52 protein-coding genes and 12 pseudogenes (1 of these 64 running past the window's edge) are annotated in these 57200 nt (G+C 47.9%); 26 read left to right on the top strand and 38 right to left on the bottom strand.

The annotated features are described in order from the left end of the window. Window positions 1–30, top strand: the 3' portion of a protein-coding gene (locus ACWKX3_RS21725; protein WP_454542453.1) for a hypothetical protein. It extends 237 nt beyond the left edge of the window; only the last 30 of its 267 coding nucleotides appear in the window; its start codon lies beyond the left edge, outside the window; the stop codon is at window positions 28–30. Between the two features lie 941 nt (window positions 31–971). On the opposite strand, the gene ACWKX3_RS21720 is transcribed toward ACWKX3_RS21725, so the two are convergent. The 5 genes and pseudogenes from ACWKX3_RS21720 to ACWKX3_RS21700 all read right to left on the bottom strand — a co-directional run bounded on the left by ACWKX3_RS21720 (window position 972) and on the right by ACWKX3_RS21700 (window position 6356). Then, on the bottom strand, window positions 972–1700 hold the full coding sequence (locus ACWKX3_RS21720; protein ID WP_454542452.1) for a glycosyltransferase family 25 protein: 729 nt from the start codon (window positions 1698–1700) through the stop codon (window positions 972–974). Between the two features lie 151 nt (window positions 1701–1851). Next, complete coding sequence (locus tag ACWKX3_RS21715) at window positions 1852–2523, bottom strand: glycosyl hydrolase family 25 (RefSeq protein WP_454542451.1); 672 nt, start codon at window positions 2521–2523, stop codon at window positions 1852–1854. A 703-nt stretch (window positions 2524–3226) separates the two neighbouring features. After that, a pseudogene (locus ACWKX3_RS21710) lies at window positions 3227–4050 on the bottom strand (PRD domain-containing protein). Between the two features lie 177 nt (window positions 4051–4227). After that, the gene (locus ACWKX3_RS21705; protein WP_454542450.1) at window positions 4228–5535 is read right to left on the bottom strand and encodes an OprD family outer membrane porin; all 1308 of its coding nucleotides are present in this window, start codon (window positions 5533–5535) and stop codon (window positions 4228–4230) included. An 83-nt stretch (window positions 5536–5618) separates the two neighbouring features. Continuing rightward, window positions 5619–6356: a histidine phosphatase family protein gene (locus ACWKX3_RS21700; RefSeq protein ID WP_454542479.1), complete on the bottom strand. Its 738-nt coding sequence runs from the start codon at window positions 6354–6356 to the stop codon at window positions 5619–5621. Between the two features lie 505 nt (window positions 6357–6861). Here ACWKX3_RS21700 and surE point away from each other — a divergent pair. Together surE and ACWKX3_RS21690 are read left to right on the top strand one after the other, a co-directional pair. Next, window positions 6862–7731, top strand: coding sequence for a 5'/3'-nucleotidase SurE (gene surE, locus ACWKX3_RS21695; RefSeq protein WP_454542478.1), 870 nt, complete (start codon window positions 6862–6864; stop codon window positions 7729–7731). Between the two features lie 155 nt (window positions 7732–7886). Beyond that, a pseudogene (locus tag ACWKX3_RS21690) lies at window positions 7887–8042 on the top strand (PTS transporter subunit EIIB); the annotation flags it as partial. A gap of 104 nt (window positions 8043–8146) precedes the next feature. Here ACWKX3_RS21690 and ACWKX3_RS21685 read toward each other — a convergent pair. Further along, complete coding sequence (locus ACWKX3_RS21685) at window positions 8147–8365, bottom strand: DUF1902 domain-containing protein (protein ID WP_454542477.1); 219 nt, start codon at window positions 8363–8365, stop codon at window positions 8147–8149. Window positions 8366–8807: 442 nt separating this feature from the next. On the opposite strand from ACWKX3_RS21685, the gene ACWKX3_RS21680 reads away from it, so the two are divergent. The 5 genes from ACWKX3_RS21680 (at window position 8808) to ACWKX3_RS21660 (ending at window position 11983) form a co-directional block, all read left to right on the top strand. Continuing rightward, window positions 8808–9122, top strand: coding sequence for a hypothetical protein (locus tag ACWKX3_RS21680; RefSeq protein ID WP_454542449.1), 315 nt, complete (start codon window positions 8808–8810; stop codon window positions 9120–9122). A gap of 128 nt (window positions 9123–9250) precedes the next feature. Next, on the top strand, window positions 9251–10054 hold the full coding sequence (locus ACWKX3_RS21675; RefSeq protein ID WP_454542448.1) for an MBL fold metallo-hydrolase: 804 nt from the start codon (window positions 9251–9253) through the stop codon (window positions 10052–10054). A 137-nt stretch (window positions 10055–10191) separates the two neighbouring features. Beyond that, a complete protein-coding gene (locus ACWKX3_RS21670) occupies window positions 10192–10680 on the top strand; it encodes a helix-turn-helix domain-containing protein (protein ID WP_454542447.1) in 489 nt (162 codons plus the stop codon). 81 nt (window positions 10681–10761) lie between these two features. Beyond that, the gene (locus ACWKX3_RS21665) at window positions 10762–11265 is read left to right on the top strand and encodes a DUF6622 family protein (RefSeq protein ID WP_454542446.1); all 504 of its coding nucleotides are present in this window, start codon (window positions 10762–10764) and stop codon (window positions 11263–11265) included. 184 nt (window positions 11266–11449) lie between these two features. Next, entirely contained in the window at window positions 11450–11983 is a 534-nt protein-coding gene (locus tag ACWKX3_RS21660; protein WP_454542445.1) for an HD family hydrolase, read from the top strand. A 112-nt stretch (window positions 11984–12095) separates the two neighbouring features. Here ACWKX3_RS21660 and ACWKX3_RS21655 read toward each other — a convergent pair. The 4 genes and pseudogenes from ACWKX3_RS21655 to ACWKX3_RS21640 form a co-directional block, all read right to left on the bottom strand. Next, a pseudogene (locus tag ACWKX3_RS21655) lies at window positions 12096–12580 on the bottom strand (ATP-binding cassette domain-containing protein); the annotation flags it as partial. 412 nt (window positions 12581–12992) lie between these two features. After that, window positions 12993–14141, bottom strand: coding sequence for an MFS transporter (locus tag ACWKX3_RS21650; protein WP_454542444.1), 1149 nt, complete (start codon window positions 14139–14141; stop codon window positions 12993–12995). 62 nt (window positions 14142–14203) lie between these two features. Continuing rightward, complete coding sequence (gene add / locus ACWKX3_RS21645) at window positions 14204–15217, bottom strand: adenosine deaminase (protein WP_454542443.1); 1014 nt, start codon at window positions 15215–15217, stop codon at window positions 14204–14206. Continuing rightward, window positions 15214–16173 (bottom strand): nucleoside hydrolase, encoded by a 960-nt coding sequence (locus ACWKX3_RS21640; RefSeq protein ID WP_454542442.1) that lies wholly within the window; start codon window positions 16171–16173, stop codon window positions 15214–15216. The genes add and ACWKX3_RS21640 overlap by 4 nt, the downstream gene beginning before the upstream one ends. Window positions 16174–16429: 256 nt before the next feature. On the opposite strand from ACWKX3_RS21640, the gene ACWKX3_RS21635 reads away from it, so the two are divergent. Then, window positions 16430–17110: a Crp/Fnr family transcriptional regulator gene (locus ACWKX3_RS21635; protein ID WP_454542441.1), complete on the top strand. Its 681-nt coding sequence runs from the start codon at window positions 16430–16432 to the stop codon at window positions 17108–17110. Window positions 17111–17369: 259 nt separating this feature from the next. Here ACWKX3_RS21635 and ACWKX3_RS21630 read toward each other — a convergent pair whose 3' ends face one another. From ACWKX3_RS21630 to ACWKX3_RS21590, 9 genes and pseudogenes are all read right to left on the bottom strand, one after another. Next, window positions 17370–18632 carry a type II toxin-antitoxin system HipA family toxin gene (locus ACWKX3_RS21630; protein ID WP_454542440.1) on the bottom strand — a complete coding sequence of 421 codons (1263 nt, stop codon included), beginning with the start codon at window positions 18630–18632 and terminating at the stop codon, window positions 17370–17372. Continuing rightward, window positions 18629–18943: a helix-turn-helix transcriptional regulator gene (locus tag ACWKX3_RS21625; protein ID WP_153682244.1), complete on the bottom strand. Its 315-nt coding sequence runs from the start codon at window positions 18941–18943 to the stop codon at window positions 18629–18631. Before ACWKX3_RS21625 ends, ACWKX3_RS21630 begins: the two co-directional genes overlap by 4 nt. Before the next feature lie 518 nt (window positions 18944–19461). Further along, the gene (locus tag ACWKX3_RS21620) at window positions 19462–21639 is read right to left on the bottom strand and encodes a peptidase domain-containing ABC transporter (protein ID WP_454542439.1); all 2178 of its coding nucleotides are present in this window, start codon (window positions 21637–21639) and stop codon (window positions 19462–19464) included. After that, on the bottom strand, window positions 21639–22892 hold the full coding sequence (locus ACWKX3_RS21615) for an HlyD family secretion protein (protein WP_454542438.1): 1254 nt from the start codon (window positions 22890–22892) through the stop codon (window positions 21639–21641). Before ACWKX3_RS21615 ends, ACWKX3_RS21620 begins: the two co-directional genes overlap by 1 nt. Window positions 22893–22906: 14 nt before the next feature. Then, the gene (locus ACWKX3_RS21610) at window positions 22907–23173 is read right to left on the bottom strand and encodes a CPBP family intramembrane glutamic endopeptidase (protein ID WP_454542476.1); all 267 of its coding nucleotides are present in this window, start codon (window positions 23171–23173) and stop codon (window positions 22907–22909) included. 879 nt (window positions 23174–24052) lie between these two features. After that, a complete protein-coding gene (locus ACWKX3_RS21605; protein WP_454542437.1) occupies window positions 24053–24385 on the bottom strand; it encodes a hypothetical protein in 333 nt (110 codons plus the stop codon). 132 nt (window positions 24386–24517) lie between these two features. Next, window positions 24518–25033, bottom strand: a pseudogene (locus ACWKX3_RS21600) (recombinase family protein); the annotation flags it as partial. 154 nt (window positions 25034–25187) lie between these two features. Then, window positions 25188–26867, bottom strand: a complete 1680-nt coding sequence (locus ACWKX3_RS21595; RefSeq protein ID WP_454542436.1) for a glycoside hydrolase family 43 protein — start codon at window positions 26865–26867, stop codon at window positions 25188–25190. 55 nt (window positions 26868–26922) lie between these two features. After that, a pseudogene (locus tag ACWKX3_RS21590) lies at window positions 26923–27774 on the bottom strand (MFS transporter); the annotation flags it as partial. Between the two features lie 389 nt (window positions 27775–28163). Here ACWKX3_RS21590 and hchA point away from each other — a divergent pair. Further along, window positions 28164–29015 carry a glyoxalase III HchA gene (gene hchA, locus ACWKX3_RS21585; RefSeq protein WP_454542435.1) on the top strand — a complete coding sequence of 284 codons (852 nt, stop codon included), beginning with the start codon at window positions 28164–28166 and terminating at the stop codon, window positions 29013–29015. A gap of 624 nt (window positions 29016–29639) precedes the next feature. Here hchA and ACWKX3_RS21580 read toward each other — a convergent pair. The 4 genes and pseudogenes from ACWKX3_RS21580 to ACWKX3_RS21565 form a co-directional block, all read right to left on the bottom strand. Further along, a pseudogene (locus ACWKX3_RS21580) lies at window positions 29640–30532 on the bottom strand (nucleotidyl transferase AbiEii/AbiGii toxin family protein). After that, window positions 30522–31058 (bottom strand): type IV toxin-antitoxin system AbiEi family antitoxin, encoded by a 537-nt coding sequence (gene abiEi, locus ACWKX3_RS21575; protein ID WP_454542434.1) that lies wholly within the window; start codon window positions 31056–31058, stop codon window positions 30522–30524. The pseudogene ACWKX3_RS21580 and the gene abiEi overlap by 11 nt, the downstream one beginning before the upstream one ends. 625 nt (window positions 31059–31683) lie before the next feature. Beyond that, a complete protein-coding gene (locus ACWKX3_RS21570) occupies window positions 31684–32169 on the bottom strand; it encodes a GNAT family N-acetyltransferase (protein WP_454542433.1) in 486 nt (161 codons plus the stop codon). Continuing rightward, a complete protein-coding gene (locus tag ACWKX3_RS21565) occupies window positions 32157–32423 on the bottom strand; it encodes a type II toxin-antitoxin system TacA family antitoxin (RefSeq protein ID WP_454542432.1) in 267 nt (88 codons plus the stop codon). The genes ACWKX3_RS21570 and ACWKX3_RS21565 overlap by 13 nt, the downstream gene beginning before the upstream one ends. Before the next feature lie 280 nt (window positions 32424–32703). Here ACWKX3_RS21565 and ACWKX3_RS21560 point away from each other — a divergent pair, with 280 nt between their 5' ends. Together ACWKX3_RS21560 and ACWKX3_RS21555 are read left to right on the top strand one after the other, a co-directional pair. Continuing rightward, window positions 32704–32964, top strand: a complete 261-nt coding sequence (locus ACWKX3_RS21560; protein WP_454542431.1) for a type II toxin-antitoxin system ParD family antitoxin — start codon at window positions 32704–32706, stop codon at window positions 32962–32964. After that, on the top strand, window positions 32951–33247 hold the full coding sequence (locus tag ACWKX3_RS21555; RefSeq protein ID WP_454542430.1) for a type II toxin-antitoxin system RelE/ParE family toxin: 297 nt from the start codon (window positions 32951–32953) through the stop codon (window positions 33245–33247). Before ACWKX3_RS21560 ends, ACWKX3_RS21555 begins: the two co-directional genes overlap by 14 nt. Window positions 33248–33593: 346 nt before the next feature. On the opposite strand, the pseudogene ACWKX3_RS21550 reads toward ACWKX3_RS21555, so the two are convergent. Further along, window positions 33594–33740 (bottom strand): annotated as a pseudogene (locus ACWKX3_RS21550) (tyrosine-type recombinase/integrase); the annotation flags it as partial. Between the two features lie 193 nt (window positions 33741–33933). Here ACWKX3_RS21550 and ACWKX3_RS21545 point away from each other — a divergent pair. Next, entirely contained in the window at window positions 33934–34113 is a 180-nt protein-coding gene (locus ACWKX3_RS21545) for a hypothetical protein (protein WP_454542429.1), read from the top strand. 291 nt (window positions 34114–34404) lie between these two features. After that, window positions 34405–34986, top strand: coding sequence for a DUF2913 family protein (locus ACWKX3_RS21540; RefSeq protein ID WP_454542428.1), 582 nt, complete (start codon window positions 34405–34407; stop codon window positions 34984–34986). A gap of 78 nt (window positions 34987–35064) precedes the next feature. Here the strand turns inward: ACWKX3_RS21540 and ACWKX3_RS21535 are convergent. Beyond that, a pseudogene (locus tag ACWKX3_RS21535) lies at window positions 35065–35622 on the bottom strand (Rpn family recombination-promoting nuclease/putative transposase); the annotation flags it as partial. A 3-nt stretch (window positions 35623–35625) separates the two neighbouring features. Between ACWKX3_RS21535 and ACWKX3_RS21530 the strand changes: the two are divergent. Beyond that, window positions 35626–36024 (top strand): annotated as a pseudogene (locus ACWKX3_RS21530) (group II intron reverse transcriptase/maturase); the annotation flags it as partial. Between the two features lie 92 nt (window positions 36025–36116). Here ACWKX3_RS21530 and ACWKX3_RS21525 read toward each other — a convergent pair. Next, window positions 36117–36482 (bottom strand): annotated as a pseudogene (locus ACWKX3_RS21525) (transposase). Window positions 36483–36958: 476 nt separating this feature from the next. On the opposite strand from ACWKX3_RS21525, the gene ACWKX3_RS21520 reads away from it, so the two are divergent. The 5 genes and pseudogenes from ACWKX3_RS21520 to ACWKX3_RS21500 form a co-directional block, all read left to right on the top strand. Then, complete coding sequence (locus ACWKX3_RS21520) at window positions 36959–37930, top strand: condensation domain-containing protein (protein ID WP_454542427.1); 972 nt, start codon at window positions 36959–36961, stop codon at window positions 37928–37930. Beyond that, window positions 37912–38202, top strand: a complete 291-nt coding sequence (locus tag ACWKX3_RS21515) for a hypothetical protein (RefSeq protein ID WP_454542426.1) — start codon at window positions 37912–37914, stop codon at window positions 38200–38202. The genes ACWKX3_RS21520 and ACWKX3_RS21515 overlap by 19 nt, the downstream gene beginning before the upstream one ends. A gap of 20 nt (window positions 38203–38222) precedes the next feature. Further along, a complete protein-coding gene (locus tag ACWKX3_RS21510) occupies window positions 38223–38963 on the top strand; it encodes an SDR family oxidoreductase (RefSeq protein ID WP_454542425.1) in 741 nt (246 codons plus the stop codon). 36 nt (window positions 38964–38999) lie between these two features. Next, window positions 39000–40691 carry a thiamine pyrophosphate-binding protein gene (locus ACWKX3_RS21505; RefSeq protein ID WP_454542424.1) on the top strand — a complete coding sequence of 564 codons (1692 nt, stop codon included), beginning with the start codon at window positions 39000–39002 and terminating at the stop codon, window positions 40689–40691. A gap of 303 nt (window positions 40692–40994) precedes the next feature. Beyond that, window positions 40995–41144: pseudogene (locus tag ACWKX3_RS21500) on the top strand (transposase); the annotation flags it as partial. A 45-nt stretch (window positions 41145–41189) separates the two neighbouring features. Here the strand turns inward: ACWKX3_RS21500 and ACWKX3_RS21495 are convergent. Further along, window positions 41190–44168 carry a Tn3 family transposase gene (locus ACWKX3_RS21495; protein WP_454542423.1) on the bottom strand — a complete coding sequence of 993 codons (2979 nt, stop codon included), beginning with the start codon at window positions 44166–44168 and terminating at the stop codon, window positions 41190–41192. 167 nt (window positions 44169–44335) lie between these two features. On the opposite strand from ACWKX3_RS21495, the gene ACWKX3_RS21490 reads away from it, so the two are divergent. Both ACWKX3_RS21490 and cui read left to right on the top strand, forming a co-directional pair. Next, window positions 44336–44989, top strand: a complete 654-nt coding sequence (locus ACWKX3_RS21490; protein WP_454542422.1) for a recombinase family protein — start codon at window positions 44336–44338, stop codon at window positions 44987–44989. 320 nt (window positions 44990–45309) lie between these two features. Then, window positions 45310–45834 (top strand): colicin immunity protein Cui, encoded by a 525-nt coding sequence (cui, locus tag ACWKX3_RS21485; RefSeq protein ID WP_454542421.1) that lies wholly within the window; start codon window positions 45310–45312, stop codon window positions 45832–45834. 18 nt (window positions 45835–45852) lie between these two features. On the opposite strand, the gene ACWKX3_RS21480 is transcribed toward cui, so the two are convergent. Continuing rightward, window positions 45853–47013: a colicin-like pore-forming protein gene (locus ACWKX3_RS21480; protein WP_454542420.1), complete on the bottom strand. Its 1161-nt coding sequence runs from the start codon at window positions 47011–47013 to the stop codon at window positions 45853–45855. Between the two features lie 184 nt (window positions 47014–47197). Here ACWKX3_RS21480 and ACWKX3_RS21475 point away from each other — a divergent pair, with 184 nt between their 5' ends. Beyond that, window positions 47198–47617 carry an Exc2 family lipoprotein gene (locus ACWKX3_RS21475; RefSeq protein ID WP_454542419.1) on the top strand — a complete coding sequence of 140 codons (420 nt, stop codon included), beginning with the start codon at window positions 47198–47200 and terminating at the stop codon, window positions 47615–47617. Between the two features lie 134 nt (window positions 47618–47751). Here the strand turns inward: ACWKX3_RS21475 and ACWKX3_RS21470 are convergent. The 5 genes and pseudogenes from ACWKX3_RS21470 to ACWKX3_RS21450 all read right to left on the bottom strand — a co-directional run. Beyond that, window positions 47752–48747, bottom strand: a pseudogene (locus ACWKX3_RS21470) (IS91 family transposase); the annotation flags it as partial. Between the two features lie 9 nt (window positions 48748–48756). Next, entirely contained in the window at window positions 48757–49233 is a 477-nt protein-coding gene (locus ACWKX3_RS21465) for a hypothetical protein (RefSeq protein ID WP_454542418.1), read from the bottom strand. 493 nt (window positions 49234–49726) lie between these two features. After that, window positions 49727–50746: an alpha/beta hydrolase gene (locus ACWKX3_RS21460; RefSeq protein WP_454542417.1), complete on the bottom strand. Its 1020-nt coding sequence runs from the start codon at window positions 50744–50746 to the stop codon at window positions 49727–49729. 27 nt (window positions 50747–50773) lie between these two features. Then, the gene (locus tag ACWKX3_RS21455) at window positions 50774–51019 is read right to left on the bottom strand and encodes a hypothetical protein (RefSeq protein ID WP_454542416.1); all 246 of its coding nucleotides are present in this window, start codon (window positions 51017–51019) and stop codon (window positions 50774–50776) included. Window positions 51020–51132: 113 nt separating this feature from the next. After that, window positions 51133–51537, bottom strand: coding sequence for a winged helix-turn-helix transcriptional regulator (locus ACWKX3_RS21450; RefSeq protein WP_233480009.1), 405 nt, complete (start codon window positions 51535–51537; stop codon window positions 51133–51135). Between the two features lie 101 nt (window positions 51538–51638). On the opposite strand from ACWKX3_RS21450, the gene ACWKX3_RS21445 reads away from it, so the two are divergent. After that, window positions 51639–52490 (top strand): SDR family oxidoreductase, encoded by an 852-nt coding sequence (locus ACWKX3_RS21445; protein ID WP_454542415.1) that lies wholly within the window; start codon window positions 51639–51641, stop codon window positions 52488–52490. Here the strand turns inward: ACWKX3_RS21445 and ACWKX3_RS21440 are convergent. Both ACWKX3_RS21440 and ACWKX3_RS21435 read right to left on the bottom strand, forming a co-directional pair. Further along, entirely contained in the window at window positions 52487–52903 is a 417-nt protein-coding gene (locus ACWKX3_RS21440) for a hypothetical protein (RefSeq protein ID WP_454542414.1), read from the bottom strand. The genes ACWKX3_RS21445 and ACWKX3_RS21440 overlap by 4 nt on opposite strands. Window positions 52904–53022: 119 nt before the next feature. Continuing rightward, entirely contained in the window at window positions 53023–53571 is a 549-nt protein-coding gene (locus ACWKX3_RS21435) for a hypothetical protein (protein WP_454542484.1), read from the bottom strand. Window positions 53572–53640: 69 nt separating this feature from the next. On the opposite strand from ACWKX3_RS21435, the gene ACWKX3_RS21430 reads away from it, so the two are divergent. Both ACWKX3_RS21430 and ACWKX3_RS21425 read left to right on the top strand, forming a co-directional pair. Continuing rightward, window positions 53641–54636 carry a DUF6685 family protein gene (locus ACWKX3_RS21430; protein ID WP_454542413.1) on the top strand — a complete coding sequence of 332 codons (996 nt, stop codon included), beginning with the start codon at window positions 53641–53643 and terminating at the stop codon, window positions 54634–54636. Window positions 54637–54761: 125 nt separating this feature from the next. Then, window positions 54762–55373: a DUF2913 family protein gene (locus tag ACWKX3_RS21425; RefSeq protein WP_454542412.1), complete on the top strand. Its 612-nt coding sequence runs from the start codon at window positions 54762–54764 to the stop codon at window positions 55371–55373. Here ACWKX3_RS21425 and ACWKX3_RS21420 read toward each other — a convergent pair. From ACWKX3_RS21420 to ACWKX3_RS21410, 3 genes are all read right to left on the bottom strand, one after another. Further along, window positions 55370–56299 carry an Rpn family recombination-promoting nuclease/putative transposase gene (locus ACWKX3_RS21420; protein WP_454542411.1) on the bottom strand — a complete coding sequence of 310 codons (930 nt, stop codon included), beginning with the start codon at window positions 56297–56299 and terminating at the stop codon, window positions 55370–55372. The genes ACWKX3_RS21425 and ACWKX3_RS21420 overlap by 4 nt on opposite strands. A gap of 284 nt (window positions 56300–56583) precedes the next feature. Then, the gene (locus tag ACWKX3_RS21415) at window positions 56584–56964 is read right to left on the bottom strand and encodes a RidA family protein (protein ID WP_454542410.1); all 381 of its coding nucleotides are present in this window, start codon (window positions 56962–56964) and stop codon (window positions 56584–56586) included. Window positions 56965–56984: 20 nt separating this feature from the next. Beyond that, window positions 56985–57200, bottom strand: a 216-nt coding sequence (locus tag ACWKX3_RS21410; protein WP_454542409.1) for an AzlD domain-containing protein, incomplete at its 5' end; no start/stop codon positions are given.

The raw sequence follows: 57200 nt of genomic DNA, 5'->3' as shown, positions 1-57200 counted from the left end.
CATTTAGAAAAATTAAAATCTCAGTTATAAATATACTCTACCTACAGTACTCTGATTTTGTAAGAAGATTGTACTAGTTTTGTCAAAGCTTTTAATCTTTGAGGCAGTCAGCAATCTCACGAGTTCGATATGCTTTTCTTTTTTTACATGTTTTTTTCTCGCATCCTAAGTGAGCGACTTACCAAAGGCCTAACGTTAGCCCTTGTACGAAGGATTTTCTTTGGGATGAAGGTGTATAACAAATTATCCTTTTAATCATTTAGATTAATCTACTTCATGGCTTCAAATTTTTTCATCGCAGATGCCAGTTGTGATGTGGGTACAGCCTGTTCGCCAGCGGCTACTGCGGTGAAACTGAATTCCTGATACTTCTTAAGCCACAGGAAAACTCACTGGTAGGACACCATGCTAGCGGGCAACCAACAACATCGTCATAACATGCTTAATGCTCTTCTGAACAATGGCGATTTTTATCTGGATGCTGCGATGTCTGCGCTTCTCTGGACCCAAAGTTAATTTAAGTAATACCAACGACTGGAGGTTAAGAGCAAATATACTGACTACACAAAATTTAAATTTTCATTAAGTGCGGAGCATGTGCAGATCTTCTGATATATGTTACTACAGCACATGCATGCCATGTTAAGATATATTGCGTATGGGGATATGTGGCTTACATAATGTTTTCGCTTTAGCTCTAAAGGTTCCGGAAATTATCAGGGAAAACTAATTGCCCGGACAGTGATTCAGATATGATATGCAGGAATGAACACTTTCATAATATTTAAAATAACAAGGTGACGAACTCAATATTTATCTTTCATACTTATTCAGCGGATGCTGTTGCAGATGATATTGATAAGCAATATTGAGCAGGACATCGCTGGCGTTCTTGTAGTCTGTAGAACTGCATGACAAAGTCATGAAGTATGATCCAAGAATAAGGGAGACAGAATGATGGAATCATTACCCTACCAGCCTTTATAATAGCAATTTTTTGTACAGCTATGGTTTCCTGCAGGACAAAAAGTGCCTGTATAAATGCTGGATAGTGGTTTGTAAAAAAGATGTTTATAATTCACATTATAGCCCTGAATATTACTATAATCTGGCCTTTGATATCCTAAGCAAGGATAAAGACCAAACCAGTATCCATCTGGCATCAATTTTGTCCAGTAAGAATCAATAGCATAGCGTTGTTCACATGTATGGTCCAGTAAATCTATCGCTTCAGAAATATTAGCTATAAGTTTTGGTCTATACGTTTCATTGATAATATATGCACAGGCACAAAATGCATGATTTATTTTTAAAAAAAGACTCCTGCATTTTAAGGGATTAACATTAAAATAATTAGCAGATAACATAGCAACATCCCATCTATTACCTTTCAACATTTTGAGGAATTCATTAGCTCTGGATATGCTTTCAATATCCACATTAAATTCCATATCATCCTCAAGAATAATTATATTCCCCATCCCTTTGCTTTCGGCATGCTTCAAAATTGAAAAATGAGAGAGTGTGCACCCTATATAACCAATTTTATGTTCTATTGCATCAAATCTTGAGATTTTATCATCTGGAATACCAAGTGATTTGAGTTGGGAAAGTATGTTCCAATTACGATCTTCCCTGGATTTTAAATTTATGTAAAAGACTTTCTCGATATTAGATAAGTCGAGTGTTATGTTATTCATTTTAACTACCTTTGAATTTGTAAGAATGTAAGGTGTAATACGTTATAAAAATTAGCTAACCATTGAAAGCAGGAAAGTCTTGGTGCGGTGATGAAAAACAGTAGTGGAATTACATCTTCATGTGCATCGCTACTATAAACTCTAACCATGGTTAAAATGATCCATAGCGTTTGATATCGTCTATAGACCTTTTAAAGTATTCACGTCGATCTATTTCTATGTTCTCTATATTACTAAGTCCAGGCTTCTGGTATCCGACACAAGGATAAACACCGTACCAGTTTCCCTCTTTCATTAAAGTGAGCCAGTGAGTATCGAGACCAACTTTGTTACGAGGTTCACCCTGTTCCAGTCTGTAAATTGCTTGTGCGTAATTATGCATTAATTTTTTATAATAAGACTTATTCACTAAGTAGCTATTTGCGAGAAATGCGAATTCTACTTTATAAAAATATCTTTTCACTTTTTTGATAATATAGTAGCTGGCGGATAAAAAACCGACATCCCAGTTAGTTTGGACTAACTCATTAAGAAAGATATTTGTTCTTATTATCGATGCGGAATCTTTTTCGAAAACCATGTCATCCTCTAAAATCAGGACGTTATTCCAACCATTTATTTGTGCCATGATCAAAACATTGAGATGAGATTTCGCACAACCTAATGCGCCGTTTTTTTCTTTAATTGCGTTGAAACGCAGTATTTTTTCGCTAGGTGCATTCATTTTTTGCAATTCGGCCATGATGCTAGCCAGTCTATCTGGTCTTTGCTCTAAATTGATAAAAACAATTTTGTCAATCAAACTCCAGTTAATTTCATTCATGACTTATAATACCATTATTTTTTAAAGCTATATACTATCATAATGTTAGTCTGGTACATGCTATCATTGCCAGTTTTAAGACTTGCGTCCGGGATGTAATCCTATATAGGTTTAACTGAATGCTGTATCACGGAGATCACTATTATCATACCCTACCTACTGTAACCCTTAATAACTACTAGCTCTGCGCACGGTCTTGTATCGTGCTTTCACCCACTCCTTGCTGCGGTAGGGGGTGTTATCTTCTATACCTTACTAACCCCTATATGGGCCGGAAAGAAATGCCCATGTGATATTCAGAGTGGGGCATTGGGAACTGTCACGTGATGGTGAATAGGACAAATGAATCCAGACTATTGTCGGTTCAGGCGTAGCGTAGCATAATCGAAGAAGCCAAAAAAACGGGCCGGTGCTACCGGCTAGTTAATGCCGCACTTTTGTCAGGTATGCTCAAGAATTGCTAAACAGGTATAAGACAGATCAACTGGCATGGTTCGCACTTGTCGCACTGCTGTTAGCGCGCAAGGAAGGTCTGATTGGCTCTGATTCGCAGTAAACTCTTTTTTTCCTTTGCCAGTCAGATTGATGGTTTCCCAGCTAAGCTGGGGACAAATGCGACAGCAGTTGCAACCGATAATTCTCGACCTTTCTAGGCTAGGTGTCAGATCAGGTTGCAACTAATAAATATTATTCAACAAGCGTGTTAGTGGTGGCGAAGCGAATCTTTACAAACCTGTTCAATATGTATGGTTAAAACATGATCTCTTCCGTGGGCAGATCGCGCTGATAGGTGTAACGGATAAGCAGCGCTGTTTTTTCCGCTTATTACCAAGAAAGGATGTATTTCTGTTTACGGCATCGTGCAGGGTTTCATCATCATCGGGCTCAACGTTACGCGTCAACATACGTTGGGCAAAAAACTTCAGGTGGGCAACAAACCATTGATAGCTTAAAGAACTTGTTCCATATGCCAGCCGTAACTGATATTTCGCTAACTGTAGAATCTCCTGCACCATTTGGGTAATATGTATAACTTCGGTAATTTACTGTTCAGTTGTCCGGTCACCAGGTGCAGTGCAATAAATCCCGATAAATGTTCCGGTAACTCGATGCCAAATCGCTGGGCAATTATCGCCCGAGCCTCGTTGCTCAGTTCAGACTGGCATGGGTAAAGAGGTTGCGTTTCCCATAGTAGGGCGTTCTTAAGCACCAAGCCTTTCTTTTGCCGTTTGTTAGCGTAGTGGCAGTGATCGGTAATGGTGATATAAAGGCTCTCTGTAGTTTTCCAAATCGACTACGTGCGAGGTCAATATTACGGTCGCAGGTTGTAATCACTTCTCACGGAATTTAGCTCAGGTATTCGCCCAGGCGTCGAGTCAATTCATCATTTTGTAAGGCAAAAACCTTTTCGATACGCGATGAGTCGAGTGTTTCACCTACGCATTTCTGAAAGGCTAAACCGCCCCCCATGACGATCTGTTCTCGTTGCTGCGCATCAAGAATAACCACGATATTATTATTCAACATTTTTGCAGTGATCTTCGGACCCCAAAAATGAAAATACTAATCCATGATAATCGCTTGAAATCAGTTTTTGTTAGCTAAATATTTAACAATACGCGACGCAATCTATCACCGAATGATTCTCTTTAAAAACCTAAGGGCAAAAACCGTGAGCTTGATCCGCCGTGTACCTCTTAAGTATCAGAATAACCTGAAACGATATTCCATAATGACTTCTGCCGACAGCGTATGGGTGCGGGTATAGCGGCCATTCGTAAGCACCGGCGTTTTACCGCTTGCTTTATATGACCAGCCTGGCCCGAACATCGCCCAAAATGTAAAGTTCCTGAAGTACGCATCGGTAGGTGCCCAGCGGGTAAATGCACTGATCTCCCCGCTACGTACATCATTGCCTTTATAATCAAACTGCGCGATGTTCCCGACCAGACCGACGCCCAGATCGGGCGTTAAGCGATATTCGGTCATATTGGCAAACATAAGTTCACCATCGCGCAAATAATCGTCACCGGCATAAGCCATCGAGATAAAAGTGCCGCGCGACTTTTTACTCATATGACGAGGATAAAATCCCACTTCATTGGCTTTCTGCGCGTCGGTATAGCCGATCCCCGTTTTACTGCTCCAGCGCTCGCCTTTCCAGGTTGCATCCATCGCGAAGTGCCAGGCGTTATTGTCGAAATCACGTTTGTTTGCAGGCATCGCGCGGTACTCTTCCTGCGCATGCGTGGCGTAAATTTGTGTGCCGATTGTCCAGTCAGATGTCGGACGAAGTTGCGTGAACAGGATGTGACGCTGTAAATAGTTTTTGCTTTCGCCCCAGGCATACTGGGCATCGAACCCGTCACTTTTCCAGAGAATTTCGCCGCTTGTCAGATAGCCAATATCTTTACCCGTGTTGGTCTGAAACTGCTTTTTATCCGGCGAATTTCGGTCCATGGAATTTTCCACCCAGGCACCGCGCAGGGTGAGGTGCCCATAGCTTACGCCTCCGCTAATGCCTGAGTAGGTTGTTGGGGAGAGGCGCGTTGATGTCGAAATGACGCCATAGTTTTTCAGCATCTGCCATCCCCAGCGGGCATTGAGCTGCAAATCCTCAAGAGCATATTTCAGCTTAATGTTTCGTTGGCCGAACTTTGAATACCCTTCGGCATTTTTTTTATTGTTCCCCGTTCCGTTGTTATACAGTACACCACGGGAGTTAAAATAATCACTGGCACCCAATTTGAAGGCGCTATAATAAGTGACGTCAAAACCAATGATATCGGCAAAATATCCGGATTGATAATCCGCTGCAAAGCCTTGCCCCCACGCGTTATGCACATGCTTGGGATTGGCGTTTTCTTCTTTTAGGTATTTCCAGTAGTTCTTTGCTGAGAGCGTGAGCTGTGAGTCTGTGAAAAATGCATCACTTAAGAAAGCGTTCTCGCTTGCCCAAACTGGCGAAGAAAGCCCGCACGTTATCAATGTGAGAGTAATATACTTAAGCATCATCCGTTCCTGAAAATGGGCCGTCGCAGAAATTTAGACCGAGGAGATACTGCGGACGACCAAAATAAAAGAGACTGAAGCGTTTATTTATTGCTGAGCGCCTTTTTACCTGCCTCGACATACTTCATGGTACCAATTTCAGGTACCCTATATTTGCCATCTTTATAGGTTATTTTGACCACCGCGGCGTTGGTGAGCGGTAGATTTTTGGCCGGGTTATCGGTCAGATCGGAGATCATAATCTGCATTGATGTACCGGATGAGATGGCCAAAATATTCTTGTCACCTTCTTTTTTCGCCGTTTCAACAATGGTGTTCAGCGCTGCCTGGGTGCGGGTTTTCACCTGTTCATAGTTTTCAGCCAGATGCTGCGGGTCCGCTTTCGCCAGCGCATTCTGGTTGTCTTTTACCGGCAGCGAACCTGATTTCATCGCGGTAAAAAGCGCTTTAGCATCGGCCAGCCCTAATGCATGCGCGCCGGCATTGGCCATATCTTTGTTATAGCCACCTTCAAAACTACCAAAAAAGGCTTCGCGTAAACCTTCCAGTTCGGTGAGATGATAATCCTTTACACCAGCCTGCTGAAGAATAACCGCCATCGTTTCGCGCTGACGCCCGGCGTCGCTGGAATAAAAACGATCGAATTTAATATCTTTTAATCCTTCGCCCAAATAACGAGCGACATCTTTACCTTCTGGGGTGAGTGGTGAATCAGCCCATCCCTGAACGCGATCTAACGTATTAAGCAGTGTTTTACCATGACGGGCAAAATAAATACTGATCGCCTCATCCTTGCTGTTTTTATAATTGTTCTGCGCCATGATCGCGGGGCTAGCGGTAGCGCTAACCAGCATTAACACACTGAGTAGCCATTTTTTCATCGTTACGTAGTCCTTTTTTTAGCCAAAAAAAAACCTACGTGCTCTTCTCGCTCCCAATATAGGAGGAGAGATGAAAACGTAGGTTTTGCCTGTTGAAACAGTAACAATCCAGTTGCTGAAGACATTACCACTAATATTTTTTCCGGGCATCTGATTTATAACGGTGATGTATATAAATGTGATCTTCCTCATACCCGTAATATCTCTTTGCTTAATCTCTAAGAACACGCGAGTGCAGGATTAATTAGGTGGGGAAGGGTGATCGCTATCACAAAAAATCCTTTCACCATCTGGACGTAATCGCCGACACGACGTATTTTCGTTAGCAACTCGGGATTGTTACTGATTCAGGCAAAACCTAAGGCACTTTCTGCACACGTTGCAGCAGGGGGCCTTAGGTTTTTTTTTGCATTGTATTTATCCCTCAGGGATAACAGGAGCTACGATGAAGATAACGTTTATTGCCGCCGCGCTGATCTCCGCGATAAGTTTTACGGTTTCTGCCGATCCGCTAAAAATTCTGATTGTGAATGATGATGGCTGTGTATCTCCCGGCAGTATCCAGCTTCAGGAAAAACTTGCTCAAAAAGGTTATGATGTCTGGATGGTTGCACCAGCGACCAATCAAAGCGGTATCGGCTCTGCGATTACGTTCAAAACCGGTAAGGTTTTTGATGTTAAAAAAGTTGCCGATAAACGTTACTGCTTCCCGGGTACGCCAGCGGACTCCGTCGATTTTGGTTTGCAGGGGCTGTTGAAAGATAATCCTCCTGATCTGGTTATTTCTGGCGTTAATGATGGCCCGAATACCGGGATGGCGCAGGTGAATTCCGGTACCGTGAGCGCCGCTGCACGTGCTATTCGCTATGGTTTTCCGGCGATTGCTGCCAGCATTGGGTACGTCTACACTGAAGATGAAATGAAAAATAAATGGCCAAGTACGCATAAATACTGGGCTGATGCGATTGATCACGTCGTTGAGGTGGTGGGGAAACTTAACGACAAACCGGCATCCGACAGCGCTTTATTGCCTAAAGGCTCCGGGTTAAGTATTAATTATCCGCCGCTGCCAAAAGCACAAATTAAAGGAATACACTTCATTGAAAACGAAATGTTCCCTACGCCGCAGATTGGCTACGACATTTTGCCTGACGGAACGGCAAAGCAGACGATTAACCCGGCATCTTTAAACAATGTTCAGGATGACACCGATTCGGGTTGGTTAAATAAAGGCTATATCACGTATACGCTGATTGATGGCGCGTGGAATGCCCCGCAGTATCAGGCGCAGTATGAAAAGGCGTTAACAAAATAGTTTTATCTCGTGTCGGAAGACACATAAAGGATGGTTACTGCTTAGGCAGGCAAAACCTGATACATCAGTGGATGTCGCTTCGCTGATGATCAGGTTTTTTTATTTTAGTACGGATGACATCGATGAAAATGAAATATGAAGATCTGGCATAGAATATTCTTCGTCACGTAGGCGGGCGCAAGAACGTGAGCAGCCTTGTACATTGCGCCACCCGTCTACGCTTCAAGCTGAAGGATGATGGCAAAGCGTATGCCGAAACACTGAAATAGAATCCTGACGTCATCATGGTGGTGGAAAGCGGGGGACACTTTTAGGTCGTCGTTTGTAATCAAGTCCATGATGTCTGGCAGCGATTCCTGCAATCAACCGCTCGCGACTGTTAGCAGTACTCTGATTGCAGGTTGTTCCTCATCCCCTAATCTTCGCAATTCAGACTAAACGAAAGGTTGATATGTGCAGGATTACTACCCAGGCCATTCATGACATACAGCTCTGGGGCTATTACCCATACCCGCCCGGTCAGTTCTGCGTATGTCACTGCTTCTGTAACAAGACCAGGAGCATCGCACTGAGCCCCCCATACTTTGTCTACATGGTCATGGCAAATATCCACATCGAAAAGCCGAGAAAACATAACGACAGCTGGTTCTCTCATAAGAGCCCCCTTTTTAGCGTTGGGATAATCTTACCCTTTTTGAAATCAGCCTACGGGGAGTGCAGGACTCATTTTTCGCAGTGGCACACTACAGACTCAGGCCACCGCAGTTGCTATATAGGGTTTATAAAAATAGATGTCGCGTCTTCGCTGACGTGATGGTAATGGCGGGCTTGCCCATAAGTTATGGCGAATGTGCATCTCAAAAAAAGATGCCAGCCTTGTATTAAGCATGTGTTTTCGTATCTTTTAACCGAACAATGTTTACAACTGGGGCTGCCTAACCCCTTTGAACAGACTACAGCTAGCGTTAATCTCAAGTTGAATGAATCAGCGGGTGAGGGGGCTGCAACTACTATGTTAACCAGTAATGCCTGGCGGTATAGTGTTGCTGTTCGATTTCGGGAGAAGGGATACGTTGATGGACGATTTTCTGAAAGATTTTGGCAAAGTGGTAGAGGGCAGTTCGGGGGCTTTATCGTTTGGACTGATACAGTGCCTGGTCATGGCGGGGGCCGTCACCAGTCTGTCACAACAAACAGGCGTTATGTTAGCGGCAGCCCTGGTTGCTACGGTAGGCTTCTTCTTGTGCATTTTTAGCGTGGCCAGAGTCATTAAAGACGTCGCGTCAACCAACAAGGTGAGACGTTTACAACTTTCCATTTTGTTATATCCGGCCGCTATTGGTGCCTTGCTGTCAGCGAAGGTAAGCCTTATCTCACTGCTGGGTAAGTGATTTAAGGAGAACGCCTTTTACTGGAAGTTGCTTGCCAAAAAGTAGCCACTCCATATCGCTCTGGGCTGAAATGCGAAGCCGGTCTGCTGTCAGGACAACTGGATGATCCGTCAAGGGAGAACTGAGAAATGGTGCTCAAAATGACCGTTCTGATCGAAAACCATCTTTCCCCGCGTGCCACTGCAGGGATGCAGCCCCGCGCAGGCCTCTCTATCCTTCTGGACGATGGAGAGAGCAGGATTCTGTTTGATTCCGGCCCGGATGAAACCTTTGTTCACAACGCCGGACTGATTAACGAGCCGCTGACAGATCTGGACGCGGTTGTATTATCGCACGGGCATTATGATCACAGCGGCGGGATAATGTGTCTTGGCCCGGGGACTCGTATCATCTGCCACCCCGGCGTATTACGGGAAAGGTATGCCGGAATCAGGCTTTCCGGAAAAATAGTTCCGCTTAAGAAACTTTCGGTCGCCGAACGCTTTTATGGGCTGGAGGTGGAGTTCAGTAAAACTCCGCGGATCGTGGCAGGGCGTTTTATCTGGACTGGTGAAATCCCGGCAGAAAACCCGCAGGCCTGTGGTTTTATCGATCATAAGAGTGTAACGCCTGATTATGTTTCTGACGAAGGCGCACTTATCTGGCGATCATCGCGCGGGCTGGTCATTTTCACCGGATGCGGCCACCGTGGACTGGAAAACACCGTTCGCCACTGCATGAACATTACGGGGGAAATGCGCATATATGCCCTTGTCGGTGGGTTTCATCTGCGGGCTGCGTCCCCAATGAAGCTGATAAGGCTGAAAGCATTCTTGCGTGAGATCGCTCCTGAGCAGATTCTGGGCTGTCACTGCACCGGAAGATGGGGGAAACTGTGGCTTAGAAATATGCATCCTGTCGCCTGCGGAGATACCGTTTTTTTTGAAGAGTAAGTATGTGCTCCAGGCTCACGTCGTCATGCGGGTGCACCTGTCATGGTGGTGTCGTCTTTCTGTCAGGCCCGTGTCGTGTACGGTGCCGGTCAGAAATGCGAATATCTTACTTGTTACCACCAGACATGAGGTTATCGATGAACGTCGCAGAAAAAGTGAAAGCCCTTCGCCTGAAGAAGGCATGGTCTCAGGAGCAGCTGGCTGAAGTCGCCTCGCTTTCTGTCAGAACAGTGCAGCGTACTGAAAAAGGGCTTAAACCCGGTCTTGAAACACTGAGTGCGCTTGCTTCTGCCTTTGAGGTCAGCGTTTCTGAACTCTCCGAAGAGGCTGGTGAAGCCGGCAACGCGCTTGATGAGCGTATCAGTGATGCCAGAAGTCAGGTTGTACGGGAAATGCGGTTCTACCGGAGACTCGCAACCGCTTTTCTGGTATGTAGCGCACTGATGATTGTTAACTATCTGTTCACCCCGAAAAGCTACTGGTCCCTTATTGTGACTGCCATATGGGGCTGTCTGGTTGTGTTCAGGGGGATCAGCGTGTTTGTGATTCGTGATCAGCTTAAATCATGGCAACATCACAGGTTGAATAAACTGCTTCGTCCCGGCACCGGTAAAAAAGAAAAATAAGCAGCGGGCAATTAAGGCGCACCCGGAAATTTCTCTTTAAATGGCTAAATGTAAACATCAGTCACCGGTAAGGTATGAAGCATGAATCTGTCTGAATTTTTTAAACATACGCCCGTCTGGGTCTGGATCCTGCTGGCTTTTTTACTTCGTCGTGGTTTTGCAGCCCTGTATGACAGAGAAATGACAACCGGTCGGCTTTTTTTTCTCCCGGTATTGTTTCTTATCTGGGGAGGCTACGGAATGATTACTGAAACAGAAAGGGCTGGGTTAAGTCTGAGCATGATGATCGCTGGAATACTCGCGGGGGCTTCACTTGGCTACTGGATGTGGCGGTCACAACCTCCTCTGCGGGATTCAGTCAGTCCCGGCAGAGTTATCAGGGCCGGGACGCCGATGACGCTGGGACTGATCGTTGTTGCTTTTTGTACAAAATTCATCCTCACCTCCGCCATCTGTCTGCAGCCCGAACTTGCTGCATCGGTCAGTTTCTGCATATTAATGGGTGGGATCACCGGGCTGATTGATGGTGTATTCTGGGGAGGCACGCTGAGGATTTTTATCCCCTGGTGCCGACGGTGTAAGTAACCACCCTCGCGCTTGGCTGAGCATTATCTGAAGATGCAAGATCGCTTTCTTATTGTTTAATATCTTTAATAGCAATCAAAAAATCACATTAAAAAAGGGACATAAGTCCTTTTTTGGGTGTGCGGGTTTGATACCCTTATAAATCCTTAAGGTAGTAAAATTTCAAAGCGATTGGGATAACTTAATGTATTCAGAACATGTAATAGTAACTTTTAGTGGCATAAAAATAGATTACAGGAACATCAGGGTTGAAGATATCAATATTATTGACATAGCAAAAGGTCTGTCTAACGAATGTCGTTTCGGTGGGCAATGTGAAAATTTTTACTCCGTCGCACAACACTCAATTCTTGTTAGTTACCTAACCCCAAAAAGCTTAGCACTGGAAGCTCTCTTACATGATGCAGCCGAGGCGTATATAAAAGATTTCCCGTCTCCTTTGAAGAGAATTATGCCTGACTATCTCGTACTGGAAAAAAGGTTTGAAAAGGCCATTAAAGATAGATTTTGCCTCCGGCAACATAAATCACCGGAAATTAAAGAGGCCGATCTTATAATGTTAGCAACGGAATGCAGAGACCTTAATATGGAGTCTGTTATGAATTATCCCACGCTGAAAAACATATCGCCATCACCTTCTGTCAGAGTTGAACCAATGAAGCCAAAAGCCGCTTTTCAGGCTTTCCTTGATAGATTTGAAGAGCTTACAGTATTATAATATTATTAATAATATAAACAGCCAGATTACCATTGTAACAATATCCATATGGCCTTTTCTTCGCCCCGGTAATATAACATTCATAACTATGATAATTCCTTGACAAACCGCCTCAGGTACAGCTGTCAGTTAAGCCCGGCGGTTTATTCAACATCACATTACTCGTTTCGTCAGTCGGATACAGGCCCCGGACTGCAGAGGCTATGGTTTCAGGACGATGGGCTATCAGCAGGACAGGAAGCCCCGGCTGACGTTAGATCTTGATTATCCGGATTTCACTCACAACATAGGGGTGGCTGGTCGCTTCATCCGGTAACAGAATTTCCGGTTTCTTGTACAACGCCCTTGCCAGAAAGATGCGTTGCTTTTGTCCTGCGGAAAGCCCTCCGCCGGTTCCAGCATCGCTGTCGATAAGTGACCGTCTGGCGCACTGGATGATTCGATCATAATTGTGGTCTTCATTGAAAAATAATGTTCTCTGCAACAGAACCTCTGACTGGATGGTCATGCAGTAATATGGTTCCGACACGCTGACGAACCTGAATTATTCGTGTGCGTATACAATATGCCAGATGTCCTGTTCCTGCCTTCGTCGGGGATGGATCTTTATCTGACAGCGCCTGCCGTGGTATGGGCTCATCCAGCCTGAAATACGCAATTCTCAACGGGTGGCAGGTCAGACAAAATGCATGTCTTATGCAGCAGGTAACCGGCAACCAGCTCCCTCCGACGCAACCTTAAGCATCTGTAAGAAGAAATCCTGAGATAATGATTTTGTCCTGCAAACCGGTCCGAATCCGGGCGACAATGAAAATCGCACTGATTCTTTAACTTGGATGTTCTAGGCTAAAGCTTTCCATCATTTCACGATTATTCTTCCCCAGGAGCACAGAGATTACCAGCCGTATCCTTTACAATGTCGGTCACTGATGAACTGGACTTACCTGGCCGGGCCGGGCGAGCATACAGACTCTACGGCAGGGAAATCTGAAGCTTTGCTGAGGCTAATTTATGGCCGGGGGAGGGTCACAAACAATAATAATGACAACAGATGCATCGCCATGACAAAGGCTGCCAGCACCATCAGACCATGAACAATAAATTCAGCACTCACGAGTGACCCCAGCGTCATCATAGTAAAAGTGAAAAACGCAATCAGAGCGGCCCCTCTCGCATTATTGTCTCCTGAAATTACAATGCCCTGGTAAAATCCAGTCGGACCCCTCAGTCCAACAGCAATTCCCATGGGGGCGAAAAGTGCTGCCAGAGTATAGGTGTTGGTGCCGTTCAGCATTCCATACCCCGTCAGTGCGATGGCACTTGATAATGCCAGACAAGTACCTGCCTTAATAACGTTATCAGCACCGTATCGCTCTGCCAGTCCTGCAGAGAGATTTGCCGCCACGATGTACCCGCCAATATTAGCGACCTGCATGATAATGAAATCCGTGAGAGTACCGTGCATCGTGAGTGTGATCACCGTTGGTGCGCCAAAAACGAAAGTGACCATTCCCCCTACCGTCAGAGCATGAGACAGGGCATAACGCAGGAAAGGCAGATTGCGCAACAGACCTCCGTAATTCCCGGCGGCGCGGCGGCAATGTGAACTTTCAGGTAGCGCCAGAATCATGACCATCCCGGCCGCAGCCGCAGTCAGTATCGCCAGTAATTTAAAGGAAATACTCCAGTCAAATACAGCCAGCAATATGACCCCAGCCAGCGGAGCAGCGGCCGGAACCAGGGCCTGTAGACTGCCCAGGAGGCCAATCGCCCGGGCAGTCCTGTGCTCGTCAAATAACTCGCGGATGAAGCCAGGCACGAATACCGGGGCTGCTGCTGATGCTAATCCCTGGACAAACCGGATGGCTACCAGTACGGATATACACGGTGCGTATGCGCATCCGAGCGACGCCAGTGAGAAGATCAATAAGGCTGAACAGAGGAGTTTCGGTTTGCTGAAATAATCGGAAAGACGGCCAAATAATAATAAACCGCAGGCATTGCCACCGACATAGGCTGAAAGCACCCGCTGAGTAACCTCAGGCGTGGTATGAAAAAAACTTTTCAGTAGCGGAATTGCAGGCAAAACAAGGTCTGTACCGGCAATGGATGCCATCACACACAGCACAAGACAAAAAAATATTGACGCCTTTTTCACTTAACCATCCATAAAGCTGTTACTTTTGACAGTCGTTTTATAACGTCACGCTGTCGCCATTGTTATACTGAATCATGGTGGTACGGGAGCGTCTGACATCGCAGGACCCCTTCCATGCGTTGTTTGACACCCGGCGATGCAAATGACGCCCGGACAGCATTCAAATTACAGGTCTGAAATTCTTCTTCCTTCCATCCAAAAATATGATGTAAACGCTGGTACTCCTGATTCAGCGTTGTATCGGCCACGGTCCTTGCATCCGTGTTGATACTCAGGGAGATCCCCTCACGGTAAAGTGTATTGACAGGATGCTCCCCGATGGACGGATAGACATTACAGACAATGTTACACCCCGGGCACACCTCAAGATGGATGTTCTCCCGACGAAGCCGGTCCAGGGTTGCTCTGTCCTCAATGCTTCTGACCCCATGCCCAATTCGCGATACGCTCAGTTTATCCAGCGTTTCAATTATACTGGCAAACCCCCGCGCTTCTCCGGCGTGAGCAATACAGTCCCCCCCATAACTCCGGACATAATCAAATGCTTTTATGTGGTTAGCCAGAGGATAACGCGCCTCATCGGCCGCCAGATCTAAAGCAACAACCCCTTTTCCCAGATAGTGTGTCACAAGCCTGGCGGTTTCCAGACTTTGTTGCTCCGAAAAATGACGCAGGGTGCAAAGGATCAGATTCGCTTCAATACCGTAGCGCTGGCTTCCTGCCCGCATGGCTCCCAGAACTGTTTCGACTACCTCCTCAGCCGTCAGACTCTGATTCAGATGTAATAAGGGGGCAAAGCGTAATTCAGCATAAATGACTCCGTCAGCATGTAACTGATCGAAGATATCATCAACCGCCTGACGCAGTGCGAAAGTGGTCTGCAGCAAATCTAACTGTGGAGTTATTTTGCTTAGAAAATCACCCAAATCAGCGCATTTTTCAGGGGCAATGAACTGCGTTCTGAACGCTCTGAGGTTGAGGGAGGGTATAAGGATCCGTGCGCAGTGATAGCTGATACAGGTATCCAGATGAACGTGCAGTTCAATTTTTGGAATATTCCGGGCGTCAAAACTCATTCGTTGTTTTCTCCGCATATATTGACGGGATCTGCCAGTAATCTGAATAGTTTGTCTTTAAACAATCCGCTTTTAATTTTTAGCACGATCCTGGCATTTGGTGCCTTTCCGGTAAGGTTCGTCGAGTCAATCACATAATGGCCATATGAAGACTGACTTTTATATTCCACCCACGAATAACGGACGATAGCTTCCTGAATAATGTCGGGATACAGTGCCACTGCCATCGTAGTAGGATCCGGTAAATCGAATCCTTTTCGCTCTGTCCTGCCCGCATTAAATTCCATCAGGGCTTTATTACAGCGTACAGTGAAACGACCAAGGGAACTCAGTTTGTTAAGATAATCCATATCATATTCATTAATAAAAGCTTCCCCCATACCAATTTCCCAGCCAACCACTGTCAGCGCTAAACCTGATTTGATAACAATATCAGCAGCCTCGGCATCGACATAAAAGTTAAACTCAGCGAGAGGCGTTATATTCCCTGGAGTAAGACCGGCACCTCCCATGATGTATACATGTTTTATCTTCTCGATAAGCGTGGGCGATTTCAGGACGGCCATGGCCAGGTTAGTCAGCGGCCCGAGTGTGACGATCTCAAGTTCACCGGCATACATTTCGGCATAATGAATAATGGCGTCAACCGCATGGAGTTGTTCCTGCTTCAGGGCGGGAGGGGAAAGGTGCATATCCCCCATCCCGTCAGCTCCATGGATATGATGAGACAGAAAAGGTTCTCTCAGAAGAGGACGTGCCATTCCTGCAAAGACAGGCGGGGTATAGGTGTTGGCTTTTTCAACACTGACCAGTGCATTATGAACACATTGCTGCAGTTTACAGTTACCCGCGACGACCGTTATGGCCTCAACCCTCACTGAAGCTTCCCGAAGAGCCATCAGTAATGCTACAGCGTCATCAGAAGCCGTGTCTGTATCAATAAGTAGTTTTCTCATGTTGCCCTCCTGTTTATGGATGGCTTAACTCTGGCAACAGACCCGCAGCAAAAAAAGGACGCATGTCCATTTTTTGCTGCGGGTCTGTTGCCGATACCATTGCGACTCGGCTATGCTTCTTTTCAGAATTCATGACTTACATAAGCCGGAATTCATATCCAGTCTGATATTATCTCGCTGGTGAAGAGGTAGAAAATTCCTTGCCGTATAACGGCATATAATAGCGTTTTACGGCTTATAACGCAGGGGTGATAATATGAGCATGCCAGTTTTAAGCAGTGACAGGAACAAAGAGTATCTTATGGTGGACTATCTCCGGTTGTTCGGCATTGATACCATCATTCCAAAAAGTCTATTGTCCGTAGCGAAACTTATTACTCTCAATAAAAATAATTTTTTAGTTATGCAAAATAGCAAACCTTCAGGGTTGTATCTTCTCGTCGAGGGTATGCTTCAGATTGGCCAGTATGACAAAAACGGCGGCAATATAATTTTTACGGTGCAGAGTGCATTATCTGTTGTGGGTGACCTGGAATTGTTTTGCGAAGATTGCCAGCACAGTACATTCAGTACAGTGCAGGCAATGCAGGTATCACGCGTGATTTTATTTCCGGAACATGCCCTGCACACGTATGGCCTGAGTGACGCCAGGTTTCTGACATTCCTTTGTCAGCATCTGGCTAAAAAAGTTCTGGAAACCTCCCGGAATAAAGTCTCGATGCTGTTGACTGCTTCGGAGAAACTGCATCACTATCTTTATATACAGTCCATTATTTATGGCAATAGTTTTCAGTTAATTAAGCGGGAGCCTTTGGCATCAATGCTGGGTATTTCAGTAAGACAACTTACCCGGGCACTGGAGCATTTGAACAGGACAGGTATGATTAGCCATAAAAACAAATCGGTTACCATTTATCATGCTCCTGAGAATATTTAATTCTTTCCCTGTGAGTTTAGAAGACCCCAGAGCAGGGGGCCAGTCCAAGTTTTAACGTCCGGTGATAATCCTGGCCATGATGAGAAGTTGATTGATTCGGACATCGATGAGAGTTTTCCTTTGGGTACAGACACAGTTTGCTGTGACATCAGGCTCATCTGGGCGGATGGGTAGGTGTTTTATTTGGCCGGACGCTGGACGAGAAAAGCCATCCTGAAGGATAGCTTTTGGGGTACTAACGCATAGAAATGCTACTGTTTCAGGACATCCGTCGGATATTGCCGTCAATATTCTGCTGAATATAGCGCAGAGTATCGCGGGTGATTTTCCCCGGTAACAGTTGGCTGGCCAGCACAGTGAAGGTACTGGCGACACTGGCGATTTTCTCGATGATATGTCTGACCTCGTTTTCACTCAGATCGGCTTCCCGCATGCCCAGCGAGCGGAGATGGTCGTAGGCGGGGTTTAAAGCCTCTCCCATCACATCCATCTGATGGTACCCGCCCGGTCCGTCACAGTAGGTCACATCAAAGGCCGGGGCGAGCGTCCAGTTTCCTGTCGAAGACATAAGGTATGCAACGTTTTTAGGATGGTCATCCCGGTTATTGAATATTACGTTAAATACCACACGCTCGAAGGCGCGTGCTTTCTCCTGAGCGTTGTTGGTGCAGAGTTGCGTTGCGCGCAGGAAGTTGACGTAATCCATTGAACCCGCCACCTGATAGTTTGCGCCGGTAAAAGAGGCCAGGCTTTGCATCGGGACGCGCATTCCGTTCTGCCGGTCAAAGCGGCGGGTACCAAATGCCGCCTGTCCATCGGGCAGTTCGAAATAGCGGGTGTCGGGTGTCTCAATGCCGCTTTCGCGCAAGCACTGCGCGTAAACCATCTCAATCGCACAAACCTCCGGATGTTCCTGACGGGCAGGGAATTTGATCAGCCAGGGTTCAAAACTGCAATCGGAGGCCGTAGTAAAATGCCCGTTGACGGGGTTTTTGTAGAGCAGTGCCTTCGGCCTTGCTCCCTGGGGCGAACCACCTGCCTGAAGCAATCGATGCAGAAACTCACCCCCTTCGCCCTCAAGTACCTCCGTAATTTCCGAGGCAAGCTGGACGAGCGGGATGTCCTCCACCACTGTGCCGGCATCAGGCTGCAGGGGAGCAAATGACATGGCCCCCATGGCATTTGCCCCGATATACGTCAGCCGTTCCAGCGGACCAATTCGTGAGGTGTTTAGTCCGCGGAGTCGGAACAGCCGATCCATCAGTAGCATACCCCAGCCATCCGGAAGGGAATCATAGACGGGACCCGGAAGCCCCAGTTGATGGGCGGGAAAGTTCTGTCTTAGCGTCGGACCTTTCAGCGGGAGGGTGTATGCTGAGAGCTCCAGGCGGCGATTAAGCGCTTCCTGACTGTATTCAAACATGATGAGCGGGCGACCGCTGAGCGCGGTTGTGCTCGCAAGCGTTCCCCAGAGCCAGTGCTCTCCCCATCCTTCGTAATAAACGGCAACCCTGTCGGTCATCTTCTCTTCTCTTTTCTGATCCTCTGGCGGGAGCGGCTTTCTTCATAACGTTCAAGGTCATGAAGCGTGTCCAGTTTGGGTTTAAAGAGGCCCTCAATTTCACCCGAGCGCCCAAGTACCATGGCCATGCGTATTATGCTCTCAAAGGATACGTTACGCGCAGCTTCCACACTGGAAATGGTATTAACACTGAGGCCGGCCCGCAGTGCCAGTTCCGCCTGAGTGAGCTGTTGAGCCAGTCGTTCCTTCTTGAGCCTGCTGCACAAAAGCCGAAGCAACTCATCTGGTCTGGTGAAGCTTAGATCTATCATTCGCGACCCCGTGGTATGCGCTTATGCAGAAGTATAATGGAAAGGGTACCCGGTATGAAGGTGTAAATAAATATTCTTTAGTGTGTTTAAACCTGCATTTTTGAGTTTAAAGCACATTAAATAAGATTTAAACTAGGGTCAAACATGGAATGGTTCCATACAGAGTACATCCTTCCCGGGGCTGTACTGGCCGGTATGCTCAGGGGTTATCCTCACCGTTGGAGTGGATGACCACCAGACGGGACGAATTCAGCTACTGGCAGAAGCGACACGGTTTGAACGGAGATTAAAGAGCCAGAGAGATCGTTTCCAGGTTCACAGGCGCATCGCGGATAACTCTAAGAGGATAGGGGTGTGTCGCCATGTTAATTCCTCCTGCAGTCCGGAGGTAAATGCATCAGAATTAGTCTGCTTCCGGGATTAAACACCACCTTCAGTCAGTCAGATCGGGGTCAGTTTGGATATCGAAAATTATTGTACGTTAAGGTTGATTTTTGACCTGCCTGTCATCAGTAAGATCACAGGCCCGGATCGCTATCATCGGTGGTGCGATTGTGCTTCAGCTCCGTAAAGTAGCCGTCTGCCAGATACAGAACACGATCTGCAGATGCTATGGTTTCCTGACGATGGGCTATCAGCAGGACAGGAAGCCCCAGCTGACGTAGCGTCTGGCTTATCCGAATCTCGCTCTCAACATCAAGGTGGCTGGTCGCTTCATCCAGTAACAGAAATCCCGGTTTCTTGTACAACGCCCTTGCAAGCAGAATGCGTTGTTTTTGCCCTCCGGAAAGCCCTCCGCCGGTTTCACCAATTAGCGTCTGATAACCCATCGGCATTGCCATAATATCACTGTCGATAAGTGCCAGTCTGGCGCACTGGACCATTCTTTCCTGATTGCGGTCATCACTGAAAAAAATAATATTATCTGCAACAGAACCTCTGGAAAGATGGTCATCCTGCAATACAGTACCGATCCGCTGACGAACCTGAAAATAATCCGGGTGCGTATGCAGTATGCCAAATGTCCTGATCTTCCCTTCATCAGGGATGTGGATCCCAAGGATAAGCTTTACCAGCGTCGATTTCCCGCATCCGGATTTACCTGTGATGGCGACTACTTCTCCAGGCTGGAGTGTCAGCGACACCCCACGGATTATAGGTTTATTTCCTCCCTTGTGGCTGAAGGTTATATGCTCAAGGGATAAAGGAAAACGGTCATCGTCAGTCACACCCCCCCGGAATACGGATGGGAAGACATAAGTGTTATTGTCTTCCTGAGCGGGTCGTTGCTGATGGTCTTCGGTCGGGGTCAGCACAATGTCAGCCAGACGTTCATTATAGATATCGAGCATACGCCAGGAAAAAAACTTATCGGTCAGGCTGCTGATACTCGAAGAAAAACGCATCTGGTAAGATAAATAAGCAACCAGCATACCAACGGTAAATGTGCCGTTCAGCACTTCACCGGCGCCTTTCCACAATATGATCGCCGATACCACGCTGCCAGTCAGAGTGTGCGCAATGTCATAGCACACCAGCAGACGGCTCTGCCGCAACTGCGTATTTCTGCGGGTGACGTTGAGATTCAGCCAGGCGGCCTCACGGTGCGCTGTCACACCGTTAATTCTCAGGCTCAGGATCCCGTTGAGGGTTTCAAGAAAATGCCCGGACTCCCTGGTTGCTGCATCCCAGGCATCTTCTGACGACTGTCGAAGGGAGGGATACCACAGCGCCCTCAGCACAGCGTAGATAATAGCTGCCAGGACGGCTATCAGCGTCATTTCCGGACTGTACAGCAGCATCATACAAAGCGCAGTTATCACGAGCAACACATCCAGAATACCTTCCAGTACCTGCGTGGTCAGCGCCTCCTGGATGGTATCCACGGCCTCAAAACGGGCATTGATACTTCCCTTACTGCGCGCATCAAACCAGCCCAGCGGGAGACGTACCAGATGATGGAAAACCCGGGCTGTCCACTGCATATTAAAATTGACGGACAGAGTGATACTGGCCCACTGGCGGGCCAGCGACAGCAGCATCTGGGTCAGTGACAGCAGCAGCAGGGCAAAGATTATAACGGTCAGGAGACTCCGATCGGCGGCAACCAGCACTTCATCAATTACCAGCTGGTTGAGAAGTGGACTACCCAGCGTCAGGATTTCCAGCGCCAGGGCAAAAACGATGATGCGTGACATCGCGGCCAGCAGCCCGGGTGTCCTGCCTGTCAGCTGGCGCAGGCGAATTTTTTTTCTTTCATCCCGGGCAGTAAAATCACTGGCCGGCGTCAGCTCCAGCGCGACACCGGTGAAATGTTTTCCTGCATCCTGCAGGGAGAGCGTTATCTTCCCTTTGTCCGGGTCGTGGATATCCAGCCTGCTCCCGCGAACTTTATAAAGTACTACGAAATGGTTCATGTTCCAGTGGAGAATGCACGGGAGAGAAAGGGATTTCAGGTTTTCTGGCTCCAGACGGACGGCCCGGGAGGACAACCGGATACCAGCCGCACACTCCATCAGTCTCTGCAGGGTCATCCCCTGTGTGCTGATACAAAAACGTTCGCGCAGGGTGGGTAAATCTGTCTGCAGACCATGCCAGCAGGCCATCATGACCAGACATGCCAGACCACATTCCGCAGACTCTGTCTGCCGGATGAGGGGCAGCTGTTTTCTCCCTGACCATTTCAGTGCTTCCATTACAGTTTTCCTTTCAGGCTCCAGAGTGGCTCGGTCAGCCACTCCCATAAATGGCGGGTATCCAGGCTGACATCCCCCTCAAGGGTCATGCCGGGGCGCAGGGGTTCCTGTTTTCCATAAGCCAGAATAAATGTATTCTCAGGTTCGACGATGACGCGGTAGTGTCCTTCATTTACCTTCCAGGTCACAGGGGATACGGAGAGTAAATCTGAAGGGGTCAGCGTTGTACGGCTTATCTCACGGATAGTCCCGTACTGAACGCCAAACTTCTGATAGGGGAAAGCGGCAAACCGCAGTGCCACACGCTGCCCCGGCTGAATAAAACCGGCATTCTGACTGGTGGCATAGAGTTCTATCTGCAGACGGGCATTGTCGGGCACCAGGGTCATGACCGGTTCTGATGCTCTGACAGACTGTCCCTGTCTGATCAGCACGGCAGCAACGGTTCCGGATACCGGAGATGTCAGCGTAAAGTTCTCCTGTCCGGCCAGTTCGTCCTGCTGTTGCCTGAGCCCCTGCAACTGTCTGTCCAGCTCAGCTTTCCGGCTTTCCCCCTGAACGATGAGATGGTTCAGGTCGTCTTCAGCAGACTCCATTGCAGTGTGTAGTTGCAGAAGCCCCTGCCGCTGGTCCTCAACGTTTTGCTTTGCCGTGGATACATCGATTTGTTTCTGCTGATATTCGATATCCGAAACGTAATGCGTGTCGGCCAGTTTTTTATAGCGTTCCATGACGGCGGAGGTCAGCCCGACCTGGCGTTCAGCCAGTTGCAGGCGTTGTTCTGCACTTTTAACCTGTGGCTGCAGGGAGGTAATTCTCTGACGTATCGCTTCCTGCTGTTGCTGGTTGTCACGCGACTCCAGCGTCTGCTGAGAGGCCAGCATGGCATATTGTGTTTTCAGGGAGACACTCATAGCCGCCAGCGTCCCGGCACCCTGCCCGTTAAAATGTTCGCCGCTGATATGATAGAGGGACTCCCCCGCGACAACGTGCTGACCTTCTGAAACAGTCTGTCGGGTGACGTATCCGGCATATTGCGGTGTGATTTTCACCAGTCCTGATGATGGCATCACGATACCTGTAAGATGAGCCTTGCGGGTATAACTACCATAATAAATGAATAATGAAACGCTCAGAAATATGAGTAACGTAGCAGCAGCGCATACTGTCATGCCAAATGACGTGGGTAAGACAATATCTCCGTATTCGGTATCACTGTGATGTTTTAATGCCTCCTCCCTGAAGATATTCATATTCAAAATATCCTTCAAAAATTTAACGACAGAACAAAAGCATTCATGCACGAATGAATTATGATAGGATAAAAAAGGCCTCTACTTCTTATTCTTACCATTAATAGCAACATTGACACACCAAAAAGAATAGCCTGATCTAAAATGTTATAATACTGCCCATGCATCAGACAAAAAGACAAGGAAGTCAATATGCATGGGATAATATAGCCTCTATTCAGGATGGAGTGAAAAACTCCGAAGATACAGCCCCTGTAAATGATCTCCTCATAATATGGCACTACGAAAGTTGCTATTATAAATGCTATATAACTTATATGTGGATATTCATAATGATATAAATTGGCTCTGTAAATATACACATTATACTGAACCAGCAAAATGACAAGCAATATAAAAACAGAAAATATTAATGAAGTTGAATCAATTGTTGGGTGTAATTTAAAGCCATCTAGATTCCTTAAGTAAAAATATACCAAAAAAATGCAATAAAAAATTCCGCAATAAACACTAATAAAAATGAAGCGTCGAGAGTAAAATAGTGGAGTGTTATGATTGGAGATAATGTAATTGTTATTGAAATAAGAGACACAATAAAGAAAACAATTACGTTTTCTTTGCTAAAGATAAATGGATAGACATGCCTCAAGATTATCATATTCAACCTTTCGTTAATTCATATCTTTAAGCATTTTTATACATGGATTAACAAATATGACTATGATATTGCAATCTTTTTTAATAGCATTAGCTTTAGTGATCATTTGTAATGATTCCATTCCGCATCACAACATTTTGTATCGCAGTACATTTTATTTTTTTATCAATCGATTCAACAAGTTAACACCCCATCGGGTTACTGCTATTAATACAATCAACGCAATAAGAAACCTCGATACAATCCCTGGTCGTGATACTTCGTCAAACTCAAGAACTTCAGCGTATTTCAAAAGGGTAAATGCAATAATGAAAAAAATTAAGTAAATTAAGAAATTTAAGAATTGCTTCATACTAAATCCGTATATTTGTTATTACATTAAATTTATGATGAATACAAGCTCGTTATGGCTACTTTGCATAATCATTAAAAGTCAAAACACCAAGAATAACATTCAACTATAATGAGCTTTTAAATTATTGATAAACACAACTCAAATTACTTACCAACGGCATTGCCCGGGGCCGTTATAATTATTACTTTTATCTTTACTGCCACGATCTAAAAAACTATCTTTTGTGCACTGGCCAGCTATAGCTCCACCAATTACCCCGGCGGTCATACCCACAGGCCCCCCAGGCGAGCCGGCGATTAAACCACCGATGATTCCTGCACCGCATGAGTCAACGCCCTTGTAAATAGAGCCATTGTTTCCTTTTGAATTACCAGATTTAGAACTGGTATTACGACTACCGGCACCTTCGTAATTACCGCTTCCATTACCTCCACTGACTAATGCAATCTCATCAAGACTCAATTCTCTGATATTTTTCATAAAAATCCCTCTTATAATTCACTTTAACATAAAGTGCCATTTCACTATCACATGCTTAAATTGTATTCGCAAAGTGAATTTATGTAAGTAAATGTAAATAACTGTCAACTGATAGTGCCGCGATTAGATTCTTTATTGCTTATTGATTTTACTCACTGAATTATCTCGATGAGATGCCTGTATTCGGCAAACCTGTGAAGGGCTGTAGCCGGTTGCTTCAGCTGTTTCCCTGATACTCAAGTTTTTTACTTGTCGGTAGTATAATACTTTCAGGTGCCTCTCCTGGTCTGCCTGCTTACCCCGATATTTACCCAGCCTGAGCGCCCGTTCAATCCCCTGTTTTTGCCGCTGGCGGCGACTCAGCCAGTCCTTATGCGACATTGCGGCCATAAGATCGATAAGCATGTTATTGATGGCGGTTATCACGGCGAGGGTGACTGGGTCAGCCTGCGAAGGGTCTTTATCAGACAGCGCCTGCCAGGATGTGGGTATATCAAGGCTAACAATCCGCAGCTCATGTTGTTCAATTTGCTTCTTCAGTGTCATCCAGTCATTGTTGCTGAGACGGGTCAGGCGGTCTATCTGCTCGACCAGCAAAATATCATTGTGGTGACTGTCCATCAGTAAGCGCCCCAGCTCAGGGCGATCTGAAGCGCCAGCTCAGTGATGCGCCCTCATCTGGTTGTCGTAGCGGCAGGACGACAGGGCCAACCCTGTAAGTTTGCAGACACAGCATTGCGAGAGAGCGGACGTATTACACAACAAGAGATGATGTCATAGACGTGAATTCTGGCCTGTCTCTTTATCTTGCACGCGTTTCGCTGGCCTCCCAGCTGTAGCTGCCATCGGCCGCTAACTTATCTCCAAGCTCATGATACCAGAACTGATAAAACTCAGCGCTGGTGTCGTACCCGCTATAGTCTACCGCCGCCAGGCCAACGAACGCCCCGGTAAAGAATCCACCGTAGCTCTGTAACACATAGTCATCGGACAGGACTGCAGCATCTAACTTGACCGGTATTTCCCTGAACGTCACGCTATCGAAGCTATATTCATAGCTGTAGGTTTCCTTACGGACCTTTGTACGGAACCAGATGTATTCAACTCCGTCCGGCACCTTGATGGCATTCTCTTTCAGATAAGAAGTATATTTTCCGCGATTATTTTCTGCGACCTCGATAACCTTGCCGTTAGTTTCATTCCAGGTCAGAAATACAAAGCTCCAGTGACGGTCATTATAGTAATTCGTTAACCCTGCCATTTGCTGGTAACTGAAGGGCTCAAACTTCGCCTTCACCGTGGCATCAAAATAGAAGGCCTGCCAGCGGCGGGCAATTAATGACAGCTCATGAGTATTAGTCAATGATCCCTTGCCTATTAACGTTAGCTTGCCGGTACCGGTGCTACCCATCTTTTCAGTAAACGGTACCCGCAGTGTATTCCAGACGGGGGCGAGCTTAGGCGATGTAAAATCCTCCTGCTGGCTGTTATCTCTGGCGCGTTCGGTGAAAATGGTTGTTTTTGGTCCCTCAACGAAGGTTTTCCCGCCGTGACCACCTTCAATGCGCGGCCAGCCCTCGCCATCCCAGTACACTTTTTGGATCGACGTTTCTCTGCCGAGAGTTGACCAGCCGCGGGGATCGTAGATAGATTCTCCCTCGCGATGCCACGGACGGGCACAGAGTGAAGCGTAATACCATTCCCCTTCGGGGGTGGAAACCAGTGCGCCATGGCCCTGCTTCTGGATGTAACTGTCAGGGGTATCGACGTTGGTTAGGAACACGTCACCTGGCTCGGTTTCGAAGCTGTTAGCCTCGAGGGTTTTTGACCGCGCCACCACTTCCTGGTGAGTGAATACCGTTCCCCCTTGGGCGGCAAAAAGATAGTAATAGCCGTTCAGTTTATAAAGGTGCGGCCCCTCAACCAGCGCAACGGCGGTTCCGCGGTAAATGGTCCGCGCGGTTTCCGGCATTAACTTCAGTGTCCTGGTATTCAGCTCTGTCAGCGTAATGCCATTGAAGGGATGATGGTACTCCCGGTGATCCCAGGTTTGCTGGACAATATATTTCCGGCCATCGTTATCATGGAAAAGCGAGGCGTCAAACCCGACACCATTCAGTTTGATCGGGTCATCCCACGGGCCACGAACATCCTTCGCAGTGGTTAAGTAGTTGGTCATGTCTTTAAAGGCACCTTCAGTGACTTTCACATCGGTATAGACCAGCCAGAATCGCCCATCAGCCCAGGAGAGTGCCGGTGCCCAAATGCCGCCGGAGGAGGGGGTACCCTTCATGTCCAGAAGGGTGGTGGTGGACAGGGGGGAAGGCAGCAAATTCCAGTGTTTCAGGTCTTTGGACTCATGTAAACGTACGCCCGGGAACCACTCAAACGTCGAGTTAGCAATATAGTATGTATCCTCGACGCGAATGATACTGGGATCGGCGTTGAAGCCGCGTAATATCGGGTTCTGAATCAGGGCCATATCATTACACCTTTTTTAAAATCCTAAAGCGACTGTTTGATTAATATTTGTTTAGCTATACACGGAGCTCATCCAATTGACGGTTGATGTCACTGATATATTTATCAGAGATTGGGTAAACCTGAATAATCACCATGGAAATAGCGGCCAGAGCAACAGGAAGCCACACGGCGGTCATAACGATCCCGTCGATTGCGCTGGCGGTCTGCACGGCACTGCTTTCATTAAAGCCATATATCGCCAGGAGCCATAGCGGGATCGCGCCGCCGAGGGTAAAGCCAAACTTGAAGAAGAGTCCCATAATGGCATTAATGATGGCGGCATTGCGTTTGCCAGATTTTAATTCGCCGTAAGCGATGACTTCCGGTACCAGCGCCCACATAAAGCCAGTCGCGGAGGTTAAGCCCCACTGTTTGATAAAGGTGGCTATGTAGGCCAGCCACAGGGCATCGTGCATCCCTTGGCGCGACCAGATATAGGTCAACAATTCGCCGACAATGAACATGGCGAGGAAGAGATGGAAGAAGCCTTTTTTACCAAAGATTTTTTTTAGTTTCGGCCAGAATATCGGGAAGGCGATGCCAGGAATAGAAGCGACGAGACCAACGGCTCCCATCCATTCGGAATGACCGACGACGAACTGGTTGAAAAAGCCGTTAACGGTGTTCATGAAAAACATGAAGGTAAAGGCCAGCATAAAGAACATGCCGAGGATCACCAGCGGGCGGTTATGTCTGAGCTCGAGGAAAAGGTCGGTGGCTTTTACATTGGCAGTCTGCTCAGCAGTCGCGACAACCCGTTCCTTGGTGCATTTGTAGCAGATAAACAGGGCTATGGCACCGATGATCATATAGATGGCGTAAACTCCGAACCAGGCGTAGTTCGCGGACGGATCGGTATAGTTACCTGAGGCGCAGTGTGCCCGGGTGTTCGTTACTGTAATGTTCCATACTGAATTATCGCTTACATCCAGGGAGGTAGCCCTGTCAGCAGACCGGTCAACTGTGCATTTGTAGCAGGGACACATTGAATGTGCTGCTGCTCTCCCTCACAATATTACCAAACAGACTGGCCTTCTCAGTGCTCAGACTGGCGTTGCCGTTATCACATGAACGTTGCTGTACCCGAATGTCAGACCCGGCGGCGCAGGGAAGACAGGTTTCAGAATCCGGATTGTTGACCCTTATCCGTCCTGCCAGAACTGCTACGCTTAGCAGTCTCAGGCACCTGCGGACGTCAGAGATGTCCTTACAGTTACGGCAGGTAGCTTTACATTTTTCCGGATGAGGATGAACCATGATGGATGATGCACTTAAACAGCCCCAAATCGATCCTGCAGAAGAGAATGCCTTTTTTCCCTCTGTGTATTCGCTCAGTCAGTTTACCAGCCCTGTCTCCGACCTCAGCGGGGCAGATTACCCGAAGCCGTATACTGGCAGCCAAAAGATCCTCGTGATTGCCGCGGATGAACGCTACCTGGCAACTGATACCGGGGCACTGTTTTCCACCGGAAACCATCCCGTTGAAACCCTCTTGCCCTTGTATCATATGCGGGCGGCAGGATTCGATTTTGACGTGGCCACCTTGTCGGGCCAGATGGCAAAATTCGAGTACTGGGCGATGCCCCGTGAAGATGACCGTATCATGCCTTTCTTTCGGGAGACGCTGCCGAAATTCAGGAGCCCTCAAAAACTGTCTGATGTTGTCAGCCGGCTGACGAAAGACAGCGCCTATGCCGCGGTCTTCATTCCGGGCGGGCATGGCGCCCTGATTGGGCTACCCGGGAGTGAGGACGTGGCGACGACCCTGCGCTGGGCCATGCGGGAAGATCGTGTTGTCATCTCACTGTGTCATGGTCCTGCCGCGTTTCTGTCGCTGCGCCAGGGAGACAATCCGCTGCGCGGTTATTCGGTGTGTGCCTTCCCGGACAGTGCCGACAAAGAAACCCCGGCGATGGGGTATATGCCGGGGCATCTGACCTGGTACTTCGGTGAGGCCCTGCAGAACATAGGGCTGAACATTGTCAATAGCGACATCAACGGAACGGTGCACCAGGATCGTAACGTACTGACGGGTGACAGCCCCTTCGCGGCGAATGCACTTGGCCAGCTGGCCGCAAACGCGTTGCTGGCGCGGTTTACAGACTAACAGTCAACAGGGGCAGGGCGTCAGTCGGCTTTCCCGGTTGATCGACTCTCCCCTGAGCCTTAACCAGGCTTATGCACCAGTAATAGAGGACCTGACGCAAGAACAGAAAAGGGCAAAATTTAGTTACAACATACATTGATGCCTGATATCTCAACACCTGATACCCCCGCGCCAGACTGAAGCTAAATAGCCCCTCTCAGACATTTATCGGCCCCCGTGCACAGCGGTCACATCGCTGCACACCTCACCCCTGCAAAGCGCCGCCGCCCCGGGCCGAAGGGCCGGAAAGACCTTGCTGTAATATAATGGATGTTGTAACTACACAATGTTATTGATGTCGTGAAAAGAAGGCTTAGCAGGAGAAGGGGGATTTATCTGGCTTAAGACCTGTACAGCGGGGAGTCTGGCGAACGCAAAGCGGACGGGAATCATCCTTCAAACGGAGCCAGCGGTGTGCATCCCGTAATGTTCAGGCCGCTGCGAACAGAGCAATTCATTCTCCACCGAAGATTGCATGTCTGCGCGTATGTTTCCGTCCAGATAAAGACAGGTGTTTAGTTTCTATCTTCCATGGACGTAAGCGTCCCGACGGCCGCTGACGGAAGTACTTTCATCATTATCGGGTTACAATCTGAATCCCGGATTGTCCGGCTTCCCCAGGTCTCTTTTTAGTTGCGTCAGTAACTCTGTGAGCATAGTTTCAAGAAAGTCGTTGAAACCTTCCCTTCCAAGACTGGTGTCATAGACTGCGGCAGGAATAAATCGTTTCATCTCAGCATGGAACTGACCGTCCTGTATTATTGAAGGCAAGGATGCGATTCTTTCCTGAAGGCGTTGAGCATAGCCTTCCAGCCGGTAAGGGCCGTGTCCGCCGAAGCACCCTGCTGGCGCAGCCAGACCAGGTCCCACATGTCACGATAGCGAATACGTCTGGTGGTAGCCGGAAAAGAGATCAGCTTATCGGCCATCACCTCATTGAGGGACTCCACACCAATCAGAATATCGGTATACCCGTCGGGCAGAACGGTATAGTTCCGGACAAGCTGGCGCGGTGTTCGGGTATATGCAGGAATGTTCGCCACCTCAATTTTGATTCGCTGCTGGGGCAAATCCTTTCTTTTCGGGGCCGTTGTAACGGATATCTGCCATTTATCGACTCTGACTTCAGCATACTCAGGCTCGTCTCTGAGCTCATCGGGACCTTTTACTGTGACCTCCAGACCGTAGCGAGAGCCCACATAACCTTCAATGCAGGATTTCATGGCTGTGAGGTCAGCTGAACAAAAATCCCGCCCGCCGGCAAAATCCAGATCCTCACTGAACCGGTTCGACCCATAGCAGAGACGCAGCGAGGTACCTCCCTGGAAAGTCAAGGTTCTCAGTAGTCCTGCTTCCGAGAGGCAAAAGAGAATGTCATAATGCAATAACTCTTTTTCAACAACAGGTCTGAGGTTCGACAGATTTGCCTGCCATATCGCGTCTTCAACCAGTGTATCGAACTCTATTTTAGCGACCATTTTCCATCTCCTTATTATCCACCAGGTGCAGGTTACGACCCACACGACGTAGATCCCGAAGTGCCGTTTCCGGTAGGGCCATCCGGAGTGGGCCAGCGGTCTGGGTAGTGCCTCTAAGAATGTCTGAGACGCTCCTTTCTGTGTGGGTCATTTCTATTACTCCCCATGGCGTCCTGAATTCACCTTTGCGACCTGTGGTGATGACCGTTAACCGATCAACCGGAATCTGAGAAATTATCCCGTACTGAGAGAGCGCTGACTCGAGGCTGATGTAATTGTATTCTCCGCGGCGAATGAATCTACTGATGTGCTCAAGAATGTAGCTGTCTTTAGCTGACCGGTTGTTGACATAGACGCCTGGCGCAGCACGGATGAGAATGTCGGCGTCGGTAAGCCTTCTGATGGAGGCTTTGATGCTGCGCTCAGATTCCTCAGGGAACATATTTTTGAGATCAGACAAGCCAAATACATAACGCCCGGATAAGTTGTAACGATCAAACGTGTTAATCGCTGTGATTTTATCCATTACGCCACCATGTGTACGTTTAGGACATCATTTAGCGTCCTATATGTATAGATCAATAAGTCTAGCACCTCCCAAATCAGTGTAAAGACATACCGATCGCACTGTTTCACTCACCGCAACAGGCATAACAAAGGCATGGTCAAAAGTATCCTGATGTCTCAATTGTCTGAGGGCTGGCTCCTTTACGCCAGAAAAAGGAACATCACCATAAATGGGTTAAAACTAAGCGGAATAGCGCGGACGTAAAAAAACCGACTGGTAAGGTCGGTTTTTTTACGGTTACGGTGCAAGCTGGTAAGTATGGCCGGATGGGAAACTCTCTACAACTGACTTTATTACGATAATCCGTGAGTTCTGATTATGCAACAAGGCGTGAAAAAGTCGGATGTTTTTGTTATATCGAGAAAAACTCCGTTCCGTATGCCGTCATGAGTCTCATCCTTTGAAAGCCGTGATCGCTGTGGTGAGACTGTAGCGCGGACATGTCTATTTGGTCAGAGACGGACATCTCAATTTAGCTACTACAATATTGGTGCGTATAACAAAGATTATGTTAAATTAACGAATTTTGTTATTTAACATCAATAAGTTACTAGCTCCATGAATTATCCCGCTCCTTTAAGCTCTATTGTGGCAGTTTGAGGAACAGAGTCCTTTCCTGGGTTTGCGACGCCTTAAAACCATGGTGAAGATAAAAGCTTTTAGCCTCTTCAGTCAGTGCATGAACCATGATCGCACGGACTCCGATATTCTCAGCTACACGGTAACAGCGCAGAACTGCATCATGCAGTAAATCGGCCCCGAGCCCTTTTCCACGGAATGAAATATCGACTGCCAGGCGAGCAAGTATGATTACGGGAATTGGATCTGGCATATTGCGCCTGAGGCCTCCCGTAGCTTCCACGTGGTTAACGCTGCCGGTGGCCAGAGAGTAAAAACCAGCAACCTGTTTCGTGCCAATTTTACAGACAACGAACGTACGGGCGGCTCCGAGAGCCTGATTTTTTAACCCTCTCTGTTTAAGCCAGTCATTGAGCACAACTTCCCCGCTAATGAACTCAGCCAGTTGATGGGTGCTGGATAACGGTTCTGGTGCTGTTACACGTCCCACTGAGGTTTCCTTGCCAGAAGTTTATCTATGGCAGGGTCATCCGCAACAGGTGCATCGAGCATATCTAAAAACTCTGCATACTGCTTATCGTTAAAATTGAATACGCGACGATCGAGGATCACATTCTCGGCAGCCTGACATGCCATTTCAAGAATGAAGTCTGTGCGTGATTTATGAAGGATCTCAGCCGCTGCATCGATAAGTGCTCGTTGCGATTCCTTAGCTCTGAGGTTGAGCTGAACATCTGATTTCATGAGTGCGCTCCTTGTATAGCAATTGCTTTACAAGCATAACACAAGTTAACTGTATAGCAAATGCTATACAACACCACCTAAAAGTCTTTTTCGATGTTATGTTACATATGGTATTCAGTCTTATGCAACATTCCCTTTTCCAACTGAGATCCGAAAACATGCTAAATCGGATCTTCAGATTTAAACGCATTGGTTTGGCTCAAATGATGGAGATGGTAGTTGGGCACTAAGGTGGTATAATGATGTAAGAACTAATCTTACATTTAGGACCGGAGGATTTATGGCCCGTACGATGACGGTAGATGTGGGTGATGAGTTGCGTGATTTCATTGATGCCCTGGTCAGGGCCGGCGATTACCGCACTCAGAGTGAAGTTATGCGGGACGCACTTCGTTTGCTCCGTGAAAAGCAGGCTGAATCGCGCCTGCAGGAATTGCGCGATTTGCTGGCCGAAGGGATCAGCAGCGGTGATGCGAAACCATGGAATAAGGATGACTTCCTGAAACAGGTCAGAGCTAGGGCAACGAATGAAAGAAATTGAGCTCACCCCAAAGGCGGAAGAGGATCTTGAGGCTATCTGGAACTACAGCTTCAGACAGTTCGGGGTTATTCAGGCTGATGAGTATATCGGCCGGATTGCTGCTGTATTTGACGTACTGGCCACCCATGATATCGGAACCCGGCGCCCGGAACTGGGAGAAGATATCTTTTCACAACCAGTGGCAGAACACATAATCTATTTTGTGCCAGTGCATTCTGTAATCACCATCATCCGTATTCTCAGTCAGTCTCAGGATACAACCAAGCATGATCCATGGAGATAGCTAACCTCGATAAATATGCATATAAATCAATAACTTGATTCACTTAATCTATCTTGCGTTAAATTATGAATGATAATCATTTAAAATCACGTTAGCACCCGTCTCCTTTATTTACTATTTTTCGCGTCTGAAAAATAGCAAACTCAAATCAGGTCCTGGAAAAAAGAAGACAAGCTGCCAGCGATCCCGCATATCCAAACCACCCCGGTTCAGAAGGGAAAGCAGGATAACTGGCTGGCTTACTTTAAAGCATGTTCTGCTGTGGTACCATTGCCTAATATTGCGCAGCCAGCAAACATTCTCACTTATTATCTTGTTAACTTAACCACTTAATAAGTAGTTATATTCATATCAGATCCAGACGGTCGCGTGCCGTACGAAGACGAGCCTCGCCCCGTCGGTCATATTGCTGGGTGGTGGTGACGCTGGCGTGGCCCATTGCATCCTTAACCGTAATGAGATCCTCGCCGTTATCCAGCATGGCCGTAGCAAAGATTTCCGGCATTGTCAGCCGGTACTTTTCAGCACTGCCTGAGCGCAGTGGAACCAGTGCCTGGCACAGGGTGCTGGAGAGGCTGGTCCGGGAACTGACTGAGTCCGGCCAGCTATCATTCCATACCGGTAATATTGCCGGGAGCCGTCGGCTGAACATTCCCCGCACCGCGTATTACTGGTACGGCAGTTTCGTGGCAAAACGCGTGGCCATGATGCTGGGCTGCTACGATATCTACCTGTGGAATGAAATGATTCGGCCGGACAGCGATGTGGTCTTTGCGGGTGATGCGCGCAACGTCGTCGCCTACTACTTCATCTGCCAGCAGATGTGCCGCCTGCTGAAAGCCGTGCGGCTTAACTGGCGTAAGTAGCAGGGGGCATGGAGAAGCCGGGCAGGGCTGGATGAAGCTGCACACAGGTACACACAACGGCTGGCGGAGGGGATAATGGATAACGGCATTTTTATCGGTGGCGACAAGCAGAACTCTTACCGGCTGTACGAGTATGCAGAAAAACACTACGCCTGGGCCATGCGATGAGCGGATGCAGACGGTTCCGGATGCCACTTTGTTGCTGTTCCGGTTAAAATACTCTCAGTTTGACAGCAGAGTGGGTTCCCGCCAGAATTTTGTGGACAGAATGAATAAGGAAAAGAGTACTCAGTGACGCTGACAGAAAAATCGGGGCATCTGGCATGGTGCGCTCTTGTTGCCCTGCACACGGCGCGGGAAGACGGCCTGGTGGTGTCGGAGTCGCAGGAAAACCTGTTTATCTGCCGCTGGTTTGCGCTGGCGAAAAAACAGCGCCGCTTTTCACGTGACGTGGCCACTGATATTGACTGGGTACTTCGGGAGGGCCGGACGCTCGGCGTTCGTGCGCGACTGCGCCATAAGCTGGATTATCTCTGGCGCAGCTGTACCGGTGAACTGTCAGAGCAGAACGATCTCTTTCGCCTGACCTACGCGATGGAGCTGGCTAAACAGTATGACTGGGTGTATCTCGTCCTAAGCGACAGTGAGTGGAGCGGCCGACGTAAGCTCCAGCCAACGGCATCGGTGAACAGTATCTGCCTGCTGAAAAGCGCGCTGGAAAGTGGTTTTAATGATGACGGGAGGCAGATTATGCCCGTTCCGGCCAGAATTGGCGGGCGGGCTGACGGGCTGAATGCGCTGCTGAAAACCTGCGGCTGGGAGGCAGTCAGCAACGACGATCACTGGCAACTGGTGACCATCAGCGTTGGTTGACCAGCAAAGAACGTGCAGCGTGAATGCAACCCTGTCATTGCCATCATTGATCGCCTGACAGGGAGTATCAGGAAAGGATTAGTGGCGGATCTGCGCCAGGTCGTCTTCAGTCAGACCGGTCATCTTCATGACGGTAATGCGGTCGATACCGTTCTCCAGCATGGTGCGGGCAACTTCCAGCTTGCCTTCGTTACGGCCTTTTTCAATACCGCGTTGTTCACCGAGCTGAATCCCCTTCTTGATGCCCTTCTGCTCAAGTTGCTGTGCGATGGTCATAAATGCGTCTCCGTGTTGCGGCACACACTGTGTCAGTTCACGTACAAAGGCTTCGGCGTCGGATGTTTCGCCTGCCTGCACTATATAGTGTACCAGCGATATGACCTGCGATGAAGACAGATATCCCGCCAGCAAAATGGGTGCCAGCCGGTCAACCAGTTCTGCCAGGTTCCGATGGTGAATATGCTTTTGCAGTAAAGTTAGTGCGGCCACACTGCGATGGCCGGCGATTTCATCATCCGGAATGACCGTAACGTCTACCAGCGGGAAAGCGCTGCTGTAGAGTTTGCCTGCCAGCACCGGAGCGTCAAACTCATCCAGCCTACGGGTGGAGTAAGGATACGGGCTGCGTTTCCCTGTATCCTCGGGTTCACGCATATCTGTGGGAAAGATCGTAGCGGCAGGTTCATGCTGATACGAAAGACACGCCGTGATCGGATGACGGCGACACTGAAAGCCATCAAGGACGGACTGCGAAAGCGCTGGCATTACTCAATCCCCGAACAGGGAAAATGGCTCAGGAGGGTGGTTCAGGGATACCTGAACTATCACTCAGTCCCGGGCAACTATCCCACGATGCTGAAGTTCAGGAAATACGTAACAGACCTCTGGCGTCGGGCGCTCAGGTGCAGAAGCCAGCAGGACGATACGACATGGACGAAAGCAAACAAGCTGGCAGCCACATGGCCGCCAAAGGTTCAGGTTCTTCATCCTGTGGAGCGGTTCACCGCCAGACACCCGAGGCAGGAGCCCGGTGCGTAAATAGCGCACGCCGGGATCTGTGCGGGGGGGACCCGGTAACGGGTATCCCTACCGCGACGTGATACAGAGCATCCAGCTGCCTGCTTTTCCATTCAGTAACCTGCTTTTTTACAGCATCGGTGACGTTTAGATATCAACGAGGGTGAGACATCGGCGTCGTACATCTCTTTGAATGTTGCGACGATTTCACGCGTGGTCATGCCTTTAGCGTACAGGGATAAAACTGGCTATCCATCTGCGTAATACGCGTCTGGTTCTTCTTAATTAACTGAGGTTCAAAGGTATTTTCACGGTCACGCAGCGTGCTCAGCTCAATCTCACCGTCATCGCAAAGCATGGGTTTTTGACGAGTAGCCATTGCGGGTATTAGAGCTTTTTTTGGGCGCGTTTTTCTCATGTCCGAGGTGTTCAGTCAGTTCAGCATTGAGTGCCGTTTCGACGGTTAGCTTCGTCAGCATACGGGAAAACTGGTTAAGGTCAGCTTCGGTTTTAAGGCCTTTCGCCAGTTCAGCAGCCAGTGCTCTAAGTTTCTTCTCCTCCATAATTTGCCTGTTTCCATTGTTGGAGTGAACATATCAAAAACAGGCAATTACACAATTTTAATTACAGTCTCTAAAATCCATGATTCGGGGGCTACATCAAACCTCCAATTATATATAATATATTAGTGTCGATATAAGAATAATGTATTACCTTGCTCATTACATTGCAAACGGAGTGTGTTTTTTTATTTGCATTTGTTTCTATTTCATGTATTCTCACTTCGTACTAAATTATCAGTGATGAATTTATATATATAATAAATATATAACATTCAATTATTTAAGAGATTCCACATTAAGACAGGTAAGTTGCCCTAACTTTACAATATATTTTATATGTATGACATTTATGTCAGATGCTATCTACATTAATAATATCTTTGTGAGGGCTTATGAATACAGAAACTAAAAGCGAGTCTTTTCTTCGGGCACTTGGCCCACTGGAAAGCTATGCATGGCTAATCGATCCCATTTGTCCAAAACATTTCACTGTAACCGCAGAGGTCGCGGGCGCAACTTCAGTGGATGTCTGGGCCACAGCTCTTCATACTGTACAGGCGCGCCATCCTTTGATTAACGCGCGTGTTAATGCTGACAACAGACTACCTCTTCATTTTGTCTATGACTCCTCTGCTAAAATTCCACTGCGCTTTGTCAGGTTGAATACTACAACCGATGTTGAACAAGAAATTAAACGAGAGTTCTCTGCTCCTTTCGGTACGGGTGATATTCCTTTGCTCAGGGCGGCACTGCTTTTCAGCGACACGCGCTGTATTATTATCATGACATCCCACCATTCTATTGCCGACGGTCTGTCACTGACCCATTTTATTCGTGACGTGCTGGATTCACTGGCAGGCACCGTGCTGGTCACCCTACCCTTGCAGCTAACTGTCGAGGACATTTGCATCAAAGCTGATACACCAGTGGCCAGTATTACTATGCCAACCGGAACCCCGACGCCTGTACCCTATACTGAACGCAGTCTGGCAAAACTGGACATCTTCAGGCGAAGGCTCTCGCCGGAGCTTTCTTCCGACATTCGCCTGCGGGCAAAAAAAGAGAACACAACTGTACATGGCGCTCTGGCAGCAGCCTGTGCTCTTGTCTTCGCCCGAACCACCGCATCAATAGATTTAAAAAGCCCCGTCCGAATCTGTACACCGATCGATGCCCGCAAGTTTTTCGCCCTGGATTACGGGCTAAGCTTTTCCGTACTTTTTCCCACATTCGGCTATGATGCCCGCTCATCTCCAGAATTCTGGGATCTGGCTCGCGCGGTGACAGACGACCTATTCGAACCAAGCAAGGTATGGCGACATTTATCCATCAATTCCGCGATTTTATGGATAATCCTGAACTAAATAAACTCATTAATTTTGATAAACAAAGATGCGCCCCGGATATTTTAATTTCAAACCTGTGGGTTTTGCCATTTTCATCTCAATTTGGTGAGTTAACGTTAGAATCTGTTTGGGGACCTAATGTATTAATAGGTACAGAAGGGGAGCAAACTATCGGAGTTTCAACAATACACGATTCAATTCATTTAATTCATACCAGTTACAGGCCATTACTTGATTTCTTGTATAATATCGAGAAGTTATTGGTTTTGGCTGTAAAATCAAATAACTGATTCATATCAGAGGTAAATTTATGAGCGCTTTAAATAAACGTGTTGTGATTGTTACTGGTGCAAGCAGCGGAATTGGTGAGGCTGTTGCACTTTTTCTTGCCGAAAAAGGTGCAACAGTAGTCCTTGTTGCCCGACGCTTAGATCGTATTAATTCTCTGGTCGACCAGATTACTCAATCCGGTGGAAAAGCGATTGCCATCAAAGCTGATGTTACAAAACTCAGCGAAGTAAACAATGTCGTGAGCACCGCCATTTCAAAATTCAATCGTGTGGACGTGTTGATTAACAATGCAGGCTATATGGCCATTGCACCCTTAACTGCACTGAAAACAGATGAGTGGGAGCAGATGATTGATACCAATATCAAAGGTGTACTTAACGGTATCGCTGCCACGTTGCCCGTTTTCGAAAACCAGAAAGCAGGCCATTTCATTAACGTCGCGTCGGTCGCGGGGATCAAGGTACTTAGCCCGGGAGGCGCGGTTTATAGTGCGACAAAATTTGCCGTCAGAGCCCTGAGTGAAGGATTACGGCACGAAGTTGGCCGCCATATCCGCACCACGCTGATATCCCCCGGAGCGGTTGAAAGCGAGCTGCAACACGGCAGCTCAGATTCCGAAAGCAAAGCGTTTCTGAAAGAATTCTACAAGCAGGCGATCCCGGCTCAAGCGATTGCTAAAGCGGTTGCTTACGCCATAGAACAACCTGAAGATGTTGACGTAAATGAGATAGTTATTCGCCCCACTCGTGAAGAATTCTGAAGCCGTATCACGTTCCTCTGAATAAGGTAACAGGCTATGAAAGCGATCAATACGTTGACAGATTTTGTGCCGCGCTCGGGTGCAGATATTCTGCTCGAAGTACTCGCAAGTGAAGGTGTTGAGTATATTTTTGGCAATCCGGGCACCACTGAATTACCGCTTATTGATGCCCTGCTTCGCCACGACGATATTCATTATGTCCTGGCACTACAGGAAAGCAGCGCAGTAGCTATTGCTGATGGGTATGCAAAAGCATCGGGCAAGACAGGCTTTCTGAATTTACATACCGCCAGTGGGTTAGGTCATGGGATGGGCAACCTGATCAACTCAAGGATTATGAAAACTCCGCTTGTTGTGACGGTCGGGCAGCAGGACACCAGACACTATGTTCGTGAGCCACTGCTCTATGATGACGTAGTATCCATTGCTTCTCCGGTCGTGAAATGGACAAAAGAAGTGACCAGGGCCGCACAGCTACCGGTCCTGGTCAGGCGGGCTTTCCACGATGCCTGCTATCCTCCAGCAGGCCCGGTACTGTTGTCGCTGCCTATGGATGTGATGGAAGAAATGCATGAGGCAAGTATTCTTGCCTCTTCACGGGTAAAATACCACACTGTGGCCAGTTCACTGGATGAGCTGGCGGCCGAGTTAAGTAACGTGCAGCCCGGTAAGCTGATGATGATTGCCGGTGATGAAATCCACAGCAGCCAGTCCACAGAGGAAACTGTCCTGGTGGCTGAAATGCTGGGGGCTCATGTTTACGGCTCTTCCTGGCCGCTGAATCTTCCCTTTCCGCCGAATCATCCGCTCTGGCGTGGTAATTTGCCTACCACGTCGCGGGATATTGCAAAAATCATCATGAACTATGATGCCGTCTTTATTCTGGGCGGCAAAAGTTTAATCACCATCCTCTACAGCGAAGCCGAATCCATTCCGCAGGAGTGCGTTGTCTATCAACTGTCGTCAGACATGAACGAACTTGGCAGAACCTATCCCACAAGGCTTTCGCTGATGGGGAATATTAAGATTTCTCTTGAACAACTATTACCTAAACTCGACCATATCCTATGGCGTAAAAAAGAGATTTATCAGGAACACCTTAATAAGGCGAAAGGGGAGTGTGAAAAAAATCAGCAGCAGCTTGAATCCTACTTCGCCTCTGAATTTGTGCAGCCGGTCATTTCGCCGCTGGTCGCGGCGCATGAGGTACTTAGGGGTATTCCACCGGGCGTTACTATTGTTGATGAGGCTATTGCGACGACAAACTACATCAGAAAATTCATTTCCGATCAGCAGTACCAGAGATATTATTTTATGCGCGGCGGTGGGCTGGGCTGGGGAATGCCGGCTGCGGTGGGGCATTCGCTTGGGCTGGGTCGTGAGCCGGTAGTCTGTCTGGTAGGCGACGGTGCAGCAATGTATTCACCTCAGTCCCTCTGGACTGCCGCGCATGAAGGTCTCCCCGTCACCTTTATTGTCATGAATAATTATGAGTACAACGTGCTCAAAAATTTTATGAAAAATCAGCCGTCCTACAGCTCTGTTGCCATGTGCAAATTTATTGGAATGGATCTGATAAACCCTTACATTGATTTTCAGTCGCTTGCAGCATCGATGGGGGTAAGCGCCTGCCGTGTCACTCAAGCAGGAGATGTCGCAGCGGCAGTCAGAATCGGTATAGCAAGCGGGAAAACGAATCTGATTGAGGTGGTAATCTCAGCGGGCTAAATGCTTTTCTGGATGTGCTGCCAAACGGATACTCAATCCGGATTATACGTTTTTACTTCGCGACAACCGGGCGGCGCGATGTGAATAATGTACGTATCAATTGTAGTGGCACAGTAAATTTGGCCATCTGATTAAAGGTGATATTCTCACCTCAACACAAAACAGGTGTAAGCGGCTCATCTGAACCGTATTGACGATTAGGCGTTGGTAAGGTCGAGTTTGCAGGGAAGCAGATCCTGCTGAATCGCCACGGGTTTAACAGACACCTCGGAGTCATTTAAGATGACTTAAAGAGAGGTGCCCATGAGCGGTAAACGTTATCCCGAAGAGTTTAAAATTGAAGCAGTCAAACAGGTTATTGATCGCGGTCATTCTGTTTCCAGCGTTGCAACACGTCTCGATATTACCACCCACAGCCTTTACGCCTGGATAAAGAAGTACGGTCCGGACTCATCCACTAATAAAGGGGTCAGTTTGGATATCGAAAATTATTGTACGTTAAGGTTGTTTTTTAACCTTCTCGACTTTGGCTGGTCTCAGTCGACGAAACTTACCGGAAGCAGGTATCCTGTTGCTTTTCCAGATATAATCACCTGTCAGATTGATGTGCTCCCAGCCTAACGGCGACAAATGCGACAACAGTTGCTCGTTGATCTTCACCCCTTTACGCTTCAGGGCATCGACTGCTCTTTCCATATACACAGTATTCCACAGGGAGATCGCAGCCGTCAGCAGCGTCAGTCCGCTGGCGCGATAGCTCTGATTTTCCGGTTTTCTGTCCCTGATTTCACCCAGCCGGTGCATAAATACCGCCCGCGCCAGTGCGTTACGGGCTTCACCTTTATTCAGTCCCGCCTGGACCCGCCGACGCAGTGCAGGATCGCGGAACCAGTCGAGCATAAACAGCGTTCGCTCAATGCGGCCAATTTCTCTCAGCGCCTTTGCCAGGCCATTTTGTTTGGGATAGCTGGCCAGTTTTTTCAGCATCAGGGATGCTGTTACGGTCCCCTGCTTTATCGAGGTCGCCAGACGAAGCACTTCACGCCAGTGAATCTCGATCTCTTTCAGGTTCAGGCTGGTCGCGGATATCAGCGACTGAAGCGCCGGGTATTGATCCGCTTTCCCTTTGATAAACAGCTTCTTGTCATGGAGATCCCGAATTCTTGGACAGAATGCAAATCCCAGCAGATGCATCAGGGCAAAGACATGATCGGTGAAACCCGCGGTATCGGTGTAATGCTCCCTGATTTCCAGGTCACTTTCGTGGTACAGCAAGCCATCTAGCACATGGGTTGAATCCCTGACCCGACTGATTATGCAGGTGTAAAACGGGCTATATTGATCCGAAATATGGGTATAAAACTGACGTCCAGGCTCTTGCCCGTATTTCGGGTTAACCTGCCCTGCGTAGCGGCCTGAGCTGCCAGTTCTGAAATTCTGTCCGTCTGATGATGATGTTGTCCCGTCTCCCCAGAATGCCGCCAGCGGTCGTTTCCCCTGCGCGTTCACCAGCTCTGCAAGGGCGGCTGAATAGGTTTCGTCGCGGATGTACCATGCCTGGATATCTTCCAGTGATGATTTGGTGCTTCCGGGGCAGGCTTCCGCCATTTTGGTAAGACCAAGATTGATGCCATCCGCAAGGATGGTGGTGAGGAGCTGGCGGATATCGGGACGGGTAATGTCATTTTTTATATGCGAAAAATGTCGGGTAAACGTCGTCCAGCTGTTTACCTCATCGAGAATTTCCGTGATTTTAGGGCGCGGTAGCATGCTGTAAACCAGCTCTGCCAGCGGTGAAACCTGCACCGGAACGCAGTTATCCAGCGGAGAGACTTTTACTCCCCTGTCGGAAATTCCCACATCAGGCAGTTCACCAAGGGCAGCCATGGCATTGACCTCTTCAAGTCTGGACTGAAGCAGAGTCATGCGGCTGGTAATGTACTCATGATAATCAGCAGATACGGGTAGTGGCAGCGCCGGGGTGAGTTTGTCAAAGTCTTTTTCGGGAATGAGGTAATCATCAAAATTTTTGTAGCGGCGTGAGCCTTTAACCCAGATGTCCCCGGAGCGCAGCGCTCCCTTAAGCTCGCTGAGCGCACAAAGTTCATAATACTGCCGGTCAATACCCGCAGGTGTAATCACCACCCTGCGCCAGCTTTCAGGGACAAACTCAAGCGTCGCTGTCGCCGGAACTTTACGTGACTGCTTCCGGTACATATCCTTGATCACAACCAGCGCATCAGCCAGAGGTTGCGCTGCCGGGGTGGAGACTAACTGTAAAGCGGACAACATGCGCGGGGCATATTTCCTTAATGTGCTGTATTTCTCAGTAATAATATGCAGCGGATCAAAATTATTTTTCCTGGCGAGATTGCGTGTTTCCTCCAGACTGGCGACAAATTGAGGCCATGGCAGTATGTTTTCTATGGCGAGCCATGGATCGCCACCGGAATCACGAGCTTCAGACAGTGCCTGGCCGACATCGATGTACTGCCTCAGTTTTGACTGGATCAGCTTTCCGGTCTGCTGGAGGCGCTCAGCCTGTGTTCTTTTGGCTTTGCTGAACAGGCTGTTCAGCATGCGTTCATGCAGCTCAATCACTTCGTCTGTCAGTGTGGCTCTGGCTTCTTCCAGCACGCACACCAGAATCGCATGACGCCGGGCTGCTGAAAATCGGGTCAAATCCCGGCTACTCATCTTTCGGCCTTCCCGCGCCAGTTTCAGCAACCGGTTCTGGTGAATGGTACGATCGATACCCTCCGGTAATGCCAGCGATTCAATACTGCTGAGCCGATCAAGATGTTGCAGTACGTTCTTACCATTGATTTTACCCGGCGGTTGCAGAAGCCATGTCAGCCGGGAAGGCTGATTATCTGAGGACTCAAGCAAATGATCCAGAGCATCCCTGTGAGCCGGGGTTAACGGGGCATTCAGGGTCTGAAATACGATTTTATCGCCGCCAGCCATGGCCTCCGCACAGGTACGCTCCACGACATCAATCGCGGGGATTATCACGTTGTTTTTCCGGAGCCAGACCAGCAGTTCTTCGGCCAGGAGAATACCTTTATCGGTGCGCGTCGGCATCGACAGCAGGTGTGTAATACAGTCCTGCTGTATTTTGCCGGTGAACGCTTTTACGCCAAGATAGCGGTACAGTTCGGTTAAATGTTCGCGTCGCGTGGTTTCCCTGCCGGAAAGGTAAGCAGGCCAGAGATCCCCGGTAAGTTTTAGCCTGCTGGCGATATGCTTCAGCAGCGCATCAGAGGGTGCGATTTTTTTATCCGGGACAAAGCCGACATTTTTTAGATAGCAAAGAAGGACGGCAAAACCAAAACGGCTGGCGGGTTTACGGTGAGCCCTGATAAGCGCCAGATCATGCTCACTAAAATACGCCATTCGCGTCAGCGTTAACTCATCGTCCGGTAATGCCAGTAATGATTCTCTTTCCGACAGAGAAAGAATCTGCCTCCGTGCCATATAGTTTTCCTTGTAAATTATTCCGCGCGATATTTTTAACAAAATTGTTTATCGCATAAGGGTACACCCTGACGCCATAATCAATACGTGACGGCACACAATGAATGACATAACCTATATGCGATAGAGTAAATGCAATAACCTAAATGCGATAATGCGGTGAAAAAATGTTCATCAGAGCTTATTTAAGGGCATCGACGGAAGATCAGTTCGCCGATCGGGCAAAAGAGATGCTGGAGCAGTTCGTTCAGGAGCGGGGGCATAAAATCGCCAGTTACTACCGGGAGAATATCAGCGGGACAAAACTTGACCGCCCGGAGCTGGGCCGCTTACTGATGGACAGTCATCGCAATGATATCCTGCTGGTCGAGCAGATAGACCGGCTGACCCGTCTCAGCAACAGCGACTGGATGACGCTGAAAAAACAGATCGAACAACACGAGCTGCGGATTGTCAGCCTGGATGTCCCCACCTCATGGCAGGCGCTGTCAGAGAAAGATCCTTCGCAGGCTGACCCAGTCACCCGCGCCGTGATAGCCGCCATCAATAACATGCTTATCGATCTGATGGCCGCAATGTCACATAAGGACTGGCTGAGTCGCCGCCATCGCCAGAGACAGGGAATTGAACGGGCCCATACGCTGGGGAAATACCGGGGAAAACAGGCCGATCCGGAACGACATCAGAAGGTGCTGTACTACCGGCAGATAAAAAAGCTCAGCATACGTGAAACGGCAGATGCAACGGGATACAGTCCCTCCCAGATATGCCGTATCCAGGCCCTGTACCGGCAATCGGATTCTGATGCTTCCCCCATATAATGCCAGGGATTATAGCCGCTCATATACTCAGGAATTAATAATGGTAAGAGCCCCGGGCTGCCATGCCGTCAGGAGAGGTCATGACGAAATCAACCAGGATGTGGTATGGAGCCAGTCGCCGCTCTCCATGCGAATTGATGTGAGTTTACGGTAAACGTACTCCTGGTGCGCAAGTATGCAAGTTAATGGGCGTGTCCGGCGCGGTGATTTACAAATATATAGACTCAGCAAAAAACAAACGTATCATAGCTGAGGAGTGCCTTACAGGCTAAAGGAAAAACAGGCAGAACAGGGCAAAGGAGAGGTTAAAGAAAATGAGTATGACCGAAGCTGAAAGCAATAAAGCTGCAAACAGGATGCTGTACCTTTTTATGGCCACTGGCATTGTCCCGCTACTGGTTGTTTTCGCCTTATATTTATATAATCCCGGCTCGCCGCTACTGAATGATATAGCCTCAGGAACTGCAAGTCTGCCCGCAGTAACATCACGGGTAAATCCACTGATGACAAAAGTCATGGATGTCTATTGCAAGACAGCTCCATTCTTTGCATTTGTCCTTTTTATATTTTCATTTGGGAAAAGAAAAATAATCACACCTTACAAACGCCCCCCTCTAATTCGTGCGTGTTTGTTTGGCCCTTTCTTTTATTTTTTTTATGTATACATGCTTTTATTCAGGGATGTAGAGCTAACTACTGCGGGCAGGCCTGTGAAATTAATGTCCGGTAATGATGCAACGTTATTATTGTTTTATATCGGACTGTATCTTTCAGTTTTTTTCATGACTTACTTTATTCTTCTTGTTCCGGTTATTTCATGTAAATTAATTAAAGAAAGGCGGTAATACCGCCTTTCGGTTTCGTTAATGAACAGGTCGAATTAGTTCATTATTTATTTTATCCACTAGTTTATCATCAATCATGGATGCAACTGTGACCGCAACAATAATACCCATTATCCCAACCACTGTTACAGAAGCACCAGCACTTAGAAGCGCGCTCCCGACTATGGCAGAAAATAGCCCCATAGCAATGCTGCCAGCCACGCCGCCCACAATCCATGACTCCACTTCCAGGATCAGTGGCCCCCAGTCTCCTGTTTCGTAGCCGGTGATACTTTTTTCCCGGACCTTCTCAACTTTAATCGCCACGTCTGCGACTTTAAATGCCCGGCTCAGGTTGCCCATTTTATTGGCCAAATCACCGGCATTCACGCTTTTCCATGCACTGACAAGCGCATCTTTATTACCTTTGTTGATCTTCATGTTCGGGTTTGACAAAGCTTTGTTCACCGATTTCATGGCGTCAGGATAGCTTCTCACCGTTCTGCCCTGGAAGTTTTTGAGATTATTTGCAATGTCTTTAGCCACGGAATTATATTTCTGGCCAAGATGTTTGCCAACTTTCTCCCCCATATCTGTGATGATTTCGCTGGCTTTCATCAGAGCTTCTTTTTCATCGTTCCGTTTGAACTCGATGAATTTCTTTACGATATCCCTGACCAGCCGGTTGTGTTTATCTTTCGGTCCGCGCCACTTACTGCTGAAATCGACTTTAATATTATTTATATCGCCGTTAACAGCAGTGGCTTTAAACGGCATTGAGGGAAATGCATTCAGGACCACAATATAGGAATTAACTGATTCAATCTTTATACTCTTCAGTCCCTTTTTATTATCTGATGAGGAATAAGTCCCGGAGACTGAATCAAAACTCCATTCACTGCCACCTGCAGCGTTATTCTGCCCCTGACCATTTCCTCCTGAAGAACCTTTCCCGCCCCCGTTTCCTGTGGGTTTGTTTTTATCCCGCTCCATGCCTCCGGTAATATTTATATGAACCTTTCCGTCAGGGCCTATTGTGCTTGCAGGCCCGTCTTTACCCGGGTTGTAACTCCATCCACCGGTATGTCCCCCGTTTCCGGAAGAACCCGCCCCCCCTCCGGAACCGGAATTACCCGCACCGGGATTCTTACCACCACCAAATGCATTGTTGTGAGCATTATCACCACCGTTACCACTCATAGCCTTTTTCTCCTTAACAGGTAAAGTAATCCATATCTGTATATAAACACATTGTTATACATACAGTACCCTCATGCTAAGTCGGGTTTTTACAGGTGTCAATAGCGCCTGTAAAATGAGCAGTATATGATAAGCGTGCATTACAACCCACTGACGGACATATGGTTTACAAAAAGGAGCTTCCATGAATAAAACATCTGGTGTACTGCTCTGTGCAGTGCTGAGTGTTACTCTGGTGACCACGGCCTGCACTCCTGGTACAAGTGCTGAGCGGCATTCCCGACAGTATGTGCATGCCGCAGATGACGGGTTTAACCCCAATTTTTATGTCAACAAAGCAGACAGTACCCGGCTTATGGTGCCTTTCTTCAGACAGTTTCATGAAATGGGTATAAAGGACAGAGCTGCAGGCGTATCCCGGGAAGAAATGCAACAGCGCGTCAGTCAGTTCCACAGCGAGGAATTCCTGAAATCCATTCAGTCAGAGGAGAAATTTGCAGGCAGAATCTACAACGACAGCAGCACACCGCCACCAAAAGTACTGAAGGCGATGGGCGAAGCAATATCAGCCACATACATGGATGGCTATGACGGAATTGAATAGCAAAGAGGAATGTACGTAATTCCGTACTGATAACGTAAACCAGCTTTTACGTTATCAGTAAAGCACTCAGGACAGTCCAGACGGTCAGAATTCAACCTTAACGTACAATAATTTTCGATATCCAAACTGACCCCATATAGTTTTGGCAACAACTCTCCCCGTTTACGGTTTGACAAAAAACCGTAGTAACGCACCATCTTAAAATGCTTCTCCGGGATATGACTGATGTTGCGCCCGATCATCTCTTCCTGGGTCAGCGTCTGCTGCCGGTACTGCTGTGTACGGTGGGCGTAATAGTGGTGGACCACCGCGCCGCCGCTGTAGTGCCTCAGCTTCGCCGCCGACACCGGGGGCCGTTTCAGGTACCGGCCCAGGTATTTGACGCTACGCCACGCGCCCCGGGTCTTTTTGGCGAAGTGGACCTTCCAGCGGCGTCCGTACTGGGCCTGAAGGTAACGCTGCCACTGTTTTTTATCGCGGATATGCCCCAGCCCCGGCAGGCTGCCGGGGTTAATCAGGTCATAACTGTGGCGAAGCAGCCGGATGACGGCCCCGCGCCAGATTTCCTCCACGGCCTGCTTCTTAAAGAAGAGGTCGCGCCAGGTGCCGTGTTTTACATCGAGCCCACCGCGGGTAACGGAGAGGTGAATGTGTGGATGCTGGTTGAGCTGGCGACCGTAGGTATGCAGGGCACAGAAAATACCGACCTCCACGCCCTGTTTTCTGGCCCAGCGGAGCATGGCGCGGGTGGCGGCACGGAACAGGGCATTGAGCAGAGGCCAGTTATTGTTGAAAAAGGGCCACAGCAGATGGGGCATGGTGAAGGTGATATGCTGCCAGTCGCAGTCTGGAAGGATGTGGCTCTGCTGCGACACCCACTGCTCCGTGGCCTTATGTCCGCAGGAGCTGCAGCCTTTTGATTTACAGGTCTGGCAGAAGAAGCGGGAGTGGGTACAGTCCGGTGAGGCGCAGCAGTATCGCTTCACCCCCATGGCAGCAGTGCCGCAGGCGAGCATGCGCTCGACACAGAGAACGGTCCAGGGGCTGAGAGTGTTCCCGTGTTTATCCATATACCGGTTCCAGCCGTCATCGGTGGTGAAGAGCAGCTTTGCTGGTCGCGGGATATACATGCCGGAGTATTACAGTCCGGGTATTTTTCCGGTGAAACGAAAATCGACATACTGCCCGCAGTCGCAGCCGGGTCTGTCGGCCCAGTTGTCGGTGAATTTGTCCCACGGGTCGAAGGAGACCGGCATTATCTCCAGCTCTGTGCAAGTCATGAACTCATCCAGGGGCATGCTTTTGGTCATCGCGCCATCAATACTGTCGTATCCGGTTTCATCCGCCTCTCCGGGATGTTGCTCAAAGCCGCGGATAATCGTGACCTGTGGCGGATAAAACTGCGTGTCGAGGAAAAACTGAGGGCCGAGGCGGACGCAGTGCTGTATGGCTTCTGCCGGCGTCTCGTAGAAGAACTCATCAGGCTCATGGCCGTCAGTGTCGGGGGGTAAGGTGACCATAAAACGGTTTGGATAAGAGGGAGGGGGAACACGGGCTACAGTGGGTTTACCTGATTTACCGGGTTTGCGTTTTCTGGGGGCTTTGCTGCGGGCCATGCGGATGAATTCCTGCGGAAATTAACATACCGCAGAGTATAAAGCTGTGTGCCGGTCATGAACACCATCGGAACGGCGAAGCCGTGACGCTCGCCCTGAAAGGGCGCTACGTTCTGTTTTGTATAAGGATTCGACACCCATATCAAAACCGGTAACTCTCAACCTTTCAATGCCATGTGTCAGATCAAGTCGCGACTAATACACATCAGCATAGCTGTGACGATGTTTTTTTGATAAGCTCTCACTCATTTTCTTATAACTCACAGATATCTAATAGTATTATTTGATGGAAATGGCAACTTACTGATAAAGACTTAGGCTCATCGTTACTCATACGTTCACTCACCGATCTTTATGGTTGTAATCGATTAAACTAGACAACAAAATGGAATCATAACCAGCCTTTCCAATAAAAAATCAACCGCATAGTTAATGACACTATAGAATACGCATAACAAAATAAATTTGTTATGCGCCCCTTATGTTATTTCATTTATTTTATAATGCAGCTATCTTCATCTGCCTTATCATTCCATATCCAGCGAAATGCATCCCCAGCCAAAGAGGCCATGTGAACATAATTATGCCCCCCATCACCTTGCTCAAATCTATATTCATAGCCCTTATAATCTAAAGATGATGCCATTTGTTCATTAGCTAGTTTCCAGTTACCAAAAACCGTATCGATTTCATTTTTACCATCCTGTAAAAACACTTTTATAGGTTTTTTTTCTTCTTGCCTTACTGCAGAGATATAATGGTCAGAACCACGAATATTAACATAGCTACCTATTGAGGAAATAACTTTCCTGAAGGCATCAGGCCTATGCCAGGCCACACCAAAAGCTCCAGAACCTCCAGAACTAGCCCCCATGACTGCACGGCACTCAGGATCTTTAGCTATATTGTATCTACTCTGAATCAGAGGTAATACCTCATCAACTAAGAAGTTAGCATATTTCCCATCCGCTGAATCATACTCCAAACTTCTATTATCCTTACCACCATAAATAGGTAGCCCATCCCCTTTGCTACCTGGTTCAATAAATAACGCTATAACTGGTGGGATTTGTTTTTGATAAATTAAATTATCTAAGGCATTGGGAACTGGGAATGAATACTTCTTATCCTCCCCATACTCTAAATAAGATTTACCATCTAAGAAAACCATCAATCTTGTAGGTTTTTTATCATTATAACTAGCTGGAATATAAATCCAGTATTTATGCTCTGCATCAGGGTAAGCTTTACTTTTCACCAAAGTATGCTCGGTTATTTCCCCCTTGGGAACACCACTCAAACTTAAAAGTTCAGGCGCTGGTTTATAGTTACCACCATCTTTTAAGTACTGCAATACATCCTTATCAGGAATACCTGGAAAACCAGATTTCAAATGCTCTCTAACCTCATTAAATTCTTTATCATTCATGACATCAACCTGAGCTAGTGAAACTTGTGATAGTATGGAAAAAGATAAAACTGCCATAAAAGCTATTTTTTTTGAAGACTTCATAGAAACCTCAGCTGTGATAATAAATCATTAATCATTTTTTACATATCTACTCATTTTCATTGAACTAGCATCAATACTATTCGTGAATTTTTTTGCGGCCGGTTCGTCAATAAATGAACTCATAGAAACCTCAGCATCCTTAACGCTATCCCAATGAACAATAACCAACCAATCATGGTTATCTCCCACAGCAGACTTCCTTGAAATAAAACCCTTTTGTTTGGAAATATGCTGAATCTCAATATCATGCTCAATTTTATAAAATCCCGCCACCGACACATCAGTTTTTATCTTTAACGTTACAACCTAAACAATATTATCTTTAGCATATGTGTATGCTGAAGTAATTAGTAAAGCACTTGCAACAAGAATAATTTCAGATATTTTCATTTAATTTCCTCTTTTTTGTTTAGAAAAAACTCCTGACTGGATTCAATGATAAGAATCAACTCCTGTAACTTTATAGCGACATCTTTACCAAGTGTTGTAAGGGAATACTCCACATGAGGCGGGATTTCATTAAATGAATGCCTTATTACCATACCATCACACTCAAGTAACTGTAAGTTTTGGGATAGTATTTTTTCACTTATGCCATCAATTTTTCTCTTCAAACCACTAAACCGATGCTTCTCAGATAACAAAGCAACAAGGATAAGAGAGCCCCACTTACTACTTAGGTGCTGCAAAACAGTTCTCGATGGACAACCTTTAGCCATAACATCACAACGGATCCAGTCGCTTTTTTTTATTTCATTTTCTGTTACTTGCTTCTCTTCGCTAGCGTTCAATTACACTTACCTTTTTGTAAGTACTTACCAATAATTTCATTTCATGTATATTAACCAATGAACTGTAAGAATACAACGAAAGAACGATAAATGGAGATGACATGAAAATTGCGATTACAGGATCTACTGGAAAATTAGGGCATCTGGTTATTAACAAACTGAAAGAAGAATTAGCGCCATCACAGATAATTGCTCTGGCAAGAACACCTGAAAAGGCTGATGCTTTTGGCGTCACTGTACGTAAATTTGATTACACGAAGCCAGAAGAACTGGTTGATTCACTAAAAGATGTTGATACATTACTACTTATCTCAGCAAATGAAATTGGGAAGCGTGCAATCCAGCATAAAAATGTTATCAATGCTGCAGTAAAATCCGGCGTGAAGCATATTGTTTATATCAGCTTCTTATATGCTGATAGTTCACCATTAAACCTTGCTCCGGAACATGTTCAGACAGAATTAGATATTAAAAATTCAGGGGTTGATTATACGATCCTTCGTAATGGCTGGTATTCAGAAAATTATACTAATTCAATTAAAACGGCACTGCAACTCGGAGCATTCTATGGCTGTGCAGGTAACGGAAAAATATCATCTGCACCTAGAAAAGATTATGCTGAAGCTGCAGTCATCGCTTTAACACAATACGAGCATAAGGGAAAAACTTATGAGCTTGCCGGGGATGATTTCTATACACTGACAAATCTCTCCGAAGAAATAACCAAGCAAAGTGGAAAAGAAACACCTTACTGTAATCTTTCAGAAGATGATTATTCTTCAGCTTTGAAAAAAGCTGGCCTTCCAAAAGACTTTGCTGATGCAATTGCATCATGGGATACTGGAGCATCAAAAGATGCACTATTCAATGATGAACGCAATCTATCAAAATTAATTGGAAGAAAAACAACACCAATCTCAGATTGTGTAAAAGAAGCGCTGAGTGATATTTAACAAAAAAATTTAATTATTAAGTTGTTATGTTTTAATTGGAGATCTGAGTTACCCCTCTTCATTCCATCTATTGCGATAAGTAAAAATAACGGTTCTTTATGAGCCGTTATTTTATTAGGCGTAGTACTACTCGCAGTGGGGGGCACGCACAGACTGTACAGGTGATCGCGCATTGACCGGTTCTGCACCGCCCGCCGGTACTGTTCCAGGTAATACCAGTCCTGCTTCGGATTATCGATTTTGTTCAGCAGCTGCAAATCCGATTTCGCCAGCAGCCTGCGCGACGATCCTTCCGGCCAGTAGCGTTTATCCTCTTTGTCCTTCACAGCCTGCCCGGACAGCGCCATCACCGTTTCGGTCTGCGTGGTTATCAGGCCCTTCTGTATGTCTCCGATGTTGAATTGAAGGTACACCGGTATATCCTTCGGACAGCAACCCGGAGGGCGTGTCGCGCACCACGCCCTCCGGGTTGCTCAGGAAGCGCGGCTGGTCGTCCGCTGTCAGGCATTCAATGTGCACCTGATAGCGTTTTTCATGCCCGTCCTCTCTGGGGACCTGAAAATACACCAGATGGCCCACCGGGTCCCCGGCCGGGCGGGCACACCACCGTATCAAATTGCAGGGTTTCGCGTGATGGCGGCAGGAACGGGGACCTCCACGCCAGGCGGATGGCGCTATCGCGGGCCGGAATCAGACTCCCCTTGTCGCACACTGTCCACACCCTGTCGCCGGCTTTCAGGCTCATGCAGCCCGTGATCGGCTCCTCCAGCGTGACGTGCGCATACTGCCGCCCGTTGGCCCCGGTCAAGGTGTCGGTATGAATCTCCTTATTCCATGTCACCTGCGTGCCGGGCGGCAGCTCCGCCGCGACCCACTGCCGGGAATAATCCACATACGCCTTCAGGTGCTGGCCGTCAGCGACTTTGAACGCCGTGCTGTCCTGCTCCGGATAGGATAGGCCAGCCATGGCGCAAAGTGCATGTACAGCGTGTAAAAGGTCATGCCGCTTTCTGGAAAAGCAACCGGATATCGTCTTCCGGTAAGTTTCGTCGGCTGAGGCCCGCCAAAGTAGAAAGGTCAAAAAACAACCTTAACGTACAATAGTTTTCGATATCCAAACTGACCCCAATATGACCATCAGGGAAAGCATATGAGCAATGAACCGGGAAGAGGTATATTTGTCGATCAGGCGGCAGAAACCAGGCCTTCTGTCTGGCGCAGAACAGCTAGCTGGATACGTGAGGAGATTCTGCATTCTCTGGGAAGGCCCGCCCGCCTGGAGGGTGCGATTGCTTCCGGGCAGCTAATTCCCTGTCCGATCATCGCCCCTGTCGACACGTTCTGGACACGGTCTGTGGTCTACTGGCAGGACTGGATGTCTTTTTCTCTGTCATCATTTCATTCCCGTCCCTGGACGATCGACTACCGCAAACCGGGCTTCCAGCGCCAGCTTGAAAGCCATGCACTTGCTGTTCCTGAGGTTCAGCAGCTGATTAGCAAAGAAAATGTCCCTCATTTTTCATGCGACATCACGGATATCCGGGGGATTTCGGCCTCGAAATCTATGGATCATGATATCCGGGACATCGATGAGTTTCCCTTACTGAGATGCCGTGAGCTGGCTGAACCCGTGACTGAAGAGCACCTGCAGAAAAATATGCGTCACTGGGAATTACGGCTCGACCGGATGCTGTTTGCTGAATACCCGTGGGCAGAGCGGAGATTCTACTGGCTGAACGACGGTGGCTCACACCATTTTGGCGCTGCCCGCTATCAGGCATGCCGCCTAGGCATTGCGGTTCCACTAACCGGCAGACTCTGTCGCTACGGTGTAAATGTGCCGATGATCTCCGCTATACGTCAGAAATGGCATCTGTTTGCTGTTCCGGCTGATGAACTCTTCGGCAGCTTTTTCGACGCAATGAATGCCTTTGAATGCCCGTTTGGTCATTCCGAATTGCCACGTAACATGCATGATACGGAGAAAGCAGGTGTTGCTCTCAGACTCGCCTGGCTTGAACGAGCCCATCCCAGAGCCAGTGCTGTTGCTGATGTACTCTCTGCTGCAGGCTTTCCGGATTTTGGTAAACAACTGAATCTGCTGGCGATACAAACGGCTGAAACAATATCCCTGGAAGGCCCCTAATCCCGACGGAGTTTAAAATTTCAGTGTCGATCGGTTATTATTCTGACGGAAGCATGCTATGGCCCGGATTAATACCGACGCTAGCTGCCTCGTATAACGAGTTTTGATACAGGGAGTAGGCCAGCTTGACGCTGACAGATAAATCGGGCCATCTTGCATGGTGCGCCCTGGTGGCACTTGCGCTGGCCAGACAGGATAGTGGCGTTCTCTCGCCGGCACAGGAAAATCTCTTTCTTACCCGATGGCTTGCGACTGCGCTTAAGCAACGTCGGTTTTCGCGCGATGTTACACCCGATATTGAATGGCTTCTGAAACAGGGACGCCAGCTGGGCGTCAGCGCGAAGCTGGCCAGCAAGCTGAATTACCTCTGGCGTTCCTGCACAGGTGAGTTGTCCGAGCAGAACGACCTGTTCCGGCTGACGTATGCCCTGGAAACAGCGAAAGATATGCACTGGAACTACCGTCTGCTAAGCGATCGGGAATGGTCCGGCCGGAATGCTGTGGCGCTCAGTGCAGGCGTGAACGGCATTTATCTCTCACGGGCCAACCTCGATGTTGCTTTTGACGACAGCGGCCGACAGATAAATCCGCTGACAGCGCGTCTGACTGGGAACGTAGCGGGGGTGATGAAGCTGTTTAATCGCTGTGGCTGGCAGGCAGAGCCTGAGTCTGGTGCCTCCCTGCCCCACCAGTATTCGCTGATGGCCAGACAGGGAGTGCCAGGAAAGGGGGATTAGTGGCGGATCTGCGCCAGGTCGTCTTCAGTCAGTCCGGTCATTTTCATGACGGTATTACGGTCAATGCCGTTCTGCAGCATGGTACGGGCAATTTTAAGGGTGGCTTCGCGCTCGCCTTTTTCAATGCCGCGTTGTTCACCGAGCTGAATCCCCTTCTCGATGCCCTTCTGTTCAAGCTGTTGTGCGATGGTCATAAGTGCGTCTCCGTGTTGCGGCACACGCTGTGCCAGTTCGCGTACAAAGGCTTCGGCGTCTGATGTTTCGCCTGCCTGCACTATATAGTGTACCAGCGATATTACCTGTGATGAAGACAGATATCCGGCCAGCAAGATGGGCGCCAGTCGGTCAACCAGTTCTGCCAAGTCCCGCTGGTGAATATGCTTTTGCAGTAAAGTCAGTGCGGCCATACTGCGATGGCCAGAGATTTCATCATCCGGAATGACCGTAACGTCTACCAGAGGGAAAGCGCTGCTGTAGAGCTTGCCTGCCAGCGCCGAATCGTCAAACTCATCCAGCCACCGGGTTGAGTACGGATACGGGCTACGTTTACCCGTATAGAACAGCACCGGTATCACCAGAGGCAGCTTTTTATGCCCTGCCTCCAGGTGGCGCTGCATGGCGGCTACCGCATAGCGTATCAGGCGGAAAGCCATATGTTTGTCCGGCGTTGACTGATGCTCGACCAGGACATGAATATATCCGTCACCGGCTGTGGTTTTCAGGCTGTAGAGGACGTCACTGAAATACTGGCGGAGATCTTCCTCTACGAACGAGCCGGACTCCAGCTTCAGTGTGCTGAGATCGCAGACTGAGCGCAGTTCTGCAGGCAGGTGAATTTCCATGAAATCCCTGGCAATATCCGGTTGCGTCAGGAACTGCCTGAACGTGGCATCGTGGGGAGTGGGTGTGCTGCTTTTCTTCTTCATCAGCCTGGCTCTGAAAAATGACCCGGAGATGTTATCACATCCCGGAAAAAGCTAATATTGGCGGTGAACGGAATTGCCATTCCTTCAGGGGATCGTTCCGGGGTGGTTCGGTCCCCTTCTTAAACTTCTTTTCTCATCATCGATTACTACCTTGGGGTTTGGGGAGTAACGGAACAGTAAACGCTGTTAAGCAGTCAATTTAAATGGCAATTTACTTGTTTATCAATGAATTATAAATCTAAAGTATGCTGACAGCAGCCCACAGGACTGCTGTCAGCCAGTTATTACACTACAGCGATCGCCTCAATTTCTATTTTTGCATCCTTGGGTAACCGCGCGACTTCGACACAGGAGCGTGCTGGAAAAGGTGCTCCGTACTTCGTAAAGAAAGCTTCATAAACAACGTTCACAGCGGAAAAATCATTCAGGTCTTTCACAAATACCGTGGTTTTCATGATGTTCGCAACAGTCAGTCCGGCAGCTTCCACTATGGCTCTGACATTCTCCAGGGATTGAAATGTCTGAACTTCTATCGCGGCTGACATCATGCCGGTAAGAGGATCAACCGGTAGCTGCCCGGAGGTTATAACCATGTTTCCCGTGTTCACACCCTGAACGTAAGGGCCAATCGCCACAGGGGCATTTTTTGTATTGATAACAGTCATTACACTATATCTCTCTGCAGTTACATCAAGGTGTTTAACAGAACCAGCGAGCCGACCCCGCTGATAACAACCCAAACCAGCCCAAACCTGAAGCTAATCAACGTGCAGATAATCGCGGCAATAACCTTGGGGTTGTGAAGATCAAACTCCATATGTGAATTGACACCCAGAATCTGGACGGTAATTATTGCGGGTAGAACTGCTACGGGAACAAAGCGAAGCGTCTTTTTCACGCG

It is taken from the genome of Enterobacter sp. UPMP2052, from assembly GCF_053709675.1.
This window is presented reverse-complemented; position numbering and strand designations above follow the sequence as displayed.

What these genes read in the sequence shown, in the direction of transcription:
- ACWKX3_RS21595 (WP_454542436.1), bottom strand. Translation starts at nt 26,867, where the DNA reads ATGGCCCTGATTCAGAACCCGATATTACGCGGCTTCAACGCCGATCCC.
- ACWKX3_RS21670 (WP_454542447.1), top strand. Translation starts at nt 10,192, where the DNA reads ATGAACGTCGCAGAAAAAGTGAAAGCCCTTCGCCTGAAGAAGGCATGG.
- ACWKX3_RS21665 (WP_454542446.1), top strand. Translation starts at nt 10,762, where the DNA reads ATGAATCTGTCTGAATTTTTTAAACATACGCCCGTCTGGGTCTGGATC.
- ACWKX3_RS21415 (WP_454542410.1), bottom strand. Translation starts at nt 56,964, where the DNA reads ATGACTGTTATCAATACAAAAAATGCCCCTGTGGCGATTGGCCCTTAC.
- ACWKX3_RS21680 (WP_454542449.1), top strand. Translation starts at nt 8,808, where the DNA reads ATGGACGATTTTCTGAAAGATTTTGGCAAAGTGGTAGAGGGCAGTTCG.
- ACWKX3_RS21515 (WP_454542426.1), top strand. Translation starts at nt 37,912, where the DNA reads ATGGATAATCCTGAACTAAATAAACTCATTAATTTTGATAAACAAAGA.
- ACWKX3_RS21720 (WP_454542452.1), bottom strand. Translation starts at nt 1,700, where the DNA reads ATGAATAACATAACACTCGACTTATCTAATATCGAGAAAGTCTTTTAC.
- ACWKX3_RS21445 (WP_454542415.1), top strand. Translation starts at nt 51,639, where the DNA reads ATGAAAATTGCGATTACAGGATCTACTGGAAAATTAGGGCATCTGGTT.
- ACWKX3_RS21480 (WP_454542420.1), bottom strand. Translation starts at nt 47,013, where the DNA reads ATGAGTGGTAACGGTGGTGATAATGCTCACAACAATGCATTTGGTGGT.
- ACWKX3_RS21475 (WP_454542419.1), top strand. Translation starts at nt 47,198, where the DNA reads ATGAATAAAACATCTGGTGTACTGCTCTGTGCAGTGCTGAGTGTTACT.
- ACWKX3_RS21490 (WP_454542422.1), top strand. Translation starts at nt 44,336, where the DNA reads ATGTTCATCAGAGCTTATTTAAGGGCATCGACGGAAGATCAGTTCGCC.
- ACWKX3_RS21635 (WP_454542441.1), top strand. Translation starts at nt 16,430, where the DNA reads ATGAGCATGCCAGTTTTAAGCAGTGACAGGAACAAAGAGTATCTTATG.
- ACWKX3_RS21640 (WP_454542442.1), bottom strand. Translation starts at nt 16,173, where the DNA reads ATGAGAAAACTACTTATTGATACAGACACGGCTTCTGATGACGCTGTA.
- ACWKX3_RS21505 (WP_454542424.1), top strand. Translation starts at nt 39,000, where the DNA reads ATGAAAGCGATCAATACGTTGACAGATTTTGTGCCGCGCTCGGGTGCA.
- ACWKX3_RS21620 (WP_454542439.1), bottom strand. Translation starts at nt 21,639, where the DNA reads ATGGAAGCACTGAAATGGTCAGGGAGAAAACAGCTGCCCCTCATCCGG.
- abiEi (WP_454542434.1), bottom strand. Translation starts at nt 31,058, where the DNA reads ATGGATAAAATCACAGCGATTAACACGTTTGATCGTTACAACTTATCC.
- ACWKX3_RS21565 (WP_454542432.1), bottom strand. Translation starts at nt 32,423, where the DNA reads ATGAAATCAGATGTTCAGCTCAACCTCAGAGCTAAGGAATCGCAACGA.
- ACWKX3_RS21430 (WP_454542413.1), top strand. Translation starts at nt 53,641, where the DNA reads ATGAGCAATGAACCGGGAAGAGGTATATTTGTCGATCAGGCGGCAGAA.
- ACWKX3_RS21715 (WP_454542451.1), bottom strand. Translation starts at nt 2,523, where the DNA reads ATGAATGAAATTAACTGGAGTTTGATTGACAAAATTGTTTTTATCAAT.
- ACWKX3_RS21520 (WP_454542427.1), top strand. Translation starts at nt 36,959, where the DNA reads ATGAATACAGAAACTAAAAGCGAGTCTTTTCTTCGGGCACTTGGCCCA.
- ACWKX3_RS21630 (WP_454542440.1), bottom strand. Translation starts at nt 18,632, where the DNA reads ATGACCGACAGGGTTGCCGTTTATTACGAAGGATGGGGAGAGCACTGG.
- ACWKX3_RS21465 (WP_454542418.1), bottom strand. Translation starts at nt 49,233, where the DNA reads ATGGCCCGCAGCAAAGCCCCCAGAAAACGCAAACCCGGTAAATCAGGT.
- ACWKX3_RS21420 (WP_454542411.1), bottom strand. Translation starts at nt 56,299, where the DNA reads ATGAAGAAGAAAAGCAGCACACCCACTCCCCACGATGCCACGTTCAGG.
- ACWKX3_RS21675 (WP_454542448.1), top strand. Translation starts at nt 9,251, where the DNA reads ATGGTGCTCAAAATGACCGTTCTGATCGAAAACCATCTTTCCCCGCGT.
- ACWKX3_RS21705 (WP_454542450.1), bottom strand. Translation starts at nt 5,535, where the DNA reads ATGCTTAAGTATATTACTCTCACATTGATAACGTGCGGGCTTTCTTCG.
- ACWKX3_RS21700 (WP_454542479.1), bottom strand. Translation starts at nt 6,356, where the DNA reads ATGGCGCAGAACAATTATAAAAACAGCAAGGATGAGGCGATCAGTATT.
- hchA (WP_454542435.1), top strand. Translation starts at nt 28,164, where the DNA reads ATGATGGATGATGCACTTAAACAGCCCCAAATCGATCCTGCAGAAGAG.
- ACWKX3_RS21555 (WP_454542430.1), top strand. Translation starts at nt 32,951, where the DNA reads ATGAAAGAAATTGAGCTCACCCCAAAGGCGGAAGAGGATCTTGAGGCT.
- add (WP_454542443.1), bottom strand. Translation starts at nt 15,217, where the DNA reads ATGAGTTTTGACGCCCGGAATATTCCAAAAATTGAACTGCACGTTCAT.
- ACWKX3_RS21625 (WP_153682244.1), bottom strand. Translation starts at nt 18,943, where the DNA reads ATGATAGATCTAAGCTTCACCAGACCAGATGAGTTGCTTCGGCTTTTG.
- ACWKX3_RS21510 (WP_454542425.1), top strand. Translation starts at nt 38,223, where the DNA reads ATGAGCGCTTTAAATAAACGTGTTGTGATTGTTACTGGTGCAAGCAGC.
- cui (WP_454542421.1), top strand. Translation starts at nt 45,310, where the DNA reads ATGACCGAAGCTGAAAGCAATAAAGCTGCAAACAGGATGCTGTACCTT.
- ACWKX3_RS21660 (WP_454542445.1), top strand. Translation starts at nt 11,450, where the DNA reads ATGTATTCAGAACATGTAATAGTAACTTTTAGTGGCATAAAAATAGAT.
- ACWKX3_RS21460 (WP_454542417.1), bottom strand. Translation starts at nt 50,746, where the DNA reads ATGAAGTCTTCAAAAAAAATAGCTTTTATGGCAGTTTTATCTTTTTCC.
- ACWKX3_RS21495 (WP_454542423.1), bottom strand. Translation starts at nt 44,168, where the DNA reads ATGGCACGGAGGCAGATTCTTTCTCTGTCGGAAAGAGAATCATTACTG.
- ACWKX3_RS21615 (WP_454542438.1), bottom strand. Translation starts at nt 22,892, where the DNA reads ATGAATATCTTCAGGGAGGAGGCATTAAAACATCACAGTGATACCGAA.
- ACWKX3_RS21560 (WP_454542431.1), top strand. Translation starts at nt 32,704, where the DNA reads ATGGCCCGTACGATGACGGTAGATGTGGGTGATGAGTTGCGTGATTTC.
- ACWKX3_RS21685 (WP_454542477.1), bottom strand. Translation starts at nt 8,365, where the DNA reads ATGTTTTCTCGGCTTTTCGATGTGGATATTTGCCATGACCATGTAGAC.
- ACWKX3_RS21605 (WP_454542437.1), bottom strand. Translation starts at nt 24,385, where the DNA reads ATGAAAAATATCAGAGAATTGAGTCTTGATGAGATTGCATTAGTCAGT.
- surE (WP_454542478.1), top strand. Translation starts at nt 6,862, where the DNA reads ATGAAGATAACGTTTATTGCCGCCGCGCTGATCTCCGCGATAAGTTTT.